Here is a 57,671-nt window from a genome sequence, read left to right on the forward strand (position 1 = left end):
TGAGTAGTTTAATAAGCTCTCCTTTATTTGGAATTATATTGTCATTAATTTCTTTTGAAATAGGACTATTTTTATATAGGAAAACTAAGTTTCCTCTCTTTAACCCTCTTTTAATAGCTATTATTATTGTTTTATCCTTTTTACTCTTGTTCAAAATTGATTATTCAAAATTTGAAGAAGGTGGGAAATTTATCAATATGTTTTTAGGTCCTGCTACTGTAGTTTTAGCTGTCCCTTTGTATAAGCAGATAACTTTATTGAAAAAGCATGCAATACCTATTACAGTTGGTATTTTAGTTGGAAGTTCTGTTGGAATAGCCAGCATAATAGTTTTATCCTACTACATAGGGCTAGATGGAACCTTAATAAAGTCCTTATTAGCTAAATCTGTTACAACTCCTATAGGAATGGAAATTTCTAAATCCCTAAATGGTATAGTTCCTGTAACAGTTATTGCAATTATAATATCTGGTATAGCTGGAGCAATTGTAGGACCTACCGTTTGTAAGATATTTAAAATCAAAAATGAATTAGCAGTTGGAATATCCTTAGGAACCGCTGCTCATGCCGTTGGAACGTCTAAAGCTTTAGAAATAGGCGAAACAGAAGGTGCAATGAGTTCTTTATCTATAGGGCTAGCTGGAATTATGACAGTATTTTTAGCTCCACTTATATATGATTTTGCATTATTTATTCATAATCTAATAAAATAGTACACTCAAAGAGGATTTTGAAACTTAAAATAGAATATATTAAAACAATGATATCTTTGATTTGGTGAAGAAAGGAGTAACTATGGAGTATTTTTTATTTGGTGCGTTAACTTTTATATTTATTTTGGGAATGATTAGCATTGGCCATATAAATGATGAGATAAAAAGAACAAACAAGCTGTTAGAAAAGATTGCGAATCATATTGGAGCTGTGGATACCCCTAAACCTCCTATAGATGATGAAAAGTTTAATCTTTATATTTCCAAACATGATAAGATTAGGGCTATTAAAAGATATAGGGAATTAACTGGTGAAGGCTTAAGAGAAGCTAAGGATTACGTTGATTCGCTTTTTAAATAAAATTAACTACATAATACTTTGTAAAACTTTATATGCAAAAAGAGCCATGCAACTTAATGCAATGGCTCTTTATTCGTATACAACCTTAACTTTCAGTAATTTCTTATTTATATTTGATAGGATTAAGTTACTATGGTGCATAACCTTATTTATATTTGTTTTAGTATAACTCTCCAACTTGTGCATAAATTCATCTGAAGATATCTCTTTACCGTATACCATACCTAATCCCTTTTCCCATGAGGCTGTTAAGATTGGATTAAGAAGTGATGGTATTGATTCTTTTATAACCTCGTAAATCATTTCTCCCTTTTTAGTTGGAGTTAAAATTTGTGTCTTGCTATTTGATTGAAGATATTCAATTCTTATAAGTTTTTTTATTATTTCTGCTCTTGTAGCTGAGGTTCCTATTCCACTACCTTTTATCTGTTCTCTTAATTCATCATCTTCAATAAGTTTACCTGCATTTTCCATAGCTATAATTATAGATCCCGTTGTATATCTTTTAGGTGGTGTGGTTTCCCCTTCTTTTATTGAAAGTTCTTTAAGAGGTAGCTTTTTACCCTTCTTTAATGAACTTATGTCTAGTTCCTTGTCATCAGCTTCTTCTTTACCTAAAACCTCTAAATACCCCTTCTCTACTAATATTTTTTTGGAGAAATAAAATCTTTCTTTTTCAATCTCAACGCTCATATTAGTTTTGCTGTATTTAGCTGGAGGATAAAAAATGCTTATAAATCTTCTTAATACAAGCTCATAAACTTCCATCTCAAGCTTTGTAAGTCCAGCTGAAGCATATTCCCCTGTAGGAATAATGGCATAATGGTCAGTAATCTTTGAGTCGTCTACATATTTACTTTTGGCTATTTTAGATGACCATTTATTTTCAGATATTTTAGTCAAAAGTTCCTTTACCCAAGGCTCTTTAACATTCTTATATATACTTGAAAGATTTTTCCCTATATCTTTTGCAACTGCGCTTGATAATACTCTTGCATCCGTTCTTGGATAGGTTAACATCTTTTTCTCGTATAATTTTTGAGCTATTCCTAAAGTTTCATCAGGACTAATTTTAAATCTTTTAGTACATTCATTTTGAAGTTCTGCTAAGTTAAATAATAATGGAGCATTTTTACTTTCTTTTGTTTTCTTTATTTCAACTATTTCACCTTCATTAAAAGTTTTAAGTTTATTTATTAAACCTTCCGCATCTTCTCTTTTCCTGAAGCCTCCTTCATTATAAAGCAGATGAGAATTATAATAATTTGATCCTTCATAACTTTTCCATTCCAAAATAAGATCTTCTTCCCCTAATAAAAAGTTACCGTTTATTTTGAAAAATGGTGTTTTCTTAAATTCTCTTATTTCTCTTTCTTTATCAACTACCATTGCAAGAACACAACTCATTACTCTTCCAACCGCTATAACAACCTTATCTTCCTTTAATACTGAGGAAAGATTCTTTGCGTATAAAAGGCTTAATACTCTTGAGAAGTTTATTCCTAAAAGATAATCTTCCTTTGCCCTTAAATAAGCTGAATCCCCTAATGAATCATAATAAGAAAGAGGTTTAGCTTCTTTAATACCTCTTTTTATTTCATCCTCTGTTTGTGAATCTATCCATACTCTAAATTTATCTTTTTTAGGTTCTCCAGACATTTTATCTACAAGTCTATAAATATACTCTCCTTCTCGCCCGGAGTCTGTACAAACATACACTTTATCTATATCTTCTCTATTTAGTAGACTATTAACTATGTTAAATTGTTTGCTTACGCTAGGAATAATTTCATATAAGTACTCCTTAGGTAAAAAGGGAAGATCTTTTAAATTCCAGAATTTATATTGTGGCGCATATTTTTCAGGATAACTCATGCTGACCATATGTCCTACACACCAAGTAAAAACAGCCTTATCTCCTTCTATGTATCCATCTTTTCTATTACCATTAATTTTAAGGATTTTAATAAAATCCATTGCTACAGAAGGTTTCTCCATAACAAAAAGAGCTTTAGCCATAAACATCTCCTCTTCCAAATTAATAAGGCTCCAAAACTTAGGAGCCTTATACATTATACCTTATTTTGTGAATTTTTTAAAGGTGAATATTTATCTGATGTCTAGCTACTTTAAGCTTCATTTAAAAACCATATAAAAAAATTAAGTACTCCAGCGTAAGTAGTCCATCCTAAATATGGCACTAATAAAAGTCCAGCCACTTTATCTTTCATAATAAAATGTATAAAAGTTATTATAATAAAAATAAGTAGTATAACTAATTCAATAAATGATATTCCATATAATCTAAAAGTAAAAAATATGAATGGCCATAAAAAGTTCAATAATAGCTGAATATAATAAGTAAATAAACCTGATGCAACATTTTTCCCTTCCTTTCCTAACATTCGTATTCTATAAGCAGCTATTCCCATTAATATGTATAGAATAGGCCATACTATAGGGAATACTATAGACGGTGGAGAAAAAAAGGGCTTTTCTAGGCTATTATATGTTCCCATGGATCCTTTATTTAAATATCCTACAAGTAAACCTCCACCCAAAGGAATTGCAACACTTACAAGTAATTCCATCAAATTAAATTTTCCATTTACTTTAAAAATATTTTTCATAACAACACCTCACTCCATAATTTACTATATGTGCATTTAATAATTACTATTCTAATTTTATAATATATAAACAGGCTTATTTTCTATATTGTAAAATTTGAAAACAGAACTTCTCGTTTATATGCTATAATTTACATAGAATGTTTTAAAAAGGTGGTTTTATAGATGAACATTTTGATTGCAGAAGATGATAATGATATAAGAGAGTTAATTAAACTACACCTATCTAAGGAAGACTATACTGTTTTTTTAGCTGAGGATGGGAAAAAGGCTATTGATATCTTCGATACTAATGATATAGACTTAGCAGTTTTAGATATTATGCTTCCCTTTGTAGATGGATTTAACATATTAAGACACATAAGAAATACTAGCGAAATTCCTGTTATTTTTCTTACAGCTAGAGGAAATGACGAGGATAAGATTTTAGGTCTTGGTCTTGGTGGGGACGATTATATGGTGAAACCCTTTAGCCCAATTGAACTTACAGCTAGAATACAAGCTCAACTTAGAAGATACTATAAATATGCAACTGGAAAACAAAATGACAGAGTTATCTTAGGATATTTAATTCTAGATAAAACTAGCTGTGAAGTTCTTAGAAATAATATTCCTCTAGAGCTTAATGCTAAGGAGTTCAAGATATTAGAACTTCTAATTGAAAACCCAGGTAAGGTTTATACTAAAAAACAGATTTACGAAACTATTTGGGAAGATACTTATTATGGTGATGATAATACTATAATGGTTCACATAAGTCATATAAGGGATAAAATTGAAGAAGACCCTAAAAAACCTCAATATCTAAAAACTATTCGAGGTATTGGTTATAAAATGGAGAAGATAAATAATGCGTAAGTATTTTAGACTTATTCGACTTAGAAAAAGAAAAACTCTAGCAAATTTTTTACTTAAAAATTATGTTATATCCTTTATACTTATGTTTTTTGTTTTGATTTTAACCTTATTATCTAGTGCGGTTGTTGCTCTATTTTATTTTAATGTTGATATATCTGATGCAACATCTCCTAAAAACTTCATAAAGGATAACTATAAGGATATAGATGCAAGTTATATAACTGAACTGGGCGGCTATATGGCAATAGTCGACAATAACAATAATATTATTTATACAACTGGAAATGTAAAACCTCCTTTTGATAAAAAGAAACTCACTATAGAAAATATTAATTCCATAACATCTTCTTATGAGGCTTATTCAGGACTTTTTCCTGAAAGCAAAGCAAAAAGACGTAATACTTTTTTCTATAGAACTTCTTATAGTCATAAAGGAAACTTTTTGATGGTTTTAGCCATTCCAGCTGAAAAATACACTGAAATTGAATTATCACCAAAGAGAATTACAGTTAAACAATTTATACTTATCTGTCTTGGAATATTCTTAGTAATATTTCTTGCAGTTTTTTATATTTATTCTAGAATAACCTCCTCCTATTTTTTAACACCTCTTAAGCTTTTAACTCATGGTGCTAACAAGCTAGCTTCAGGCAACTATACTACTAGGATAAATCTAAATAATAAAAATGAATTTAAAAATTTGAGTAATGCCTTTAACATTATGGCCTCTAAAATAGAGGAAGAGATAAGTCTTAAAGAAAAATCTGAAGAAGCTAGAAAAAGGCTTATTTTAGATATATCTCATGATTTAAAAACACCTTTAGCCTCCATACTTGGGTATTCTGATTATCTAATGGAAAACATACAACTCTCCCAAGAGGAACAAATAAAGTATCTTTCTGTAATAAAAAGAAACTCAGAAAGAGCTAATAACTTAATTTTGGATTTATTTGATTATTCAAAATTAGATTCTTGGGATTTTGAATTATCCATGAATGAAGGTGATATCTGCGAGTTTTTAAGAACTTTAATAGCTTCATATATTCCTTTAATGGAGGAAAATGGCTTTAATTATAATTTTCATATTCCAGATGAAGCAATATATCTTTCTTTTGATAATGAAAATCTAGATAGAGCTTTAAGTAATTTAATTATAAACAGCACTAAATATAATCCTGCTAACACAACTATTACCGTTAGCTGTTATAAAGACAATAGGTATATAAATATAATTGTTGAAGACGATGGTATAGGAATACCTAATGATAAGTCTGAGAGTATGTTTAATCCATTTACACGAGGAGATGAATCAAGAACTAGTAAAAACCCTGGAACAGGACTAGGGCTTGCTATAACCAAGGCTGTTATTCTTAAACATAAAGGTTCTATAAGATTAATAAGTGATATAAATAAAGGCTGTAAGTTTATAATTAAGCTTCCATTAAAACAATAGGAGTGAATTTCTTCACTCCTAACCCACAATGTCTAGATATCTGATAAATAAATATCTGAAAATTCTATATCAACTTTTTCTACTAAATCATTAATTTCAAAAGATTTATATATAGAATCTTTATTTTCTATATGTATTTCTTCATATGGGAATGTTATTAAAAATTCATTTCCATATTCTTCTTCTGATATAAGTACTAACTCTCCTTGTTGAAGTTCTATTAAACTTCTACACAAATATAATCCAAGGCCACTTCCCTCTTTATCTCTATTTAATGACTTATTTATTTTAGTAAATCTATCAAATAAATAAGGCTTAATGTCTGAAGATATTCCAGGCCCATTATTTTTTACACTTATACAAAGCTTATCTTTATTTATATATATATTTACATATATATCCCCATCTACTTTTCCAAACTTTACTGAGTTTGATAATAGGTTTAAAACAGCTCTTTGTACAAATTCCCAATCACATATAGTGTATATTTCTTCTTTTTCTGAATCAAATACCAACGACATTTTCATTTTTTCAATATACCTAACTGATGCTTGGGCTGCATTCTCTACTAATTCCACAATATTATAAATACCGTAGTTAGGTCTTAAATAATTCTCTGAAATCTTATTAGCATCTATAAAATTATTTATAGTTCTTATAAGTCTTAAACAATTTTGTTTTATAACTACTGTATTTTTTTCTATAGCCTCGTAATTATTATCTTGTATATATAACTCTTTAATCTGCAGAGAAGTATATATTAAATTTATTGGTGTTCTAAGTTCATGAGATATATTAGCATAAAATTCATTTTTAACATTTTCTTCTCCTAAATATTTTTGGAGTTCTATTTTAAGATTATAGTTAATGTTCTTTTCAGTGACATCCTTAATAAATAATATTTTAGTGTTTTCTTCTGATTCAAACATATAAATATCTAAATATTTTTCTTCTCCAGCTATTTCTATGTTTACGCTCTCCTCTAAAAACTTTTCATTAGAAAGTGAATACTTTAACCCTAATTTTTCTAATGTGTCTCCTAAAGTTATATTTTTTACCTTATCTAAAGATATGTCTATAAAATAAGTTGAGGCTTTATTGGCATACGAAATCTCATCAAAGTGAAATATTATTATTCCATCTGATATTGATTCTAATAATGAAACATATTTTTTTTCACTTTTAGATAGAATAATTTTAACTTCTTTTAGAATATTTAATCTATCATTTAATGTTTTATTTAACTGAATATGCCTATCCTCAACTTTAAGTAGATCATCATACATACTACTATAACTTTCAAATAAAATATACTCATTTAAAGCTCTATATAAAAAATAGTAAGCTAGATATTTAATTATGTATACAAATACTAAGGGTTGTATACTAAAAGTAAAATAAAGTTTTACTATGTATTCGTATATAAATACTAGAATTAAATATGTATACAAATACTTACTTTCACTTCTTCCTATGTAGTATTTATACTTATGTATTAAAAGTAAAGCAACAAAAAACAATATGGCGGTATATTTCCATATATTATATCCTACAATTAGATACTCTGATGCTGTTCCCTGAAAGTTAAAAGTGAAAAGTGCAAACAATCCTACCCCAAATATTACTAAACAGTAGGCAAAAATTAAGTCTGTAACTTTAGGTTTTATCTTAGTAAAAATTGTAGAAATAATTATAATCATATATTCTAAATAATTATTAGCTAACCATACAAAAATAGTACCTTTACTTTCAAAACGCCCAACTTCCATAGAGTTTATTAATACTATATGTACTGTGTTAATAAAACATAATAAAGTGAAACCATATCCTATATAATTAAAAATACTATTACTTTTATATTTTTTAGTAAAAGTTATAAAAACTATAGCCATTGTCAAGGATGCGCACAACATTTCTATTGCTATATAAAAAACGTTATAATCTTTAGTTATTAGATAGCTTAATATTGTGATTACGATAGAAACATAAAACATATTTATCTTTGTATTATTTTTCAAACGATCAACTATTTTTTCAAATATGTTCATTCTCCTTAAGCTCCTTGTTGAAACTCAAAAATATAGAGGTACCTTTTCCAACTTTAGATTTAATTTCTATACCCCCATTTTGTAGTTCCATTAAATTTTTCACTACAAAAAGACCTATACCTGTCCCCTTTTCTCTTACATATTCATTGTTTTTCCCTCGTGCATATCTAGTGAAAGCACTATTAACAAATTCCTCTTCCATTCCTACCCCATTATCTTCAACCTTTATTACTACTGATTCTTCTGAATCTTCAACTTCAACTAATATTTTCCCATTTCTAGGTGTATACTTAAGTGCATTAGATATAAGATTTAATATTATCCGCTCCATAAAATCCCTATCTAAGTATAAATAAACCTCTTCTTCATTAGTATCAAATATTAAATCAATTTTGCTTCCCTTTACATATTCAACTAATTTCATAATTGTATCTTCTATAATCTCAACCAAATTACAGTACTCCAAACTTGGTTTTAAAAAATCCGATGATAGTCTAGAGTGATCTATCAAATTATTAGTTAACCTAATGAGAGAAATACAATTATCTTTTGCAATTCTCTGATACTTCTTTACTTCATCTATATTACCATTTGATATAAGTAATTTCTCTAACTGAGCAGCTGAATAAATTACATTTATAGGAATTTTTAAATCATGACTAATATTTGATAAAAAATCACTTCTAAGTTTTTCTTCTATTTTTTTATGGTCTACTCTAGTTTTAATCTCATACATATTCATCTTTTCTGTTATATCAGTTATAAGTACAAGGCACTGTTCATCTTCTTTAGATATTTCTAGAAATTGAATTTCTAAACAAGTTTTTTCACCTCTATTTATTAACTCTGCTTCATAGATTTTCCCAAAATTAATTTTATATTTTTCTTCTTTAAATATCTTTTCATCATCAAATCTAACAAACTCTAATATTTTTTTATTAATTACCTTTTTTAATCCACTTATTTGCGTGATAGATAAAAATGCTGGATTTGAGAAAAGAATTCTTCCATTTGATAAGTTTAAAAGCAGCATGGGAATAGGTATATTTTTAAAGAGATTTTTGAACATATCTTCTCTTTTTGATAATATTTTTTGAGAAAATTCTAATTCCATACTTTTACCCATTATTTTACTGTTTAGCTCACTTAAACTATTATTTCTTGTATGCATGTCCTTGAATGTTGTATTATATGAGTTATTTAAAAGTTGCTGCAATATACATCCAAAAAAAATTGTAAATGCCATTAAATTTACATACTCATGTATTATATTAGTTGTTATATTTTTTAATACTATGATATTAATACTTCTAACCGTAATAGAAATCAATAAAAAATTAACATAAAAATACATATAATTTAATTTATTAGCCTTTAACAATCCAAATTTTCTATTTTTTATTGATGCGAATAATAAAAAGCTTATGGATATACCAATAATATATATGTTAAGAGTATAAAAATCGTTTATAAAACTATTTATTATAAAACACAACAAAAATACACATGCTATTGTAGTCCAATATTTTATTTTAGTATTTGTTTTTTTACCGTTATTAATAAAATACAGATTCATAAATAACATAATTGAAATTAACAATTTTGGGAAAATATATGAAAATCTTAACATCTTATCATCGTACACATTTATAGTTTCTTTAGATATGAAGTCAATAATATTAAATATAGACGCTATAAAAAATGTTGAAGTTAAAAAATAAAAACTTTGATTATTTGACTTATTATGTAACGTATTAGTAATCATCATAATTGAGATACTGATTATAATTGATAACACCTTTATTACACTTAAAGTAATTTTTATGGAAATAAAGTTCATCAAAAAAATCATTAATGATAATAATAATAAAATAACTATAATACTATAAATTTTATCTATTTCAATATAAATAACTTCTTTTAAATTTTTCCTTTTTAACAAAATTACCCCTCCTATATCTAATTTTAATAAATTTTAGTAAAAATGTGAATGATTTTAAAGAAATTTATTGTTTTTTTTCTATTTTTTATATTATTATAGTGTTAAAAAACGAAGGAGGTACTTTTATGTGGAAGGAATTTAAAGAATTTGCTGTAAAAGGTAATGTTATAGATCTTGCAGTAGGTGTTATTATAGGAGGAGCCTTTGGTAAAATAGTTACTTCATTAGTAACAGATATAATTACTCCTATAATTGGTTTAGTTACAAGTGGTGTAGATTTTAAAGATTTAGAATATGTACTAAGAGCAGCTTCCAGAGATAGTGATGCTGTAGCTATTAAATACGGACAGTTTATTCAAAATATATTAGACTTTTTAATTGTATCTTTTTCTATTTTTATTTTCATTAAGCTTTTAAATAAACTTAAGAAAAAAGAGGAAGAGAAAAAAGCTGCTGCTATTAAAGAAGAGATTGTTCTTCTTCAAGAAATACGTGATTTGCTTAAAAATAAAAATAGCTAGGACCCTTAGGGTTCTTAGCTATTTTTTATTAATCTTTTAAATCCTGACTGCTTTATAACCAAGGCTAATTCCTCATCTTCTAAAATATATTTAATAAAATCTGGATATAATTTCAAAGCTAATTCTAAGTCTTTAATAGAATTAGCAAAGTCATGTATAATAGCATAAAAGCAGGCTCTATTGTAATACAAGAAGTGACTGGAAGGATTAAAACTAATACCCTTAGTTAATACTTCTATTCCTTTTTCTAAATTTTCATGTTTATAAAGCACAGCTAAATTTAGAAAACTATAGGCATATCCTAAGTTTTTCTTTATTGATTTCTTATAATAATCTATAGCTTTTTCTCTCATTCCAAATTTAGCACTTATAACTCCCATATTAAATAAAGCTAAATAATGTTCCTTATCTATGTCTAAAGCCTTAGAAAACTTCTTGTATGCCAAATTATTTATATCTAACTCTTCATAAATAGAACCTAAATTTATGTTAGTCCAAAAATCCTCTTCATTAAGTTCTAGAAGCTTTTCATAATATTTTATTGCACTTTCTTTATCTCCTAAAATGTCATAAGCATTAGCTAAAAAGAAATATGCTTTATTATAATTTGGATTTATGTATATAGCTTTTTTGTACAAGTTTATTGCTTTTTCATATTCCGAATTTTCATCATAAATGACTGCTAATCCATAATAGGCTCTTTCTTCATCTTCGTTTATGGATATTGCTTCCTTATAATAAGCTTTTGCTTCTTTTAACTTTCCAAGGTTGTGATATATTAACGCTAGACTAATAAGCACTTCAATCTCTTCCCCATTAGATAATTCATTAGCTTTTAAATATAAGTTAAGAGCCTTTAGTTGTTTATTTTCTTTCTCAGCCTCTTCGGCTTTTTTAATATACTCTTCTATCAATAAGTTACTTTTCATAATTCCCTCTAACGATAAAAAAGAGGGTCTCCCCTCTTAAATGTTCACTGTTATACTTCCAAAATATCGCTACCCTAATTTTGACACCTATCTCTCGATAGGTGGGTGTCCTCACAGATACTTTTATGTCCTGGCCATCAGGTCTTATAGGTCAATTTAATATCTAAATCTTGAACTCCCATGGTTATAATGTAGGTTCAAAATAAGAGCTACACAAATACCCCAGAAGTAATACTTACATTTTAATTGTAATATTGAAACCAAAATACCGTTACTCTAATTTTGAGCCCTATCTCGCGATAGGTGGGTGTCCTCACAAATATCTTTATGTCCTTGCCATTTAGGTCTTATAAGTCAAATTAGATATTTAAATCTTGAACTCCCGAAATTTAAGTGTAGGTTCAAAATAAGAGCTTCACAAATATCTCAGAAACAGTATCAATTTATTAATACGATTATATAATAATGATATTTAAAATGCAACATGCATTATTTGGTGTAATTTTTAAAATACACTAACTACATCTCTCTAGTTAAATTTTAAGTTGAATACCTGAAGTTTTCAATTCACAATTAGTACATCCATTTTCTTTTACTTTAATCTTCTTAAAGTTATTAACTATATTAAAAATGCTTTTATCTATATCATATTCATGATTCATAATAAATATTTTTCCATCACTAAACTCAATTTTCACTGGAACAATATCTTTAATACTGTTATTAAATAAATTAGTTTTCTCTGATGGAGTATATTTTATAGATTCTCCTTGTTTACCTTTTATCTCTATGCAATCAGTTGAGGTAACTAGTGATCTTACACTTCCATCTTCATAAAAGCTTAAAGAATTATTTTCTCCATGAATACCCATAGAGCTAATATCATAAGCTAAAATTTTACCTATTAATGTTTCTATACTTATTGGCTTTTCAGGTTCACAAGATTTTATGCTACCATCTTCATACAATGAAATTCCTGTTCTTATAGAAATTAATCCAAAGTTAGTTTTAATCTCAACTTTTTCTCCTGGCCAAAAGCTTATACTTTTTACTTTTTGGTTTTTATAAAGTTGAATGCTCATAAATTTACTTTCAAAATTTCCAAATCCTAAATTAAATTTATACTTTTTAGCTAACTCATATTCATCTTCTTCTCCCCAATATCCACTAAGTTTTCCGTTTAAGTGAAATATTCTTTTTATTTCTCCAGTTTCATAAAAAGTTATCTTTTCTACTGAAAAAACATCTTCTAATATTTTTATATCCATCGCATTATTTAAGTTTATAACTTTAATAGACCCATTTTCATAAAAAGAAATTGAACTATTGTATTTTCTCCTTATCTCCCCTTGTTCATACTGAGGAATAAAGGTTCCATGTAAGGTTTTTATCTCATTTTTTTCATCTAATATACATTCTTTTAAACTTCCATCTTCATAAAATTCTGCCGAAGTTACACCACATAATAATCCATATTTAGTATTATATTCTTTCATAATTTTCCCCCTTATTCTAAAAATTATTCTTTAATTAAACTTATCTTTAACTGATTTGTACATTCATCTTCAATCTTCATACTAAACCCATAGCTTTTACTTTTGCTCTCTAACCAAGGTGGTATATGACTACAGCTTATGTCCAATTTTTCATAAATTTTATTTTCTAAAAATGGAATTATTATTTGCTTTGACGATAGTTTTTCATTTCTATTTTGAATATCATCTAAACTGATATAATAATGTCCCTCTCTTATTTTCTTTATGTGTTCTTCAATAATAACTTCTATACTCTTAGAAGTTTCTTTATCTTTTTTTAGTTTTTCTTCTTCATCTACAATATCATCTAAAAAATCTTCTGGCCTTCCTTCACATTCCCAAACAACTATTTTTGATGAACTTAGTATATTATAAGCTACTCCGCTTATTTTTTTTGCTACAACTACATTACAATCACTAATTTCAGATGAAATTGCCTTAAATTTATCACGTATCTCATGTATTTCGGTTGAAGCTATAGGCAATATAATCAAATCTCTTATCACTTGCCAGCTTCCTTGAATCTTAGAAAACACCCTCAAATGACCTTGCTTATCAAAAGTAGTTACTTCACCTAAATTATCTACAAACACTGCTATCTTGTACATTTTCTCCTCCCCCTTAAATAAAAAAGACGCAGTAATTACATACTGCGCCCTTGCAAAACATTTCTTTATTAATTTATATTATTCTATCATACTTTTCTATTGGTGTCATCATTAAATCTATTTTAAAACTTGCTCCCCCTTGCATATTATTGAACGCCATAATATTGCCACCATGTCTTTCTATAATACTTTTTGTTATCGCTAAGCCAAGTCCATAGTTTCCCCCTTCGCCTTTATAAAATCTTTCAAATATACTATTTATCTTCTCTTCTTTAAACCCTATTCCATCATCAGCTATAATAATTATTATATTTTCATTCTTTTTTTCTAATTTTATATCTATATATTTACTCGCATACCTTAATGAGTTTCCTAATACGTTAATTAAAGCTCTAGTTAGTTTTTCTTCATCTCCTGTTACTTCAACAACTTCTAGAATAGGATTGTATCTTATGATCCTGTTATTTCTCATCCCTATTCCATTAACTCTTTCAATAGAACCTTTTATTAACTCATCAACATTAATTCTTTCTACTTTCATCTCTTCCTTATTAGAATCTATCTTTGTTAAATATAATAAGTCCTCTACTAGATTAGCTAATCTTTTGCTTTCCTCTATTATAATATCTATGGCTTTTTCTTCATCCTCAACTACACCATATTTTATTCCCTCTGCATATCCTTGAACTGACATTAAGGGTGTTCTAAGTTCATGAGAAGCATTTTGCATAAAAGTTTTCATAGTTATATCATAATTCTCTAACTTATAAGCCATTTCATTCATTGTATTAGACAAATTATCTATCTCTATATCTTCATAATATATTTTTTTCTTAGTATAATCTCTTTCACCTATTTTTTTAGCATTTTGGCTAAGTTCATATATAGGTTTAGAGATTTTTTTAGAGACTTTATTTGATACTATTGCAGTTACAATTAGAGTAATTAAAATTACGGGAATCAATATAATATTGACCATTATATTTGCTTTTCTAACTTTATTTAAATCTGAGTAAATAAATAAATATTTATTATCTACATTATAAAAAACAGCACCATATTTCTTACGATCTGAGTTAAAATAGAAAACCTTATTTCTATTTATGCTATTTCTTATCCACCTGTTACTATTAATTGAAGGAAGTATTCTACTCTCCAATACATGAAGTTCTCTTGAATCTTCGCTTTTTGGGTATATAATAGATCTATCTTCATCAATTATCGCATATTTAATATTTAAGTATAATTCACCTTCCTCCAATACCCTATTACGCTCTAATGTCTCATTACTCTTAATAGACTCTTCAACTAAGCTACCTACTTTTATAAGTTGAGATTTTGTCTCTTTTTGTATATATATTCTTAAACATAGCTGAAACATTAAAGCTATTGCTAAAAGAGAAACAACTACTATTACTATCTGTGAAGTAAAAATTCTATTTTTAATACTTTTTCTTTTCATCTCATAAACCTCTTTACTTTTCATCATCAGATATCATAAACCCAAATCCCCATAAAGTTTCAATCCTCACCTTAGAATTAACTCCCATTAACTTTTTTCTTATTCTTTTTATCATATCATCAGTTGCTCTAGTATCTACCTCACTATCAAATCCCCATACCTTATTTAATAATTCCTCTCTACTTACACCTTTATTTTTATTTTCTATGAGATATAAGAATAAATTAAATTCCATAGGGGTAAGCTTTAAATCTATACCATTACAAAGAGCATATCTTCTGTCTGGATAAAATATCAAATCTAAAATATAAATCACATCTTGTTTTTCATTGTAATTCTTTTGAAATTCAATACGCTTAAATATACTTTTTACTCTTAGAACTAGCTCAACAGGGCTAAAAGGTTTCGTCATGTAATCATCACTTCCAAGCATTAAACCAGCTATTTTATCTCCTTCTGTATCCTTAGCAGATATTATTATTATAGGAACTTCACTATCTTTTCTTATTTCAGTACAAACCTCTAGCCCATCTAACTTAGGCATCATAATATCTAAAAGTATCATATCAGGAGATTTTCTTCTAAATGCTTCTAATAGTAACTTTCCATCACTAAATGTCTCTACTTCATAACCTTCTTTTTTCAAAAACATTTTTATTAAATCTTGAATCTTGACTTCATCATCGGCAATATATATTAACTTATCCTGCATTTTGCACCACCTCAGTACCACGTTAAATAAATTATACCATGTTAAATAATTGTTATTGCTATTCTATATATTATTGCCACAATTTTGCCGCAAATCCTCGGAGATTTATCCTAATTCATTAGATTAAACTATATATAAGATAAGTATCTTTGAAAGGAAGTGTTCTATGAAAAAAAATATTTGTTTATCACTTATATTTATAATAATCTTGTCAACTGTAGGTTGTGGTAGGATTAGTAGCTTAAAAAATAAAACATCCACCTCAAAAGAAATTAAAGAAGAAGCTAAAATCTCAACTAAAAATATAGATTCGACGTTAGAAAGTCTAGATAAAGTACTTGATTCACTAGAAATAGATAATTTTGATGAGTTAGATTCTATTATAAGCAATAATTGAAAGGGGTTTATATAAAATGAAAAATATAAAAGGTAGATTTTTATCAGCTCTATTAATAGCTTCATTATCTATACCTGGAATTTCTGCATATGCAAAAGATAGCAATTCTAAGTTAATTAATAACTTAAATAAAAAGCAAGAGTTATTAGTTAAAAAGCAAACTCTTCAAGCTGCAAGAGATTCTCTTAACAGTAATAAAGAAATAATTAAAAATAATCGTGAAACTAATAAAACTTTAAAAAATGAAATTAAAGTAAAAACCAGAACCATTCATGAAAAACTAAAAGGAGATTTGTCTTTTGACGATGAAACTTTAGAGAAAATTAAGACTGAACTTAAAAATACCCAAAATGAAATCACCAAGTTAGAGAACACTTTACAACCTATAAAAACGGCTACAGAAGCAACAAAAAGTAATATAAAAAATAAGAATTTTGATGCAGCAAACATAGAAATGGAAAAAATAATTACCCTCCAAAATACTAGAACTGAAAGTCTTAATAAGGTTGATTTGATGGTAGATAATTTGTTAAATTTAATTAATTCCCCTGGAAATTTATAACTATTTTAAAGATAGATTTTTAAATAAATCTATCTTTTTTCTTATATAATTTTTTACAATGAGTTTTATCCAATCTATTAATTATTTTTTATTTCATTATACATGCTTTTCATGACTTATTAACCAATTTGGAACACATATCATCTTTTAAAGGAATATATTGTAGTGTATTTTACATTTAATTAAATATGGAGGAAACCTATGATTACATCACCTTGGAGGAATCATTTCTTTGGAACTGATACTTACATGAAAACCACCCTTGGATATATTCCTCGCGTATATATGAATAACGCTGCAACTCCCCAAATATCGAAAGTGGTTGTAGAAAAAGTTGAATCACTTCTTCATCATTATTCTTATCACAATGAGCAAAATTATTTATCTGAACAAATTCAAACTGCTTACAATAATGTAAGAAATATTATTATTGATTATATTGGTGGAGACAGTAAACTTGATTCAGTTGTTTATACAGACACAACTACTTCTGCTTTAAATCTTTTAAGCCACATTGCCTTACAGGATGATCCAGATCAAGTTATAATTACTACTCGCATGGATCATATGGCTAATTATCTGCCATTTAGAATTCGCTTTAAAACTCTATTAGTTAGACTTACTACTGATGGCAACATAGATATGAACCATTACGAAGATCTTTTAATAAAATATCAAGGGAAAGTTAAACTTGTAGCTGCTATAGCAGCATCAAATATTACTGGAATAGTTACTCCTTACTACAAAATGGCATATTTAGCTCATAAATATGGTGCAAAAATTCTTTTAGATGCTGTACAACTTGTTCAACATAAGCCATTTTCAATGAAAGCCCATTCTGACCCAGAACATATAGATTTTATCTCTTTCGATGGTCATAAATGTTATACAGGTCAATCTGGAGGAGTTCTTATTGGTCCAAAAGAGTTTTTAGATAAATATCATCCAATGACTTATGGCGCTGGAGTAACTCATTTTGTAAATGACGAAAAATACATTTTAAAGGATTCTCCTTTATCTCATGAAGCTGGTTATCCTGATTTCATGGGAATAATTTCATTTGGTGAAGCTCTTAATTACTTAAAAAGTATTGGACTTAAAAATATTTCAGATTACGAAGATATGCTTTATGGCTATATGATAAAAGAACTTAAAGAAATTCCTGGTTTAACTATTTATGCTCCACAACAAAACACTTCAAACCTTCCATATGTTTCTTTTAATATGGATGGTATTTCTTATAAAAAGCTTGGAAGCATTTTAGGCTTTCAATTTGGACTTACTGTTACAGCTGGATTTTCAGGTGCTGATATTTATGTTCAAGATTTACTTGGACTCTCTAATGCTGAAGCTTATGAGCTATTTAAAAGTGGTGAAGGATATGGAGTTGTTCGTGCTTCCCTAGCAGCTTTTAACTCAATGGAAGACATAGATAGGCTTATAAGTGCTTTAAAAACAATATCTGTAACGATAAAAAAAGAGAGATAAAACCTCTCTTTTTTTATATGGTGCAGATGGCGGGACTTGAACCCGCACGAGAGTACACTCGCTACCCCCTCAAGATAGTGCGTCTGCCATTCCGCCACATCTGCTTATTTTTACTACATTTAATATCATAATGCCATATCACTGTTTTGTCAATGTTTTAGCATTTCTAAAGAATTTTCTAGTTATTTTTAGAACTATACCATCTATTAAAACCATATATTTGTTACTTGTATTCTTTTAATCATCTAGCCCATTTGAACTTAAAAAAATTAATGCGTTTAAATTATCATAAGAATATATATCCATGGTTTTTTCTTCACCAAAAGCTCCATATACTGGACTTGTATTATTTTTTATCTGAAATTCTACCATACGTTTTTTAACATTCTCAGCTTCGTTAAATCTTCCATCATTCTCAAATAATTCACCTATAAAAGCATATATAGACGTAGATTCTATATCACTTAATTTTTCTCCCTTAGGTGAATATTTTATGTATACTTTTTTATCTTTATTAAACTCGTTCCATAGCCAGTCAAGTTCTGGAGTTATATCAATATTTGCCGATTGTAAATACTTTAAAGCTATAAGTGAATATACCAATTCTGTTTCTGTCTCATTAGAATATTCTCGTGAATTAGGTCTATAGCTTTTTTTAAACAAAGGTAGTCCTTTAGTTATCTGAGCATTTTTTATAAGATCTAATGAATTAGCGTATATCTTATCCCACTTTTTATTGCTCTCTTTTAGATAATTCATGGTTGTTAAATCTAGATAACAAATAGTAACATCTTGTCCTATTGAACTCCCATCATTAAAATCAAATATGTATCCATTGTCTTCAACATTTTTTAATAGGTGCTGCGAAATACTTGCTGCTAGGTGTTTATATTTATTTTCCTGCCATCTGTCAGATCCATATATAAGTGCTTTTATTATTCTTAGGTCATCAATGGTTGAAGAACCTTTCGAAATCTCATTATCGTCATATCTCCAAGCCACCAAACCCTTAGAGGTTATTAATCTATCTTTAATAATTCCATAACTCTCATCAAAAGCATCTTTATCATTAGCACCTACGGCATATAACATCCATAATCCCTGAGACTCAGATAGTACACTATGACCTTTAGTTGTTTCTTTATCATTAGGTTTTTCTAAATAAGTAGTGTATATACCATAATCCTTTTTGCTTAGGTTATTGCTTATAAAATCATGTACAATTTTTTCTTCTTTCGCTTTTTCTTTTTCGCTCCAACTTATTCCTGTATTTATAGTAAAGGTATATGGCTTAATAAAAACAAACCATATACCAAATAATACAAGATTAAGTAATAACACCACTGCGATTGTTACTTTAACCTTCATTTTTTTTCCCTATGCCCCCATATAAAAATTTATAGATATTGTAATTTACTTTAACCTTCTTTATATATTTATCTGTTTCTCCAAAAGGGATATTGTGAAGATTAACCCCATCCTTTGAAACCTCTGAATTATCAAGCCACTTATTAACATTTCCCCGTCCAGCATTGTAGGCAGCAAGTACTAAATCAATATCATTAAATTCTGTTCTTAAGTTATCTAAATACCAGCAACCCATCTCTATATTAGTATCAGCATCAAATAAATCACTGTACTTAAAATCTGTTTTTTTCATCTCTCCTACAATCCATGTTGCCGTTGGCTCTGTCATCTGCATAAGTCCATATGCTTGTTTATGAGATACTACATCCTTCTGAAAGTTACTCTCTGTTTTTATTATAGCCATTACTAAATATGGATCTAGATTATATTCCTCAGAATACTCAACTATGGTTTCTTTATACTTTAAAGGATACACAATTTTAAGTATACATTCTCTAAAAAATACAAGAAATATAATTATACACAAAATTATTATTATTCTTTTTTTTGCTTTCATTCTTCACTCCTTAGAAATTATTTATAAAGGTTTAGTATCCCTATTAAATCTCTAACTTGAACTTCTGTACTTAAAATGTCTTTGGAATTATCAATTATTATATTTGCATATTCCTTCTTTTTTTCTAAACTAAGCTGGGCATTTATTCGTTGAAGAGCCTCTCCTGTTCCCAGTCTATCTCTATCTTTAATCCTTGAAAGCTGTGTATTGTGATCAGCCCAAACAACAACAACTAAATCCATAACTTCATGTAAATTATTTTCTATTAATGTTGGCGCATCTAATATCACAATCTTAGCCTTTTTATCTTCTAATTTTTTGAAAGCCTCATCTATTTCCTTAATTATATAAGGAATTATCATCTCTTCATATCTAGCTCTAAGTCTTGGAAATCTAAAAATATGGTTACCGAATTCTTTTCTTCTAAACTCACCTTTCCAGTCAAAAAAACCTTCTCCAAACTCTTTTCTAATTCTTTTTAATATATCTGGGTATTTATCTAATACCTCTCTAGATATTACATCTGCATCAATTATAGGAAATCCAGCATCTTTAAGAAATTTACTAACAGTGCTTTTTCCCGTTCCAATTCCACCTGTTAATCCGACCTTTAACATACTATTACCCCCTATTTTGCATCATACCAAGTGTCACCTATATTTACATCAACTTCAAGCGGAACATTTAATTCTAATACATGCTCCATTTCATTTTTAACTAGTTCCTTAACTTCTTCTATTTCATCTGGCTTAACATTTAATATAAGTTCATCATGAACCTGAAGTATAAGTTTACTCTTAAGTCCATTTTCTTTAAGTTTTTCATAAACCCTTATCATAGCTATTTTTATAATATCAGCAGCACTTCCTTGTATAGGAGCATTCATTGCCAATCTTTCCCCTAAGGCTTTTAATATTTTATTAGAAGATAGTATTTCTGGTATAAACCTTCTACGGTTTAAAATTGTTAATACATATCCAAACTCTTTAGCTTTTTCCGTTACCTCATGAAGAAATCCCTGTATCTTAGGATATCTATCAAAATATATCTGCATATACTCTGCAGCTTCTTTTTTAGTAATCCCTAAATCTTGAGCTAAAGAAAAGTCTGAAATCCCGTATACTATTCCAAAGTTAACAGCTTTAGCTCTTCCTCTCATAAGCTTAGTTACCTCATCTAATGGAACTTTAAAAACTTCTGAAGCAGTTTTAGTATGAATATCTATATTTTCTCTAAATGCATGAAGCATATTTTCATCTTCTGCCATGTGTGCTAAAACTCTTAACTCTATTTGAGAATAGTCAGCTGATATAAGAACATCTTCCTTCTCTTTAGGAATAAATACTTTTCTTATAGCTCTACCCATTTCATATTTAATAGGGATGTTTTGTAAATTAGGTTCTGTTGAACTTAATCTTCCTGTTGTTGTAACTGTCTGATTAAAGCTTGAATGTATTCCTCCATCTTCATCAATAACAGCTTTTAACCCTTCAATATAAGTTGAGTATATCTTTGTTATTTGTCTATAATAGGTTATTTCTTTTATAATTGGGTGTTTATCTACTAATTTTTCTAAAACCTCTGCATTAGTTGAATATCCAGTTTTTGTTTTCTTAACTGGAGGAAGGTCAAGTTTTTCAAACAGTATTTTGCCTAACTGCTTTGGCGAATTTATATTAAACTCCTCACCTGCTAGCTCATAGATTTTATTTCCTTTTTCATCTATTTCTTTTTTAAATGAAACTGACAATTCTTCTAGCATTGTTTTATTTATATTAAAACCTTCCGCTTCCATAGAAGATAGTACATTTGCAAGCGGTAACTCTACATTGTAGTACAGATCCTCCATTTCATCTTCTTTTAGCTTCTCTCTTAACATATCAACTAGATTTTTAAGATTATAAGCCTCAAAAACCTTCTCTTCTTCACCCTCTGCTTTAATTCCTTTATTTAAGTATTTTTCTAAAAGGATTTCTAATGGATATTTACCCTTTGATGAATCTATTATATAAGCTGCTAACTCAACATCAAATTCTATACCTTTAGGCTCAATATTAAATTTTCTTAAAACAGTTAAAGTATTTTTTATTCTATAGGAATATTTTTTTATTTGTTCATTTTCAAAAAGAAATTTAAGTGCTTTAATATATTCTTCTGAATTTTCATTCTCTATCTTTAAACATTCTATAATAAAAATTTCATTGTTAGAACTTAAGTAAAGCCTATTTATATTAATTTTTGAAAAAACATTCTCTTCTATAAGTTCAGATATTATATAAACATCTTTTGATATTTTATCCATTAAGTTTTTGAAATCTGATATTGTGGTTATAGTTTGAGAATTAATATCCTCTTTTTCTTCTAATATATTCTCTTCTTGAAATCTACCTAAAAGAGACTTCATTTCGAGCTTAATTAGTAATTCTCTAACTTTTCTCTTATCTATATTTTCATTATGAAGAGCTTCATCCCAAGAAAATTCTATAGGTACATCCCTCATAATAGTTGCAAGCTTTTTACTGAAAATTGCCTGTTCACTGTAAGTTTCTAAATTATCTTTTATTTTTTTACCTGAAATATCAGCTATGTTGTTTAATACACCCTCTACACTTCCATAGGTCTGAATTAATTTGTAAGCTGTTTTTTCCCCTATTCCAGGAACCCCTGGTATATTATCAGACTTATCGCCCATAAGTCCTTTTACATCTATAAATTCTAGAGGTGTAACTCCAAAATCCTCCTGCATTCTTTGTCTATTATAAACTTCCTTTTCAGATACACCTTTTTTAGTAATTATTATATTTGTGGTATCAGATGCTAATTGAAGCGCATCCTTGTCTCCAGTTAAGACATATACTTCTATATTATCTTCTTCTGCCTTTTTAGATAAGGTACCTAAAAGGTCATCTGCTTCAAACCCATCTAATTCAAATATAGGTATACCTAAATAGCTAAGTAGCTCCTTAGTTAAAGGAAACTGTTCTGCAAGCTCTGGCGGCATTTTTTTTCTGCCTGCCTTATACTCCGCATACTCATTATGCCTAAAAGTTGGTGCTTTTTTATCAAATGTTGCTATTATATAATCTGGGACTATTTCATCCTGTATTTTCAAAATCATATTAGTAAACCCATATATGGCATTAGTATGGATACCATCGCTATTAGTAAGTGGTGGCAACGCATAAAACGCTCTATTCATAAGTGAATTACTATCTATAAGTAAAATCTTCTTCATTTTTTCCTCCAAATAAATCATAATAAGCTAATTATACTATTTTTAGCTAAAAACTTCATCTATCAGTATTATTAATTTTAACATATAAAGGTTAAAATATGCTTACAGCTTGAAATATAAGGCAAGATTTGAGAAAATAAAACTGAAGGAGTGATAATAAATGGAAAAATTATTACAAAAATATGCTTCTCTCGCTGTAGGGACAGGAGTAAATATACAAAAAAATGATTACTTAGTTATAAACTCTCCAATAGAATGTGCTGACTTTGCTAGAAAGATGGCTGAAGAAGCTTACAAAAAAGGTGCTAAAGAAGTTACTATTCATTGGGCAGATGAAAAATTCACAAAAATAAATTTAACTTATGCTTCTCTAGAAACTTTAGGAGAGGTTCCTGATTGGAAAGTGCAATCAAAACTTTATTATGCAAAAAAAGGAGCTGCCTTCATTAGCATCTCTGCATCCGACCCTGAAAACCTTAAGGGTGTTGATACAGAAAAAATATCAACAGCTCAAAAAGCTATGCAATTAGCTAACAAGGATTTTTCTGAACTTTTAATGTCAAATAAATGTCCTTGGTGTGTCGTTTCAGTTCCAACTGAAGGCTGGGCTAAAAAAGTCTTTAATGATTTATCTACTGAAGATGCAGTTGCAAAACTTTGGGAAAATATATTTAATATAGTTAGAATTGATACAGAAAATCCAAATGAGGCTTGGAAAGCTCATATAGATAACTTGCAAGAGAAAAGTAAATTCTTAAATGACAATAATTTTAAAGAGTTACATTACACTAATTCCAAAGGAACAGACCTTAGAGTACAATTACCTGAAAGACATATTTGGGTTGGAGGTGGAGAAACCTGTGCTGATGGCAGATATTTTGTAGCAAATATGCCAACTGAAGAAGTATTCACTCTACCTTTAAAAACTGGGGTCAATGGAACTGTATTTTCTTCAAAACCACTTAATTATGGTGGTAATTTAATTGATAACTTCTCATTAACATTTAAAGATGGAAAAGTTGTTGATTTTTCAGCTGAGGAAGGTTACGATACTTTAAAACATTTAATAGAAACAGATGAAGGATCTCACTACTTAGGGGAGGTTGCATTAGTTCCTCACGATTCACCTATATCTAATTCAAACATAATATTCTTTAATACATTATATGATGAAAATGCTTCCTGTCATTTTGCTATTGGTAAGGCATATCCTTGCTTTGATGATGGCGATAAAATTACAAATGAAGAAGCTGTTAAAAGAGGGGCAAATGACTCTTTAACTCACGTTGATTTTATGATAGGGACAGATGATTTAAATATAGTTGGTTATACTTATAATAACGAAAAAATCCAAGTATTTAAGTATGGAAATTGGGCTTTTTAATTAGAAAATTTTCTGGAAACTCTTTTTTATAGGGGTTTCCTTTTTTCATTTTGTATCACATTATGGATTTTTTGAGTAAACTAATAGTGTATTAATTTACTGGAGATAATAATGTGGGAAGAACTTACAAAGGAATTAGATAAATTATCCCCAAAGGAAATGTCTGCTCAATATCATTTTTTAGGGGAAGGTATCGCAAGAAGAGTTTATGCTCTTGATGACGAATATGTAATTAAAATTTCCAAGGGTATAGATGGTTTTTATCAAAATTCTGTAGAAAATTATGTTTTTCAAAATGCTTCAAGTAATCTGAAAACTATATTATGCCCAATAGAATACTTTACTCCAAAACATATAGTTATGAGGAGAGCTACACCTATGTCTTTTTTTACTAAAACAAAATATATAAACATTAGTAATTTTACAGGATACTCACATATTAAAAATTATCTTGATACTTTAACAGATAAATTCTATCTTTTAGAGGAAGATTTATATTCCCCTACCTCATGGGGATTCCTTGATAATAGCTTACGTTTAATTGATTATGGTTGTACTAGTAATTATGGTGATTATTATTATGATTTTGTCTTTACCTTAGATAAGCTTGATAACTTTTGGTAAAAGGAGGATCTAAAACATCCTCTTATATTCCCAAAGGTATTTTTCCTGATAAAAGAGGTTCACCACTTCTTTGTACATCTGGAAAATTATTTATATATTTTAATCCAAGTTCATATCCACGTCCCCAATATTCATCTGATATATCTAATTTTTTCCTTTCGATAATTTCCATATCCTCAGATAAAAAATCCGCTATATTAGGTGTAAATCCTACCCATAATCCTTTTGGATTCTCACCTGGCATAATATCGTTGTCATATTCATTTCCATTTTTATAAGTATTTAATGAAAGTAGTTTTGATCCAATAGTAAGTTTGTATTCATTAATTAAATCTTTTGGAAAAGCTAAAATAGCTACACAATCTAAGTCATCTGAGTAAGCTGCTACTAAAAATGGATTTAATGAAACAACTATGGCTGGCTGGGGAAATCCGCTTTTTATAATTTTTTTAAGCGTTTTTATTCTATACTTATTATATATTCCTTTATAAAAAGGTTTGTCTTTAAACAAATCTTCTCTTAATATTTGTAGTTTTCTCATGGATAAATTTATATCCATATTTATATCTCCATAATAATAATTCTTGTAACTCATCCATCTTCCTCCTACACATATAGGTTCTTTTAAATATATATTATCATACTTTACATATTTTGGAAATAAATTGTAATTTTAATCTACTATTTCCTTAGAATAATTTCAATTTGTTTTTCTTATAATAAATTTAATGTCTTTGATGAGGTGAATGTTATGAATAATAAAGTGTATGCTAAAGATATACATATTTCTAAATCAATTATTAAATCAACTTTTATGATAATTAGAAAACTATATAAGGATGGTAAAAAGGATATTATTATTTTAGGAGATAGTTCTGGAGATTTTAAAGCATCTATAGTTGCAAATACAAGTTTAGAATTAGGAATGGTTTTGAAAGTTAAAGGAAAATATACTTCTATTTTCGAAGTTTCAGAATATGAAATTGAAAAAAATCCAGATTTAGATATATTTTTGCCTAAATATAATGGTGATATATCTAATCTTTTAGCTGAGATTGAGAAAATTTCTTTAGAAGAATTTAAAAGCAAAGATGTTTTAACTTTAAATGAATTTTTCTTTAAGGATCAGGAATTTTTAGATATGTTTAAATCAGGCATTGGTGGAGTCTCTCAACATCATAACTATCGTGGTGGCCTTGCAGAACATACTTTAGGGGTTATGAAACTAACTAAACATCTTGCATATAGCTACGGAATAAGGCGTAAAGAAATTGCTATATTGGGGGCTAAGCTTCACGATATTGGTAAAATATGTGAATTTTATCATGATTCTCCCTTTAGATATAGTCTAAGAGGAGAAATGGAAGGTCATATAGTTATAGGTACTCAAATGGTTGAAAAGGCTTTTAATGAACAACCTACTCTTTATACTGAGGAATTTAAATCAAGAATAAAAGCTTGCATAGTCCAACATCATGGAAAATTAGAGTATGGTTCGCCTAGGGAACCTAAAACAGAAGAAGCTTTGATTTTAAGTATTGCTGATAACATAGATGCTACCATGAATAAGGTTCAGCAGATTAGAGATATTACTCCCGAAGGTAGTTGGTCAGAGTATGATAAAAGAATTAACAGCAAATTGTTTTTATAGAAATAAGGTATTCCTCACAAGTTTAGGAATACCTTTTAAAAAGTTTCACAGTTTTTTAAAGAATTTTATTACTGCTGTCATGAAAAGTCCAGCCACTAAAAATAATTGTAAAAACTTTTTAACCTCTAAATTGGTGGTAAAAATAGAACCAGCTAAAATTCCTATAAAAAGAATAATCATTAGAATAAATCTAAGAGTTTTAATGATTATCACCTACCTAAAAGAAATACTATAGTAAATCTTTAATATTTTATTCCTTATTACAATATATTCAATTACTACTAAATTCTCCTCTTAATTCAAAAGAGATTTAATCAATCTATAGTCTTAACCAACTAAAAAATGAACTTCTTAATGAATTTTTCATTTTAACTATGGATTTTTTTGAATTTATATCATATACTAATTATGGATAGTGGAGTGTTTCATTTATCTACATAAATATAGTATATATATTTAATTTTATATATACAGCTTTAAATGGAAAATTTTAATATTTTCCTATATTATTCGATACTATTCATTTCATTTCGGCACAAAATGAAATATTAGTATATAGATTTACCCTTCATCATTTAGAAAGGCTTGTTTACCCCAAGCCTTTCTTATATTTTGCCCAAAATTTCTTTTTTAGGTTATAACTCCTTATGATATTTTCTTAATATTTATTAATACTAATAAAGAATGAAATAAGGAGGTGTAGTTATGAAAAATGATAATAAAAGAACTTTTACTAAGGAAAATGCTTTAAGAAATGGAACTAAAACGCAAGATCAATGGTCTAAAAATCAAATTTCTCTGACTATAGAGGAGCCTGGCAAAAATGACAGTTATGTTGAAGCTAAAAAAAGAGGTTTTTAATTCCTTAACTTACCAGAATATAAAAGCCAATTTGGGTTAATATAATATCAAGGAACAAATAGTGATTAAGCCAATACTTAAATAATTCTTTTAGATTTATTTAAGCTTGCTAGAATTAAGTATAAATTTATACTTAATTCTAGTGAATTCTATATGGTTATGAAAAGTGTTTTTGTAGTCGGAAACCAAAATTTCTTATTATACTAATATTCCAACTTATCATATAGGGTTTAGCTAACATCATATAAGGTGTTGTAATGATATTATATAGCCGTAAGGTTCTATAAGGTCGTGTAGATATTTTATATGGTGGAACGACTCATTGTTATAGGTAGTGATTTATTTGTATTTAGTCGAAAGATTATCTATGTATAATAAATTATTTATAATGGTGTTAGTTTAATCCTATTTGTTCTTTTTCTATTAAATCAAAAGAAGGTGTAAGCATTGAGAAAATCAAATAAAGTTAAAGACAGTGATAGTTTTAAGACTGTATATAAAGAAAAAATTCATGATGAAAAAGGCACCTACATAAGTGAAGTTCAAGAATTCAATAAACCTGAAGATTATGATAAAGCATTTAAACAATATTATCCTAATGATAAAGAAGTTTAAAAAATAAAGTTGTTGCAAATCATTTAAAAACTGAAATTTGCAACAACTTTTTTCTACTAACCTTGTAATATAAATTCTGTAAATTTTTTATTAAACTCCTCTAATTCATCATAAAAGATACCATGTCCACTATTTTCAAAAGTATATAAAACTGAATTATTTATACCTTTTTTCATTTCTAACGCAAGTTCGTAAGGGCAAACCGTATCTTTTTTTCCATGAAAAATTCCAGTTGGAACATCTATATTTTTTAAATCATTCCTTAAATCCTCATCTCTTAAAGATACAGCTGTTTTTATTGTTGAATAACTCTCCCCCTCTAGTGCAAGACTATTAAACCAGGTTCTAAAATTAGGAGTAACTTCCGTATTAAAAAAGATTTTTCCAAACTTACTTACCATTTCCGGTCTATTTTCATAAGTATCTAAAATTAACTTATTTACTTCCTCTATACTTTTCCCATAGGGATAATCTTCTCTTTTCGTAAACACAGGAGCTGCTGCTGATAATAAAGCCAGTTTTTTCACTCTGCTTTTTTTATATCTAGATAGATATCTTATTGCTATAGCCCCTCCCATTGAAAATCCTACTAATGTTATATTTCTAAGGTTCAGTTCTTCTATAACAAATCTAATATCATCAGCTAATCTATTATAACAATAGCCATGCCAAGGTTTATCAGAGTTTCCGAAACCTCTTAAGTCTATAGCAACACATCTAAAATTATAATTAGGTAGAAAATTTAATTGATACTCAAACATCTTATGATTTACTGGCCATCCATGAATAAAAACTATAGCATCTTCATACCCTGGATTCAAGTCTTTGACATATAATTTCACTCTATCTTCAACTTCCACAAAATGCATTGTTATAGCTCTCCTAAGTATTTATATTCATATATACTTTATGTAATAAATAGATAAATTAGACCAATTTATCTATTTAATCCTATACCAATATTTATATATTTCTTTAAAACCAACTTTCTTATATAGATTGATTGCGGAGATATTGTTATCTACTACCTGCAAATAAGCCTTTTCTCCTCCATTATCTTTAGCTTTTCTAAGAGTAGCTTTTATTAATTTTTCTCCTAATCCTTTATTTCTATGATTTTCATCAACAATTACATCAAAAATACCTACGTGATTTCTTTCTAAAACACCTAATGTGCATCCAACAATTTTATCTTCATCCAATATTGAAACAAAAAATTTCTCAGAAATTATATTGTTAAACATTTTTTCTATAGTATTTTTATTTTCTTCACTTAACTTATTTAACTTACAGAATGCCTCTAACCATCCCCCATTAAAATCATTTTCTATTTTTATGTTATGAGAAACTTCAAAGTCACTCTCTTCTATATCAAGAGTCTGAAATCTAGTAATATCTTTTACTAAATAACCCTTTGATTCTAGTATTTTATCTAGGTTATTAGGAAAAATCTTGGGTGTTATCTTAAAAACAATAGGTATATTTTTCTCCTTAAAGATTTTTTCACATTCTTCTATTTTATCGTGTATATTTTCATTAGAAAAATATACAGGATTTATGGAATTAGCCCTTTTTGTGTATCCATTGGCAAATCTTAAAATCCAACCATCATATAAAATGGTTTGTATCGCTGGCCAAGCATTCATTGATAACTCTTCTAAATATAACATTTTACACCTCTACTCTTCCTTCTCTACTGCCATTGTCCATCTATCTATATTTTCAAATCCTAATTTGTGATAAATATTACCTGCTTTAGGGTTATCATAAAATAAACATAAGCTTTTTCCCTCTTTTAATAAATCGTCACATAAACTAGATAAACATTTTGTAACATGTCCTTTTTTTCTATCCTCTTTTTTACATGCTACTCCAACTATCATAGCTGCTTTAGTACATTCAGCTGTACTTTGAGTAACCGCACATATTTCATCTTTTTCATTTTTTGAATAATATATTCTTGAAGTTTTACTCTTTATATTTTCTGAAATTCGCTCTGGAGAATTTGTACTTATCGTATCAAACTCATCAATTGATAGTAATAAATCATAAACTTCCTTGGCATCTTTTTCTGTTGCTATAAAAATATTATTTTTATCGGCACTTAATTTTTCATTATTCCTTAACTCACAAAAGTTCATATATTTTACTTTAGGATCTTTTAAAATATCTATAAACTTAACTACTATAGACTCTTTTCCTGAGATAATTTTACAACCATTAAAAGAATTTATTATTCTTTTAAATTCCTCAACATTGAAGTTTTTATCCTTAAAATAAGGAATAAAGCTTTCATGATATCTTAAAAGAATACCTACTAAATCATGATTTTCATTAAAAGAACCCCATAATTCTTGAAAATCTTCATCAAACCCATTATTCTCTATATCTCCGATTATAAATAAATTTATAGCAGGTTCATCGCTTAGAAAGTTTAATGAAATCAGTCTATCTGATTCCTTTAGTTTTCTTATCATCCCATCTCCTCCAATGTTACAAATTTTTTCCTATTAGTATAGCTTAAGTTATTTTAATATAATTTTCAATATTAATTATCTATTTGTGTTATATATTTTTAAACTTTGATAAAATATAATTATAATACAAGTCAAATATAATATGGAGGAATCATTATGTATAAAAATGTAAAAGTAAAATTAAAAAAAGATGTAACAAGCACTGACTTTTGGAGAGCTACTTATCATAGCGATTCTAATCTTGGTATAAGACTTGTTCATAATTTTGATACCATGAAAAAAAACTATATGAAAGGCAAATTATATAAATATGGTTCTTTAGAGGTTGAAATACCTATGTCCTATTATAATAAACAAAATGAAACTATAGATTTTGATACTATAGAATATGGCTATATTAAAGATGGAAAAAATATATGGGATATTGATGAATTAAGTTAAATCCTAGAAATCTAAAAAGGAACAAATAGTCTTAAGTTCTATTTGTTCCTTTTTATGATTTTCACTTAGAATCTCGTTCTTTAGGTAATCTAATAAATAGATTTTTAAGATAATATTCTCTACTATTACCTTCTAAAATTTCCTCTTCAGGACTACTTCTTATTGCCTCAAAAGCCATTCTAAAATCTAACATTCCATATCCCCAATTAGGGTTTGGATAAATATCACCTGGTCTTTTATTAGTTCCTCTTATTAAATAGGTTTTAACCTTTGAAGCATACATATTGGGATCATTATTATTTACTATTCCCCACTGAAGTACCAATGCACTACATCCTGCCGTTATTGCTCCAGCTACACTCGATCCAGATACAACTTGAGTTCCTCCACCAACAGAAGTAACTATTTGATTCACTCCCCCTGCTGCTATATCAGGTTTCACAATATTATTTCTTGTATACCCTTTACCCGAGGTTGGCACAATACTATTATTGTTTTGATTATAATAACCTACACTTATAGCTCTTTCCGATGTTGATGGTATTGTTAATGTAGTGTTGCTTGTTGGGTTAAGAAAAGCTGTTCCTGGTGCTATTAACTCTCGTTGTAATAACCAAGAGTCGTATCTACCTACTGTAATTAATTCACCTATTAAAATAAATTGCCATATACCTTCTTTAATGTTTTCTGCAAAAATAACTATTTTCTGATCTCCAGTAATTTCTTCTGGTATTAAAAAGGATATATACATCCTAGTTTTTTCGTATACAAAGTTTATATCAGCATCTTCCTTAAATTTAGGGACTATCTTTTTTATAATCTCTCCTGTAGGTGATATTATTGAAAGCGAAACCTTATCAGGTTTTGTCACCCATATCTCAAATCTAATATCTTTTTGCCTTGGTCCTATTTTTAGCTCTATTGTTTTTGAATCTCCAACAAACTCTATCATTCCTGATGTATGGGTGTCTGTATTTCCTTGATTTCCTGTTGGTACTACAACTACTATCCCCTTACGATTTGATATTTCATCTATATATCTTTCTAAAAAAGTAGTTCCATTATGAGCTCCCGTATTTGTTCCTAAAGGAACGTATATAACCATCGGTCTATTTAATTTCAAAGCTAACTCATACAAATATCTGACTGCAAAAAATACTCCAGTTCCTCTATAACTAGGAACATCTCCATATATGCCAATAAACTCCCTTCCCTTTTTACTACTCATTCTTGGCTTTACAACTGCTATATTACTTCCTGGTGACACTCCTTGAAGTTCTGGAATTGTACCTCTTCCTATAAGTATACTTGACATATGTGTGCCATGACCAATTTCATCTTTAGACGGAACTATTGAGTATGGATCTCCTCCACTTGCTTTCAATTGTATTGCCCTATCTATTTCTTCTTTACTATATTCTACACCACCTACAAGTTCTGGATTTATTATAGCTGGAACTATTGTTTGATCCCATATAGTCAAAATTTTAGAGGTTCCATCCTCATTAATAAACTGTTCATTTAAATAATCAATCCCTGTATCTACAAGTCCTATAACTACCCCTGTACCATCTAATGCAAAATTCGAGCTATTTATAAATGATGGAGCTTGAGAAGCTTCTACTGGTGATATATCACTTAAGGTATATGCTTCTACTGGATCATTATATATTATTTGTGGTATTGATTTTATAAAAGCATCTGAGTTTTCTATTGGAATTGCTATAGCTGCTCTTCTATTATCTAATATATACAACCCCGTATTAGGGTATTTTGCCATAGCACTTCTAATATCCCCTTGATACTCAATTAATACACCTCTATGAGTATCTTGGTTAAAATAATTTATGTTTTGAATGTTTACTAGCTCTCTATTTTCGTAAACTAGCCCTCTTATATTATCAAAAACACCCTTCATATTTAACATCCCATAACCCCATTCAGGGTTTGGATATATATCTCCAGGTCTTTTACTAGTTCCCCTTATTAAATAGGTTTTAACTTTGGTTGCATACAAGGTTATATCATTTTGATCTACAATACCCCACTCCATTATTAAGGCACAGCATCCAGCTAAAACAGCTCCTGCCACACTAGAACCGGATACTAGCTTAGTTCCTTCATTAACATCTGTAGTTATCTGATTAATCCCTCCAGCTGCTATATCTGGTTTTATTAAATTCTTTCGTGTATATCCTCTACCAGATTCAGGTACTATAGAGTTATTATTTTGATTATAAAAAGCTACGCTTATAGCTCCAGATGATGTTGATGGGGCAGTTAGAGTGATCTGTGGATCTGGATTAAGAAATCTAGTATCTTCAGCTAGTAATTCTTTTTGTAGTATCCACGAATCATATCTTCCAACTACAATTAATTCCCCTATTAATTGAAACTTCCATATACCGGGTTTCATTTTTCTACATACAATAGTTATTCTTTGATCTCCTGTGATTTCCTCTGGTATTGAATATTCAACTATCATATTAGTTTCTTCATAAACAAAGTTAACTTCTGTAAAACCTTTAAGTTTTGGTGGAACTCTTTGTATAACTTCTCCTGATGGTGAAGTTATTGATATGGACACCTTATCTGGCTTTGATATCCATATTTCAAAACGTATATTTGACTGATTCCTGCCAACTCTTAGTTCTATAATACCAATATCTCCAACCCCTTTTATAAGTCCAGATGTATGAGTGTTAGTATTTCCTTGATTTCCACTTGGTACTACTACTGTTATCCCATTATATGAAGATATCTCATCTATATATCTATCTGTAAATCCATCACCATTATGAGGCCCATTATTAGTACCAAGTGGAAGAAATATTACCATTGGTCTATTTAGTGATAGGGAAAGCTCATATAAGTGTCTTATTGCCATAAAGAGTGTAGTACTTCTAAACACTGGCGCATTACCATAGATTCCATAATAATCTTTAACTATATTTGATGCTTCCTTAAGTTTAACTATTGCTAAATCACATTTAGGTGCTACTCCTCTAAATACAGGCGTTGTTCCTTTTGCAGCTATTATTCCAGCCATATTTGTTCCATGACCTAGTTCATCTTTAGATGGAACTATTGCATAAGGATCTCTTCCATTAGCACTTTCATTTATTGCTCTATTTATTTGTTCTTGACTATATATAGTACCTTGAATTAGTCCTGTTTCTTTTGGATTGCTTTCTATTGTTTGATCCCAAATTGACAATATTCTACTAGTTCCATCATCATTCATAAATTCCTTATTTAAATAATCAATTCCAGTATCTATTATACCAACTATTACCCCTCTTCCATCTAAAGGTAGATATGTGTTATTATAAAACAAGTTTGCCCCTGAGGCTTCTATAGGAGAAATATCACTGAGTGTAAATACTGCTCCTGGATCTATAACAATTACTTCTGGAATAGATGAAATTATATCTATAGCTTTAACAAAAGACTCTTCTATAGCTATTATAGCTCTAGTATCATCTATTACATAAGCATAGGTATTGGGAAATCTTTTTACAGCCTCAACTATATCTCCATTGTATTCAACCAAATAATTCCTTCCTTTTTCCTCTAGAAATTTATTTTCTGATGGGTTTGGAGGAATTTCTCTATAACTTTTATTCTCTAGACTTCTTATATTGTCAAAAACTTTTTTCATATTAATAGTTCCATATCCCCACTCTGGATTAGGATATACGTCTCCAGGTCTCTTATCTGTTCCTCTAACTAAATAAGTTTTCATCTTAGTTGCATACATTCCTGTATCATTACCTTTTACTATACCCCACTCCATTATAAGTGCTGCACAACCAGCAATAATTGCAGCTGCTACACTGGACCCACTTACAAGAACAGTTGTACCTTCAAGTCCAGTAGTTAATGCATTTATTCCTCCAGCTGCAAGATCTGGTTTTATTCTTCCATCACTACTAAATCCACGGCCTGAACTTTCTACTATGGTGTCATAATTCTGATCATAAAAACTTACGGAAATAGCTTCTAAAGATGTTGAAGGTAGTGTTAGTGTTGTATAATGATTAGGTTTAATAAACATAGTCCTAGGTGCTAATAACTCTTTTTGTAATAGCCACGCATTATATTGCCCAGTTGACACAAAGTCTCCAATAAGTCTAAAAATCCAAATACCTTCCCTTATATTACGTGCAAGCACAACTATCTTTTCATCACCAGTTTTCTCCTCTGGAATGAAGTAAGTTATTGACATCTGAGTCTTTTCATATATAAAGTTAATCTGAGTTGCTTCATTAAGTTTAGGCGGTACCCTTTCTACGATTTCTCCTGAAGGTGAAACTACAGATAACGCAAATTTATCTGGCTTAGATACCCATATTTCTAATCTTATATCTTTTTGATTTTTATCAACCTGTAACTCAATATTATCTATTCCACCTTGATTTCGTATTACTCCAGATGTATGTGTAAAAGCTTCCCCTTCATTACCTGTCGGAACTACAAATGTTATTTCTCTACTTTTAGAAATTCTATCTATATACCTCTCAGTGGATGAAAATCCATTATGAGCCCCCATAGTCGAGCCTAACGGCAGTAATATTATCATAGGTTTTGCTATATTTAAGCTTAATTCATATAAATAATTAATGGCTAAAATAATATCAATACTATAGAATACAGGTCTATTCCCGTATACTCCATAATAATCTCTGATACCTTGGCTTCCTTCCTTTAATTTAACAATTGCAAACTCACATTTTGGAGCTACGCCTATAATATCAGGATTAACCCCTCTTGCACCTATTATTCCAGCCATATTTGTACCATGACCTATTGTATCCCTTGACGGAACAATTGCATATGGGTCTCTATCTTGCTTCATTTCCTCTATTGCTTTATTTATATCTGCTCTTATAAATTCACTTCCTATTGGATGCCCTGCTATTTTTCTTCCACTTTCTTCAGTTTGGTCAAAAATAGAAATAATTCTTGTATTCCCCGCCTCATTAATAAACTCTTCATTTAAATAATCTATTCCTGTATCAATTATACCAACTACGACTTGTGATCCACTTAAAGATAAAAAATTGTTTTGTGCATTTGTATCTTGGAACATAATTGCCCCTGAAGCTTGAAGTGGAGAAATATCACACAATGTATATATTGCGCCTGGTGATACATAGGTTATCCTATTTCTTAAGGAAGCTATAGCATCATCAATTGACATTACCGTTGTTTGTATTAGTGCTCTCTCGTTATCTATAATTTGAACATTTACACCATTAAGTTTGTTAGCCTCTCCAACTATATCTCCCTGATATTCAACTAAAGCATATTCTATATTTTGTCTAGACATTTCATTTAAATTTTCTCTTCCCCTTGATGCACCTAAAAGTCTTAATGAATCATAAGCACATATAGTACCATATCCCCAACTAGGATCTGGATAAACTATTTCTTTTCTTTCTCTTTTTGATCCTTTGGATAAGTAATATTTAAGCCTATCTCCAAATAAAAACGGATCATTTCCCCTTACTATTCCCCACTCTAACAGAAGCGCACATATTCCCGCTACATGTGGTGCTGCCATTGAGGTTCCAGACTTAGTTTCAAAGCTACCTCCTGAAACTGTTGATAATATCTCATCACCTGGTGCAACAAGGTCAGGTTTATTAAAAGATCCTACTTCAATTTTTCCTCTTCCTGAAAATGGTGAAATCGAATTGGTTAAGTAATTATAACTACCAACCGATATAACACTTTGTACCGTTGCAGGTATGCCTAACGTGTTATATACACTTGGATTTAGAAATTTCGTTTTTGTATTTAAAGCTTCTGATATAGGAAGCCATATGTTGTAAACCCCTCTATACTCATTTAATAACTGTAAGTTTATACTCCACTGACCACTTGGAACATAGTCTGCTGAAGGGACTATGCTTACAATTATTTCTCCATTTATGTCAAAAGGTTTAGGCCCAGTATTATAAATAATACACCTATCCTTACCTATACTCATTTCTTTATATCCTTCATTTAAGACTATATTTCCTGTTCTTTCTCCTAGTGGATTTGTTATTTGTATAGACAATTCGCTTAAAAGAGGCTTGTATAACTGTAAAGATACTGATGTTTCTGCTTCCGAAATACTTAATATAATATTATTAGTATTCTCTAATAATCCTTGAGTATGATGTGCAGCATCACCTTCATTTCCAGCAGCTACAACTATCGCTACTCTTTCAAGCTTGCATATAGTCTCTATATACTGCTCCAATAAACTAGTTCCATTATGCGCCCCATCATTAGTGCTTAGACTTATATTTATGACACTTGGTCTATTTAATTCTTTTGCCCTATCTACAATAAACTTTATTCCTCTCATTATCTGTGTGCTTAAGGCATAGTTTAAAAGCCCCCCTCTTGCTGTTTTAACCATTATTATTGAACTTTTATAAGCTACACCATAGTTTACCCTGGGAACTCTTCCACCTGCACAAGCTATTCCAGCAACATGTGTTCCATGATTTAAAGGATCCCTTACATTTACTACTGAATATGGGTTTTGTGCTCTTATAGCTTCATTTATTTGTGTACTATTATATACTCTTCTATCTTCCCCTAAATCATAAATATAATCTATTCTAGTATTGCCATTTTCATCTCTAAATGCAGGATGAGTGTAATCTATACCCGTATCTATAAATCCAACTATAACGCCTTCACCTGAAAGTCCATAACTTTCCCATGCACTTAAAACACAGCAAGCCCTATTACTATAATAGTCAGATGTAAATAACACCTTAGGAAGCTCAACATATTGAACACCTTCAAGTTCTGATAATCTTCTAATATCTGCTGCCTTAACAGTTACTATTCCAAAACCAAAACCTAAATTTTCAAACACTCCACCTATTTTGGCAGTAGAACTTACAATTTGATCTAAATTATCTCCAAATAATACTATAACTTCAACATTACCTTGGTTTATTTTTTCATTTTCTGATAAAGCAACCACTTTATATATTAGCTGTCCCGGGACATTGTTTAACAAATTTAATCCACTATCAAACTTATTTGTTTCTATAATAAACACCTCTAAATTATTGCTATTTGCCTTATAGAAATTCACTATGGAAGTCTTATAAATAAACTTCCTACATAATATCCATCTCTATTTTTGCTTTTTATTCTTTTTCTATTTTCAGAATCTAAAAATCTAATATTATCGAATACTCCCTTTAAATTGAGCATCCCATACCCCCATTCCCTATTGGGATATGTATCACCTAATCTTTTTTCTGTTCCTCTTATTAAATAAGTCTTAAGTTTTGGTGAATATAAAGATGGGTCATTCCCCTCAACTATGCCCCACTGATATATTAAGCTACAGCATCCGGCTGTAACTGCTGCTGCTACACTTGTACCGGTAATGGTTTGAGTTCCACCCCCTACAGATGCAACTAATGCATTTACCCCTCCTGCTGCTATATCAGGTTTAATCTTTCCGTCTCTTGTATAACCTCTTCCAGATAACCCAACTACAGAATTATTACTTTGATTATAAGCTGCCACGGTTATAGCTTGAGTGGCTGTTGATGGTGTTGATAATGTTATATATGGATCTGGTCTTAAAAATTTAGTTTCTGGCGCTAATAATTGCCTCGAAACTAAATAAGCATCATATCTTCCAGTTACAACTAATTCCCCTAAAAGTCTAAACTTCCATATACCCTCTTTAATATTTGTAGCTTTTATAATTATTCTCTCATCTCCTGTTTGCCTTTCAGGTAAAAGGTATTCAATAATCATCCTAGTTCCTTCATATAGAAAACTTACTTCTGTTTGCCTATTAGGAATAGGTGGAACTCTTTGTACTATTTCACCTGTTGGAGATACTATTGATAATGTAAATTTATCTGGATTTTTGACCCAAATCTCCATCCATATATTTCTTTGATTACTATCTACCTTTAACTCTATTTCTGATACATCACCTACATTCGTTAATTCTCCAGAAGCATGATTTTCTCCATCACCTTGATTTCCTGTAGGTGTCACAAATGTTATTCCTCTAGTAGCAGAAATTTCATCCATAAACCTTTCAGTTGTACTTAATCCATCCTTAGGTCCAGTATTAGATCCCAATGGTATTAAAATCACCATTGGCATATTATATCTAACTGCCACTTCGTATAAATATCTCATTCCAAGTATCAACGCCACTGTAGTGTATACCGGGCTGTCTCCAACAACCGCATATTCACTTTTCGTACGCTCATCAGCAATAGCTAACTTAATTATTGCAAAATGACATTTAGGTGCAACACCTATAATCTCTGGATTAACTCCTCTAGCGCCTGCAATACTTGCCATATAAGTACCATGTCCCTGGTCATCTCTAATTGGTACTATTGAATATGGATCTAACCCTTGATTTTTTGCCTTTATTGCATTATTAATATCCTCACTTGAATAGTCTCTTCTGCCACCTTGATCTAACATTGCTAATATCCTTGTAGTTCCATCTTCATTTATAAATTCTTCATTTAAATAGTCTATTCCAGAATCTAAAATTCCTATAATAGTCCCCTTTCCATCTAATTGAAGATATGGACTTGTATGAAACAAGTCAGCTCCAGCAGCATTTCCAGGTGATGTCTCACAAGGAGAATATAATGCATTAAGCTCTACATTAGAAACATATACTCCAAGTCCTTTTATGACATCTGAAAGATTTCCTAAAACCACCAATACAGCACGACTTCTATCCACAATTATTAATCTCGCATTTGGAAACTTACTCATCTGACTTTCTATATTACCTTGGTACTCAATCAAAATATAATTAGCATCATTCCAATTAAAATTTGGATCTATAGTCTCTATATTAGGCAGCATTATCCATCACCTCTAAAACTTAGTAATACTATAAAATATTCATTTTTTTTGATTATTACTACAATAATAATTAAATTTATATTTTTATATTATTTAGAATAAATTTCAGAATTAATATTTTAGGTTATTAATTTTAGCTTTACTCTTAAAATTTATAATGTTATAATCTCAGTAATTATAGTAAATCAAGGAGGATTTATAGGATAAGATGTCAAGCATTATAACTTTAGATTTTTATAAAGAAAAACACCTTCCAGAACTACTAAGGTTCTGCCTTCCCCCAGAACAAGAAGTTTTTACCGCGCTTCCTAAAGATGTGCTTCATCTTTGCTTATCAGATAGACACAGGTTTCCTATTGTTGTATTACTCGATGATGTGGTTGTTGGTTTTTTTATTCTTCATTACGGTAGAGATATAATGGAATTTATACATAATCCCAATGCAATTTTATTACGTTCTTTTTCAATTAATTATAGGTTTCAAAAAAATGGATATGCAAAACAAACTTTAAAGCTTGTTCTTGAATTTATAAAAAATAACTTTTCAGGCATAAACCAACTAATCTTGGCTGTAAATGAAAAAAATACGCCTGCTCAAAACCTATATTTACGTTGCGGATACACTGATACTTCAATAAAAAAAATAGGACCTAAAGGTCCTCAACTTATATTTCAACATACTATTTAAAATAAGATGCTGAGAACTTACTCGGCATATTATTTTTCTTAATTTAATTAAATGTTTAAATCTTCAGTTCCAAAAGAATTAAACTTATGACATATGTAATTAATGAAAGAACAACTGCTAAAATTAATATAGAAGTCATTAAAATGTTATATTTTATAATAATTACTTCAGATATTAAGTTTGAAAATCCTATTGCATTAAGTATAAGTAATAAGAGAAATATAACACCTAATCCCTTTGAAGCTCCTTTTACATCTGCCTTACTTAAGGATATATGAGAAGCTATGCAAATTGATAGAAATAAAAATAAATAGAAATAGGGATTTTTAAAGTTTTCTATAAGAAAAATGTTTTTTAAAAAACTTCTATATAAAAGAATTATATTATAAAAAACTTCTTTATTTAATACTTCGAACTTTAATCCTTTTTCAATAATTTCAATTAAATTAAAATAGGATCTAGCAATAGTAAATCTCATTAAAGCTATAATTGATATAGTTCCTCCAAACATAGGTGCAATTCCTATAAAAAAGTTACCTATCTCATGATATAAATTATTTTTTCTATAACTATGTTTTACATATCCCATAGTTCCATTTGCATCTGGTTTTTGAAAAAGTTTTACTTCAGTTATTTTATGACCAAAAAGTAAGGCTATTAATCCATGACTTAATTCATGTATAGGTACTCCTATAAAACCTGTAATCATAAGTGACTTACTTCCAAATCTTCTTTGAAAATTTTTAAGTGAATTATTTCTTAATGCTCCTAAAATAAAGCCTATTACAATTATAACTGCTGTCAAATATAATGTTTCTACTATTGTTTTTGTTATTACATCTATAATAATATTACTCATCAAATCACCTTTTAATTTAAGCTTTATCCTATTTATAAATTAAGCCACTCTATTGCTTTTTTAATATAAGTATCCCAAAAATCCCATTCATGTCCTCCTGGTCCTTCTTCGTAAGTGGATGAAATTCCTTTTTCTTCTAGATACTTTTTAAATCTAACATTGGATTCATATAAAAAGTCCTCTGTTCCTATAGCTTGATATATTCCTGGAAGTTTAAAACCGTTTTTAGTCAGATTTTCTATAAGCGAATATATTTTATATGGATTAACCTTTTCAGGATTCTCTCCAAACATTGCCTTTAACTTAATAAAAGGAGGTTCCTTTGAAAAATCAACGCTTTCCAAAGCATCAACAGCTCCTGATAAACAAACAGCTGACGCAAACTTATCTGGATTTCTTAGTGCTATCATAAGCGCACCATATCCCCCCATTGATAAGCCACCAATAAAATTATCTTCCTTTTTATCTGACAAAGGGAATGTCATTCTAACAAATCTAGGAAGCTCTTCTGTAATAAATGTGTAGTAGTTATGCCCGTATTCTGTATCTACATAAAAGCTATTTTGAACTGAGGTCATTACTAATGCTAGATCTTTCTCTTCAGCATATCTTTCTACATTAGAATGTCTAGTCCAGCAACTATAATCATCAAACATTCCGTGTAACAGATATAAAGTTTTAAACTTTTTGATAGGATAAATTTCATCTAAAGTTTTTTCATATTTATTCATATCAAATAATGTTGGAATTACTACTCTTACATTTACTTTTGTATTTAGTACATATGAGTGAAAATTGCAATCTATCAATGCCATATTTAGTACTTCCTTTCATATCATAAAATTAATTTATACCTATTATTATATAGTAGCTGAATCTAAAACCCAAATTTTTCTTTAAACTTTCTATTAATAATCATTTTGCTACTCGTAATGAATATAGTATAAAATTATAAGATAAACACCACCTTGATTAATTTCAAGGTGGTGTTCATTAGTTTAATAAATCAGCATTTTCAACATTTCTTATAGATAGATATGAAGCTATTATTCCGATAACCCCCATAGCAGTTGTAATTATTATTGATTCTTGAACCCCATTGCCTAGTATGCTAAGTACTATAACTGATGTTACTATAGTAGCTACTGTACTCTTCTTCTTCATACCTACGAACATTGGGATTAAACTTATAAATGAAAAAATTAAAGAAAAAATAAAATTATTAACTAACCCTTTTGAAACAATCTCTAATGTCAATCTTTCATCAAAAATATAAATAAATTTATTTATAATATATATACATATATTTACGAATATACTAGATAAAAACATACTTAAAAAGGAAAAACTTAATATTAGAAACACCTTAGATACCATTATTTTCATCCTTTTTATTGGGTACATAAACATAATATTTATAGTCTTATTCGTATATTCGCTAATCATAACCCTAGATATTATTACAGCAGTAAAAACTAAAAATACTGATCTTACCATTACACCACCAAACTCAAACATAGTACCATAGTCATATATAGGTAAATCCCCTTCAGCTTTAGCTAGATAAACAGTAATCATTAATAATGGAACCAATATTATATTGGTTATAGCCACTGATTTAACACTTATTTTTGCCTTTTTATATTCAAGCTTCATTAAATTAAGCACTTCTTTCACCATCCTTCAATAATTTTAAGAAATGATCTTCTAAAGAATTATTTTTTTTGTTTATTGCTTCTATATTAACATCATTTAGAATTAAAGCCTTTGATATCTCATTTTGGCTTAATCTTAAATCATATATCCTTATTAGTGTATTTTCTTCAACTCTTATATTGGTTATATTTAAGTTGTTTTCTAAAACATAAGCAGCTTTAGAACAATCCTTAGTTACAATTTCTATATACTCACTCTTTTCCCCTCTAATCTCGTCCATAGAAACTTCTTCAACCAATCTGCCATTATTTATTACTGCAATAGTGTCTGCTATTTGTTCGATTTCACTTAAGATATGGCTTGAAATTAAAATAGTCATTCCATACTCCTTATTTAACATTCTAAGCAGATTTCTCATATCCTTTATGCCAATAGGGTCAAGTCCATTAATAGGTTCATCTAATATTAATAACTCTGGTTTAGTTAATATAGCTCTCGCTATTCCTAATCTCTGTTTCATTCCTAAAGAATAATCTTTAACAGCTTTATTTTCAATGTCTTTTAAATCTACTAAATCTAATGCTTTATCAATAGCTTCTTTATTATGGTATCCCATGTACTCACAATGAAGTTCAAGATTATCTCTTCCAGTTACTTTGTCATAAAATACCGGGTACTCAATTATAGTTCCCATTCTTTTTAACACTTCATATGATGTGTTTGTGAGCTTTTCTCCAAATATTTCTATTTCTCCCTCAGTTGGTTTAACTAAGTTAGTAATAAGTTTCATTATTGTAGTTTTTCCTGCTCCATTTGGCCCTAGAAATCCATATATCTCACCTTTTTTAATGTTCATATTAACATTTGAAACAACATTTTTATCCTTAAATGTTTTTGTTAAGTTTGTAGTTTTTAATATATATTTCAATGCTCTCACTCCTTTTATTACCTTATCTCTAAGTTTATTCTAAATCTTCAACTTCTCTTTTTTATTAATCAAATCTTACAAAATACTTAAGTTTAAAAACCAAGATGCTATAATTTCATACATCTTGGTTTCATTTAATAGTCTATTCTTTTTAACTTTACTGTAAATGTGGTTGTTTTATTAGGTGTACTTTTTAAAAATATTTCACCATTCATTTTTTCAACTAGTCTCTTGGTTATTGTAAGACCTAGGCCACTGCCTTGAAAAACCCTATTTCTCGAATCCTCAAGTGTATACATTCTTTCAAAAACTCTATCTACTTTATCTTCTTCTATTCCTCTTCCTTTATCTATTACATGTATATAAATAGATTTCTCATTTTCTTCTATACTTAATCCTATAAAATTGCCATCTGTTCCATATTTAACAGCATTCGAAAGTAAATTATTTAAGATTCTATCAAGTGCTTCTTCATTTCCAAACACATATAAATCTTTTTCTGGAATATTAATATCTACCTCAAATCCTTTAGAATTTAATATATCATAAAAATTCAGTATATTTCTTCTGCATACCTCATTTATATTTATCCTAGTCAGAGAAATATCCTTATCCCCTGATTCTAATTTAGCTAAATCAAAAAACTTATTTATTAAATCAATTACCTCAATAGTTTTGTCATGCACTTTCTCTAAAAGTACTTCTTTCTCATCATTGTGCATATCTTTATCTAAATTTATAGTCTCTATATAACCTAAAACTACAGTAAGAGGGGTTTTTAAATCATGAGAAATATTTGAAAGCATTTTTCTCATAGAATCTTCTTTTTTTCTATATTCAGCTAAAATCTTTTGATTGTTTTCTAAAAGATTATTGATTTCTAATAATAGATCTTTTAAAACCTTATCATCAGTTACAACCAGTACCTTCTCTTCGTTATTATCATTTAATATTTGTTTTAATTTTCCCTTTATATATACTAAGTTTTCATTTCTAGCTTTTTGCGAAAAATACTGATACAAGATAATACATATTAATATAGCTATTACAATCCATAAAATAATAAGCAAATTAGTTTACCTCCAACTTATACCCAATTCCCCACAAGGTTTTTATATATTCAGGCTTTGAAGGATCATCTTCAATCTTCTCTCTAAGTCTTCTCATATGTACATTTATAACATTTTCATCTCCATAATATTCTTCTTTCCATGCAAAACTGTAAATTTGAGCTTTTGTGAAAACTCTATTAGGATTCTTTACAAATAACTTTAATATATCAAATTCTTTTGATGTAAGTTGAATATTTTGCCCCTTTTTATTAACCAAAAAGCTATCTAAATCTATAGTTATATCTTTGATTTTTATTATATTATCTTCTTTGTTAGTGGAATATTTAGTAGCTCTTCTAATGGCAGCCTTTATTCTTGCTGATATTTCTATCATTGAAAAAGGTTTAGCTATATAATCATCTGCTCCAAGCTCTAGTCCTACAGCCTTCTCCACATCACTACCTTTAGCTGACATTATTAATATAGGAACTGAACTTTTATTCCTTATTATTTTCATAGTATCAAGTCCATCTAGTTTAGGTAGCATTAGGTCTAATATTATTAAATCAAAATCATCATTAAGAAATTTTACAACTCCTTCTTCTCCATCAAAAGCAGTTGTAACACTAAAACCATCTTTTATTAGATAATTTTTTACCATATCACTTATAGCTACATCATCTTCAATTATTAAAATATTATTATTCATCCTTATCATCTTCCTTAATTTTAGTTATAAAAGGTAAGTCAAAAAGAGAAATTCCTAATGAAAATATAATTGACACCGGTATGCTTGTACTTAATCTTAAACCCTCGGCTTTAGTAAAATAATATAGGATAAAATCCAAAATAACTATTAGGATAAAAAATACTATAAACTTAAATCCCCTATCTTTTATATTTTTGGAATCTAACTTTATTAATTTTAATATGGAGTCTACTAATAGATACAAATATACAATCACTAATAGAAAAATGTTTCCTACTACTAACCCTATAGTAAAATCTCCAACTATATTTTTAAAAACGATAACTAATGAAGCTATTGTCCAAATAAATAATACTGTTATCATTGCTAGTTTAATATGTATAGATTTTATTTTTTTCATTTTGACTTCCTCACTTGCTTTTTATGTAAATTATACCACCTGACCCTTCTGATTCCAATAAATAAATAGGGAGTTTTAAACATTTATTAGTATACACTCTATTTTGTTAGATGATTCTAATGAAGCTAGTAAAAAAATAGATTCTACAGTGGTATAGGTGTTACTTTTCTTTTATCATAGGTAGCTATATAGTTAAAATTTATTTCCTTAAGAAACTCATATACGTACTCTATCCCTTCCCCTACTCTATCAGCGCTATGTGCATCTGATCCAACAGTTATTATTTCTCCACCTAATTCTTTATATCTTTTAACTATATCTAGTTTAGGCATGAAATCATTGCGTGTTTTTAGTATAGATGTGTTAATTTCAATACCTTTTCCTTTTTCTATAACTTTTTTTAATAAATTATCTATTAGATCTAAATAATCTAAATAATTATATTTCGAATATTTATTCCAAGCATATCGTTGAACTAAGTCCATATGTCCCAACACATCATATTCGCTTGTATCTGCAAGTTCATACATTTCTAAAAAGTAGTTTTTGTATACTTCATCAATATCTTTTTCTTCTATATGGCTAATTACACCTATATTATCTATTCTATGAAGGGAACCTATTATAAAATCTATAGGTTTTCCTTTTAAATAATCATCTATCTCTTTAATTCTTAAATGTCCTTCTCCTATTTCTAAGCCAAGTTTAATATTTATATCATTATTTATTGAATTATACCTTGAAATCTCTTGCTCATATCCCTCAAAGTCTAGGAATCCATAACTAACATTGCCTTCTATCATACTGAAATGTTCTGTTAGACATATTTCTTTAATATGTTTCTCTTTTGCTTTTAAAATTATATTTTTAATATCCTCTTTAGAGTCAAAAGAAAATTTTGAGTGTAGATGGTAATCATTATACTTATACATATATTGCTCCCCTTATTATTAAAGTATTTAGTAAGTTATTACTTTTTTATTATAAGCTTAATTATATTTCTGTTAAAGTGATAGTTTTGAATATTTGTTAAATTTGTTTCAATTTTATTAACATTCTTATTGACAAAAAAATAACGACACTGTAATATATAAATGAAAACGTAATACCAATTTAGAGGGGGACAAACTACTATGAAAAAATTTTTAGGAATCGTATTATCATTAGGTCTTGTTTTAGGACTAGCTGGATGCGGAAGCAAAACAGAACCTGCATCAACTTCTCCAGTTGATACAAGCAACATAAAAATGGGTAAAGTTGAATATGCTGCTCACGGAACTAAATGTTTCACAATTGCAGTAGCTACAGTATCTGGTGATACAATCGTTGGAGCTTATTTAGATGATTATCAATTCATGAGCACAGATGTAGCAACAGGCGTACCTAACTCAGATAAAGATTTTGCTAAAGGTTATGCTGATCCAAAAAATGTTTTAGCATCAAAGAAAGCTAATGCTAAATATTACAGTGAACATATGAAAGAAGCAGCTAAATCTACAACTCCAGTTGATGAATCCTTAGCAGCTATAGAAAAGTATGTAACTGGTAAAACTGTTGCTGATTTAGAAAAAGTATTAAAAGATACTAGCACTGAAAAGATGGTTGATACAGTAAGTGGTGCTACATTAGTTGATACTAAAGGTTATGTTTCAGCTCTTGTTGAAGCTGCAAAAGCCGCAAAATAATTAATTTAATTAATAGGGGTATTAATTAGAAATACAAATCCAAATTAAGAAACACTCTGATTTTATATCAGAGTGTTTTATATTTTGTTGTGATCTTTATTAATTATTTCACAATTTCTTTCTAGTATTTTCCTCCCTCTCCAGCCAAAGGCTTTATGTTTATATCTTCTTGTAAACTCTTTGTTAGAAATTTTGCTTATTTCTTCACAATCTATCTTATATTTTAAATCCATCCTAAACTCTTCTAATATAGTTTCCTCAATTCCTTTATTATGAGGGCATACATTTTGACATACGTCACATCCCCATATCAATGGTGTTTCTTTTATAATTTCTTCTTCTTCTTTAGTGATCTCTTCTTTTTTTTGAGTTAAATATGACTTGCATTTGAGTGGGTTTATTGTGAAATCTCCCTGAATACATTGTCCAGGGCAAGCCTTCATACATCTTAAGCATTGAACACAAGTTTTTTCTATAGGTTTATCAGCTTCGAAAGGATAATTATTTAATATGTAACCAATAAATACATAACTTCCATACTTATCTGTTATTATATGATTGTTTATTCCCCAAAACCCCAAGCCTGCCTTATGAGCTAAATATCTATCGCTTAAAGGCCCAATATCCGCAAACTCTTTATAATGAAAACCCTCTATATTTTCACTTAAAAATTCTCCTATTTTTTTAAGCTTATCTTTAGCTACTATGTGATAATCTAACCCATAAGAATATTTAGAAATATTACCTTCCGCACTTTCCCCACTATAATATGGAAATAGACATACTATAACAGATTTTACTGTTTCTAAGGTTAGTCTTGGATCTACCCTTTTTTCTATATCCATTTCTTCAAAGCCAGTTAAATACCCTCTTTCTATCTGTTTTTCCCATCTTTCTTTAAAGTCATAATATGGTCCTGGTGGAGCTATTCCAACACATTCTATATCTATCGATTTGCAAAAATCTATTAAAGCTTTCTTCATTATAATTAAGCTCCTTTATAATAATTTATCTAAAATAATCTTTTTACCTATTCTATCATGAATTAAATAAAAATATCCCTTAGCTTTTAATTATACTTTAAACTAAGGGATATTTGTTAAAATGCTTCAAATAATGACTGTGATTCTCTAGACGTAGTATCAACAATTTTATAGAAAAATTCCTTTTGGGTTAAGGATTTTCTTTCAATCTCTTCATCAATCTTTCCATCTCTTAAGAAAACTAATTTTTTAGAGTAACTTGCTATCATAGAATCGTGGGTAACCATAAGAATTGCAATTCCATCTTTTTCATTTCTTTCTTGCAAAATTTTAAGTAATTCATGAGAGCTTTTGGTATCCAAGCTTCCTGTAGGTTCATCTGCAACTATCATTTTAGGATTTGTAACTAACGCCCTGCAAATAGCAGCTCTTTGTTTTTGTCCACCAGAGCACTCTGATGGAAACTTCTCTAAAAGGTTATGTATATTAAGATCTTTAGAAATAGCTTCAACTTTTTTATTTATATATTCCTTATCTTTATTAGCTAGCACCAAGGGAACCCCTATATTCTCTCTTATTGTAAGTGAATCTATTAGATTAAATTCTTGAAACACAAACCCTATATTTTCATATCTTAACCTGCTTATTTCTTTTTCTGACATAATAGTAACATTTTTATCATTTATTTTTACCTCTCCACCATTAGGTCTGTCAATAGTAGCTAATATGTTTAGAAATGTAGATTTACCTGTTCCAGAGGGTCCCATAATGCATACAAAATCACTTTCATTGACAGTTAAACTAACTCCATTTAATGCTTTAACTTTTGCTTTGTCCCCGTATACTTTTATAATATTTTTAGCCTCTATTATTTTTTTCATTATAACTGCCTCCTATAAATAACTTGTTATTAACCTTCTATACACAAAATACGATATTATTCCTATAATTAAAAAGGTTACTAGATAAACTCCCAAAAATGCTAAAGATAAAGTCGTAGATATGATTCCTATATTCCTAAATAATATTAAGTAAATAACTATATGAAATAATGGAATACCTATTACCATGTAATAAAATATTTTTACTTCATGAAATATAACTTTTTTTATTTGACTTATAGTATATCCTATCAATCTTAATTGCTTAAATGCATATCTTCTATTACTTACTTCAATCATCAGCTTGTACAAAATAGTTATTGCCATTAAAATAATAATAGTAATATAGGAGCATATACTTACTATTTTAATACTAGACGAATGACTATATAATCCAGATAAAGCTATAAGAGTAATTGTAGAAACAGAAAGTATCACAACTAAAAAATCTAATTTTCTCAAAGAATAATGTAGATTACTAAAGGATATTAACTTTACTTTATCATTTATGTATTTATTCTTTTTAAGCTTTAATATTGTATCTGGCAAAAAATATCTAATTACTCCCTGAGTTCCATATATTGAAAGTACTATATTTATAAAAATTAAAGCAGATGGATCTAACTTTTTAGGATTTATAACTATTGTTACTATAGGTATTAAGTAGATAATTAAGTATACAATTTTAGGGGTTTTTACTATCCTATCGTCAGGCTTATATACTTGTCTATTTTCCTTCATTAATTCAGTAATTTCTTTACTTGAAACATACATAAAGTCTCCATAACTTACACAAAAAAATTGTACCATTATAACTGCAAATGTTCCCCAGATACCTTCAGTAGATAAATCTAAAATACTTCCGCTTATGCCAAGCCCTCTAAACATAATGTATAAAAATAAAGGACTAATAATTATTCCTAAAATATAACCTAATATACTTCCAAGTCCTATAATAATAAAGTTTTGGAAAAACAGTAATGCTGATATTTTATAATAATTAGCTCCACTTAAAATAGATGTGGCAATTTCTTTACTTTTACTCATAATAAAATAAGAATTTGCGAAAAAAGTAAATAAAATTACTATTGATATTATTGAAAATATTATGGTGGATGATACTTCTGCTTCGTTTTTTCCTAATGCAACAAAACTTTCATTTGTCACTATATTAAATGCATTAAAAATAATTCCAACAGAAAAAGCTATAGATAAACAATAGAAAATACATTGCTTTAAATCTGATTTCAATAAATTTATGGTTAATTTATAAACTCCCATTATTCCTACCTCTAAATTCAATTTATTATTACATGGTTTATAGTTTAATTGATTTTAGATGTGAATTGTTAACCTTTTCAAAATAAGAAAATACTTATTTTTTATTGACAAATTTCTTCCTATATGTCCATTAATTAAATTCGTAAAAGAATTTTGTAACTACTATAAATATTATTTTTCACTCTACCTTTTGTAAACGCCTGTGAGAAAAAGTCCATCTACTTATATTAAGTTAATTTAATTCTCACAAGCGCTGAATTGTTCTTCTTATTTTTTATGAATAGTTAAGCTATTTACGTGTTCCAAAAGAATTTCAATAGAACTTACTCTACACCCTTAAGTGAGCTTACCATATCGATATCTTTTATTTTTCTTGAAAACATTAGATTTACAATTATTGAAAGCCCTAAGGCTATAATAATACTATAAATAATACTTGATGGATTTATAACTACCATCATATCAAAATCATCTCCTAAAAAAGAACACATATATTCAATAAGCGCCTTTCCTATAGGTGCTCCTATTATCATACCTAAAATAGTTAAAATTAGAGTTTGAGTCAATAGTAATTTGGCTATTTTTATTCTTTTAAAACCTATAACCTTAAGAGTTGCAAGTTCCCTTTCCCTCTCTACAAAAGATATAACCCCCAAATTATATAAAACAACTATTGCTAGAAGGGCCGCTGCAAAAATGCATATATAAACTAATGTGTTCATTGCTTCGCTTAAAGTATCATAACTTTCTATAAGCTGCTCTCTTGTCCACTTCGAATTTACTCCTTTTAAGTCCTCACTAACTTTTTCTGAAGTTATAACTGAGGTTGCCTTATAATCATATCCAAGTTTATCGTAATCATCCTTAGATATTACTACCCCTTGTGATATAGGAACTCTATAAATTTCACTTACTTTGGAATATACCCACTTATCTTCTCCATAAATATGCCACTCAACTTTATCTCCAATTTTTATGCCAAGTAAGTTTGCAAGTTTATAACTTATTGATATCCCATTTTTAGGTAAATCTATAAACCTTCTACTTTTATCCGTATATTTTATAAGAGTTGTATCATCAGTTACAAGCATGGTTCCACTCTTTTTCGCTCCATTTACTTTAACCTCAATAGCTCCCTCCATTAAGACTTCTCCATTTGTATTATCAATTATATTTTTTAGTTCTTGTTCGTTTATATTTTCTTCAAGCTCCAATTTACTATCAAATCTATATATATCCCTATACTGCCAATTACTCATATCGTCTAAGCTGTTTTGTAGCCCAAATGCACAAACTAATAACGCCATACATCCCATTACTCCAACTATACCCATTATAGACCTTATTTTACTTCTAGATATATCTCTAAAGTTCCACTGGGCATTAAAACCGAGTTTATTCCATATTTTAGTCTTGCTTATAATATTTTGCTTCATAATTTTAGGTGACTTAGGTCTTAAAGTTTCTGAAGGAGTATCCTTTAATACATTCATACAGGTTAAATAAGTTGCTATAACACATAAAATCACTGTAATCAAAGCTACCACTCCAAAACTCAAGGATATTCCTGGCTTCCATTCTGGAAGTGTATAAGTGGTTTTTAGAGATTTATAAAAAAGAAACGGTAAGCTTATTGGCCCTAATATTGCTCCTAAGGCTGCACCTAAAAGAGGTACCCAAAATCCATAAGAAATATAATGAAAAAGGATCTGTCTTCTTTTAAAACCCAGAGCTTTTAGAGTTCCTATTTGTGTTCTCTGAGAATTCACCAATCTTGACATTGTGGTCACAATAGTTAAAACTGCTATTCCTAAAAAAACTATTGGGAATACCTGTCCCATGGCTTTGTGTTGTTGAATCTCCTCATCAAACATAGTAAAACTCGGAAAATCCTCTCTTGATATAATAACACTATATTTCCCATTTAATGTTTTATCTATCTCATCCTCAAGTACGGAATAATTCTTATTCTCACTAGTAACCAATAAATCTGTATATACAATATTAAATCCAGCTGGTAGTGATTTATATGATAGATATGCAAAACCATAGTTATTATGATTTGGTATCATGTCATTAGCTTTTGTAAAATAAACATACTCTGGATTATATATAGTACCCTTAATCTTTTCAGTTATGGAGGCTCCATAATAACTAACCTTTATTTCATCTCCAATCTTTAATTTTTTTTCCTTAGCAAAACTATAATCTAACCAAATACCATTTTTATCTACTGAGAATTCTTCACCTTCAACAAGAAAACTTTTAGATATTTTATCTTCATCTAAAAAATTAAGTTTTAAACTTGGATTATTATCAAAATCTCCTATCCCTTCAATGCTCATCCTACCTTGAGCCTCTTTAACATCTACTAGTTTTTCAATTTTCTCTATATCTTCTTTAGAAAATCCTTTGCTGTAAATCCAAATATCAGATAAATTAGTATCTGTGTAATATTTATCTGCTATCTTTTTTAATCCATGCCAATCCCCACCTACACCACTATAGATATAAACGCCTAAGAAAGCCATTAGAAAAATAGAAATAAACTGTGTTTTATGCTGCTTCATATCCCTAAGCATTTTACGAAATAACATTACCAATTCACCTCACTTATTTTTTTAGGTGAGGTGTTAATAATAATTTCTTGTATTTTCCCATTTTTAACCCTTATGACTTTATCCGCAGCCTCAGCAAGAATTCCATTGTGAGTTACTATTATAACCGTCTTTTTATTTTCTCTACACATTTTTTGAAGTAAAGATAAAATCATAACTCCCGTCTCAGAATCTAATGCACCTGTTGGCTCATCACATAATAACATTGTTGGATTCTTACATAAGGCTCTAGCTATTGATACTCTTTGCTGCTCCCCTCCTGATAATTGAGATGGAAATTTATTCACGTGATCTATAAGTCCTATTGACTCCAATATTTCTTTTCCATCTAAAGGGTTCTTTACAACTTCTTTTATAAGTGACACATTTTCTAATGTAGTTAATGTTGGTATTAGATTATAAAACTGAAATACAAATCCAACATTTTCACCTCTAAACTCTGTTAGTTCATTATCAGAATAACCTTCTATATTTTCACCATTTACTATAATTTCTCCACTAGTTACGTAATCCATTCCTCCAAGTAAATTTAGTATAGTTGATTTACCTGCTCCACTTGGTCCAAGTATTACAACAAATTCCCCCTCATCAATAGTAAAATTAACGTTGTCAGCCGCCATTAATTTTTTATTACCAACCTCATAAATCTTGGATACATTTTTAAATTCAACAATTGGTTTCATATAATCCTCCTTTCTTATTATGTTTTATTTTCTAAGCATATTATTTGGGGTACCTTGCTATCTTTTTATCATATTCTCGCATGCACCTTTTACTAAAATCCAAATAACTTCATCAAAATCATCCCCTATTTCTTTTCTCTTAGAAGCTGTTAATATTAGGGCCCTTACTACAGCAGAAGCCACTTCATAAGAAACAGAAAAGTTAAAATTAGTAAGCTCCATAAGTTCTTTTATATGAAAATCATCACTATGGTAGTGTTTTTCTTTAACTTCTTTAGGGATTTTTCTAAGTAAAAACTCTATTTCATTTTCTAAGAAATACATAAGATTATTTTCAGCCATACTTTTAAGAGCTGTCATAAAAGCCTTTGCCAATCTATCACTTTCTGCTTCTCCCTCACTCTCAATAAGAGCTCTTGCAGCATTTGTATAAATTTCTTCATGCAAATCCTCCATCATTTCAAAAAACAATAGTTCTTTACTGTCATAAAAAATATAAAATGCACCTTTAGATATTCCCACCTCTTTTGCTAATTCATCTACAGTAGTTTTTTTCATTCCATATTTTGAAGCACATTCCCGTGCAGCTAACTTAAGTTTATTTTTTATTATATCTTTTTCCTCATCTGTAAAAGCCTTCGCCATACAACCACCACCCTATGACCAATTTATTCTTCACGGTCACATGATATCATTAATATCCTTTTCCTGTCAATAAAAAATTTCTACACAACAAAAAACAGGTAGATAATCACCACCTGCAAATAATGTACGTATACACGTTAATACTTCTTATAAATTTCTTTTACACTCACTTTAGAATCTATATAAAGCCTTAGACGGCGGTACACCTATATTATGTAGAAGCTTTTCTTTTCAAAAGCTTCATAAAATTCCTTTTTTATTATACTAAAAGGATTGGATTGAAGATTAGGAGCACTTCTACTGAATAGAGGTTAGAAGGATTAGACTGGCGCTGAAAACACGCCTATCGAATAGAGGTGCCCCTTTGCCCTGTAGGAGATTCCGCAGGAATTCTCCATTAGATTCCTTTTCATTCAACATAGTAGGATTAGACTGGTGCTGAAAGACGCGCCTACCGAATAAAGGTGGTGCTAGTATAGTTTTATGGACACATTTTAATAATTATTTATAATTAAAGTTAAGAGAGGTGTGTCCAAGTGAGAAGAAAGACTTATACAGAAGATTTTAAGAAAATGGTAGTGGAAGTTTATAATACTGGAAAACCAATTAAAGATATATGTGAAGAATATGGCGTATCAAAAGCTACTCTAAATAACTGGACTAATAGTGCTCAAGTTAAGCAGAAAATATCCCAAAAGCCTGTTATAGCTAAAAAGAGTAAAGCCACTGAAGAGAAGAACAAAGAAAACTCTAAAGAGGTCGCAAAATTAAAGAAAGAAAATGAACGAATTAAAATGGAACTTGAAATATTACACCAAAGGCGGGCTTTAGCCAAAAAAGCTATCGCCATATTCTCAAAGGATCAAGAGCTGTAATTAAATTTATTGATGATAATCATGGAATTTATCCAGTAAGGCTTATGTGTAAATTGCTGAATATGCCTAAGAGTACTTACTACCAATCTTATCACCATACTCCGTCCCAGAGGGAATCGGAAAACAGAGTATTGAAAGAAAAAATACTTAAAATTTATAACGAAAATAAATGTAGATATGGTGCTCCTAAAATACAAAAGTCTCTTGAACAATCTGGTTCTTATATAAGTATTAAGCGAGTTCAAAGATTAATGAAAGAGTTAAATATTCGTTCTATAGTAGTTAAAAAATTTAGACCAGTAAAGTCTAGTAAGAAAGTGTTAGAACGGGTAAATTTACTAAAACAGGACTTTAAAACTACTAAACTAAATGAGAAATGGGTAGGGGATATAACTTACATTCATACATTAAAGGACGGATGGTGCTACTTAGCTTCTATTATGGACTTGTATACGAGAAAGATAGTTGGCTACTCATTTTCAAAGACTATGGATTCTTCTGTAGTAATAGCTGCTTTAGATAATGCATATAAAATCCAAAAGCCAACTGAATCGCTTATTTTTCACTCTGATCTTGGAGTTCAATACACAAGTACAGAGTTTATTAATAGACTAAAAAAATATAGAATGAAAGCCTCAAATAGTAGAAAAGCATGTCCTTATGATAATGCCTGCATAGAGTCTTTTCATTCCATTTTAAAGAAAGAACAAGTTAACAATGTTCAATATTATGATTATGAAAGTGCAAAATTAGATTTATTTATTTTTATTGAATCCTGGTATAACCGTAAAAGAATTCATGGTTCTATCGGTTATATCACTCCGCAAATGAAAGAAGATCTTTTTAGGATGATAATTTAAGAATTAAAATGTGTCCAAAATATTGACCTAGGTCCAAACATTCAGACATTCAGACATTCAGACATTCAGACATTCAGACATTCAGACATTCAGACATTCAGACATTCAGACATTCAGACATTCAGACATTCAGACATTCAGACATTCAGACATTCAGACATTCAGACATTCAATAGGTAGTCTACTTTTTCTGCTTGTTCGTTATTCATCTTTTTATAAAAAATATTGTTAAATTTAAAATGGATTAGACTGGCGCTGAAAGGCACGCCTACAGAGCAGAAGTGCAGACATTCAATAGGTAGTCTACTTTTTTTGCCTGTTCATTATTCATCTTTTTATAAAAAATATTGTTAAATTTTTAAAAGGATTAGATTGAAGCTGAGGAACGCTTCTACCTATTAGAGGCGCAATCCTCTTTAAACTCCTTTTATTAAGATAATTTAAACAATGTTAACCCTACAGCAAGAAATGAAAGTCTTCACTCTGTGGCTGAAGCAATTTCTGCTGTATTAGCTGATTATGCAGAAGGATATTTAACGATTACGCACTTATAAGTATAA

General features: G+C 29.0%; 50 protein-coding genes, 1 tRNA gene, 2 other RNA genes and 1 pseudogene (2 of these 54 running past the window's edge). 18 read left to right on the forward strand and 36 right to left on the reverse strand.

The annotated features are described in order from the left end of the window. Nucleotides 1-7: the 3' end of a CidA/LrgA family protein gene (locus P8F83_RS08140; protein WP_021801653.1), read on the forward strand. The gene continues 362 nt to the left of window position 1, outside the view; the window shows 7 of its 369 coding nt (coding positions 363-369); the start codon falls outside the window, past its left edge; its stop codon occupies nt 5-7. Further along, nucleotides 1-713, forward strand: the 3' portion of a protein-coding gene (locus P8F83_RS08145; RefSeq protein WP_326514202.1) for an LrgB family protein. The gene continues 1 nt to the left of window position 1, outside the view; 713 of the gene's 714 nt are visible here — the last part of the coding sequence; the start codon is cut by the window's left edge — 2 of its three bases fall inside, at nt 1-2; the stop codon is at nt 711-713. Before P8F83_RS08140 ends, P8F83_RS08145 begins: the two co-directional genes overlap by 8 nt. A gap of 82 nt (nt 714-795) precedes the next feature. Then, the gene (locus P8F83_RS08150) at nt 796-1,074 is read left to right on the forward strand and encodes a ribosomal protein L7/L12 (RefSeq protein WP_326514203.1); all 279 of its coding nucleotides are present in this window, start codon (nt 796-798) and stop codon (nt 1,072-1,074) included. Nucleotides 1,075-1,143: 69 nt separating this feature from the next. Here the strand turns inward: P8F83_RS08150 and P8F83_RS08155 are convergent, their stop codons facing one another. Both P8F83_RS08155 and P8F83_RS08160 read right to left on the reverse strand, forming a co-directional pair. Continuing rightward, entirely contained in the window at nt 1,144-3,093 is a 1,950-nt protein-coding gene (locus tag P8F83_RS08155; RefSeq protein WP_326514204.1) for a DNA topoisomerase, read from the reverse strand. A 110-nt stretch (nt 3,094-3,203) separates the two neighbouring features. Continuing rightward, nucleotides 3,204-3,704 carry a TspO/MBR family protein gene (locus P8F83_RS08160; RefSeq protein WP_326514205.1) on the reverse strand — a complete coding sequence of 167 codons (501 nt, stop codon included), beginning with the start codon at nt 3,702-3,704 and terminating at the stop codon, nt 3,204-3,206. 165 nt (nt 3,705-3,869) lie between these two features. Here P8F83_RS08160 and P8F83_RS08165 point away from each other — a divergent pair, with 165 nt between their 5' ends. After that, complete coding sequence (locus P8F83_RS08165) at nt 3,870-4,562, forward strand: response regulator transcription factor (protein ID WP_315112398.1); 693 nt, start codon at nt 3,870-3,872, stop codon at nt 4,560-4,562. Then, nucleotides 4,555-6,015, forward strand: coding sequence for a HAMP domain-containing sensor histidine kinase (locus tag P8F83_RS08170; protein ID WP_326514206.1), 1,461 nt, complete (start codon nt 4,555-4,557; stop codon nt 6,013-6,015). The genes P8F83_RS08165 and P8F83_RS08170 overlap by 8 nt, the downstream gene beginning before the upstream one ends. Before the next feature lie 32 nt (nt 6,016-6,047). On the opposite strand, the gene P8F83_RS08175 is transcribed toward P8F83_RS08170, so the two are convergent. Next, the gene (locus P8F83_RS08175) at nt 6,048-8,063 is read right to left on the reverse strand and encodes a sensor histidine kinase (protein WP_326514207.1); all 2,016 of its coding nucleotides are present in this window, start codon (nt 8,061-8,063) and stop codon (nt 6,048-6,050) included. After that, on the reverse strand, nt 8,050-10,005 hold the full coding sequence (locus tag P8F83_RS08180; protein ID WP_326514208.1) for a PAS domain-containing sensor histidine kinase: 1,956 nt from the start codon (nt 10,003-10,005) through the stop codon (nt 8,050-8,052). The genes P8F83_RS08175 and P8F83_RS08180 overlap by 14 nt, the downstream gene beginning before the upstream one ends. Before the next feature lie 125 nt (nt 10,006-10,130). On the opposite strand from P8F83_RS08180, the gene mscL reads away from it, so the two are divergent. After that, a complete protein-coding gene (gene mscL, locus P8F83_RS08185) occupies nt 10,131-10,526 on the forward strand; it encodes a large-conductance mechanosensitive channel protein MscL (protein WP_326514209.1) in 396 nt (131 codons plus the stop codon). 14 nt (nt 10,527-10,540) lie between these two features. Here the strand turns inward: mscL and P8F83_RS08190 are convergent, their stop codons facing one another. The 7 genes from P8F83_RS08190 to P8F83_RS08220 all read right to left on the reverse strand — a co-directional run bounded on the left by P8F83_RS08190 (nt 10,541) and on the right by P8F83_RS08220 (nt 15,772). Then, on the reverse strand, nt 10,541-11,455 hold the full coding sequence (locus P8F83_RS08190; RefSeq protein ID WP_326514210.1) for a tetratricopeptide repeat protein: 915 nt from the start codon (nt 11,453-11,455) through the stop codon (nt 10,541-10,543). 51 nt (nt 11,456-11,506) lie between these two features. Further along, a non-coding RNA gene (gene ssrS / locus P8F83_RS08195) (6S RNA) lies at nt 11,507-11,687 on the reverse strand. A gap of 21 nt (nt 11,688-11,708) precedes the next feature. Continuing rightward, nucleotides 11,709-11,891, reverse strand: a non-coding RNA gene (gene ssrS / locus P8F83_RS08200) — 6S RNA. Between the two features lie 97 nt (nt 11,892-11,988). After that, complete coding sequence (locus P8F83_RS08205; RefSeq protein ID WP_326514211.1) at nt 11,989-12,951, reverse strand: hypothetical protein; 963 nt, start codon at nt 12,949-12,951, stop codon at nt 11,989-11,991. A gap of 23 nt (nt 12,952-12,974) precedes the next feature. Then, nucleotides 12,975-13,598 (reverse strand): Fe-only nitrogenase accessory AnfO family protein, encoded by a 624-nt coding sequence (locus tag P8F83_RS08210; RefSeq protein ID WP_238906190.1) that lies wholly within the window; start codon nt 13,596-13,598, stop codon nt 12,975-12,977. 73 nt (nt 13,599-13,671) lie between these two features. Beyond that, nucleotides 13,672-15,060, reverse strand: a complete 1,389-nt coding sequence (locus P8F83_RS08215; RefSeq protein WP_326514212.1) for a sensor histidine kinase — start codon at nt 15,058-15,060, stop codon at nt 13,672-13,674. 13 nt (nt 15,061-15,073) lie between these two features. Next, nucleotides 15,074-15,772: a response regulator transcription factor gene (locus P8F83_RS08220; RefSeq protein ID WP_315112419.1), complete on the reverse strand. Its 699-nt coding sequence runs from the start codon at nt 15,770-15,772 to the stop codon at nt 15,074-15,076. Between the two features lie 166 nt (nt 15,773-15,938). Between P8F83_RS08220 and P8F83_RS08225 the strand changes: the two genes are divergently transcribed. The 3 genes from P8F83_RS08225 (at nt 15,939) to P8F83_RS08235 (ending at nt 18,219) form a co-directional block, all read left to right on the forward strand. Next, nucleotides 15,939-16,169: a hypothetical protein gene (locus P8F83_RS08225; RefSeq protein WP_315112422.1), complete on the forward strand. Its 231-nt coding sequence runs from the start codon at nt 15,939-15,941 to the stop codon at nt 16,167-16,169. Between the two features lie 16 nt (nt 16,170-16,185). After that, nucleotides 16,186-16,731, forward strand: coding sequence for a hypothetical protein (locus P8F83_RS08230; RefSeq protein WP_326514213.1), 546 nt, complete (start codon nt 16,186-16,188; stop codon nt 16,729-16,731). Between the two features lie 201 nt (nt 16,732-16,932). Continuing rightward, on the forward strand, nt 16,933-18,219 hold the full coding sequence (locus P8F83_RS08235) for an aminotransferase class V-fold PLP-dependent enzyme (protein WP_326514214.1): 1,287 nt from the start codon (nt 16,933-16,935) through the stop codon (nt 18,217-18,219). Nucleotides 18,220-18,237: 18 nt separating this feature from the next. On the opposite strand, the gene P8F83_RS08240 is transcribed toward P8F83_RS08235, so the two are convergent. From P8F83_RS08240 to polA, 5 genes are all read right to left on the reverse strand, one after another. Then, a tRNA-Leu gene (locus P8F83_RS08240) sits at nt 18,238-18,323 on the reverse strand. A 133-nt stretch (nt 18,324-18,456) separates the two neighbouring features. Further along, on the reverse strand, nt 18,457-19,587 hold the full coding sequence (locus P8F83_RS08245; RefSeq protein ID WP_326514215.1) for a glycosyl hydrolase family 8: 1,131 nt from the start codon (nt 19,585-19,587) through the stop codon (nt 18,457-18,459). Continuing rightward, nucleotides 19,577-20,143, reverse strand: coding sequence for a lytic transglycosylase domain-containing protein (locus tag P8F83_RS08250; RefSeq protein WP_238906204.1), 567 nt, complete (start codon nt 20,141-20,143; stop codon nt 19,577-19,579). Before P8F83_RS08250 ends, P8F83_RS08245 begins: the two co-directional genes overlap by 11 nt. 17 nt (nt 20,144-20,160) lie before the next feature. After that, the gene (coaE, locus tag P8F83_RS08255; RefSeq protein WP_326514216.1) at nt 20,161-20,760 is read right to left on the reverse strand and encodes a dephospho-CoA kinase; all 600 of its coding nucleotides are present in this window, start codon (nt 20,758-20,760) and stop codon (nt 20,161-20,163) included. 11 nt (nt 20,761-20,771) lie between these two features. Then, a complete protein-coding gene (gene polA / locus P8F83_RS08260; protein ID WP_326514217.1) occupies nt 20,772-23,378 on the reverse strand; it encodes a DNA polymerase I in 2,607 nt (868 codons plus the stop codon). 160 nt (nt 23,379-23,538) lie between these two features. Here polA and P8F83_RS08265 point away from each other — a divergent pair, with 160 nt between their 5' ends. Then, complete coding sequence (locus P8F83_RS08265; RefSeq protein WP_326514218.1) at nt 23,539-24,762, forward strand: aminopeptidase; 1,224 nt, start codon at nt 23,539-23,541, stop codon at nt 24,760-24,762. A 111-nt stretch (nt 24,763-24,873) separates the two neighbouring features. Beyond that, nucleotides 24,874-25,386: a hypothetical protein gene (locus P8F83_RS08270; protein ID WP_326514219.1), complete on the forward strand. Its 513-nt coding sequence runs from the start codon at nt 24,874-24,876 to the stop codon at nt 25,384-25,386. A gap of 22 nt (nt 25,387-25,408) precedes the next feature. Here the strand turns inward: P8F83_RS08270 and P8F83_RS08275 are convergent, their stop codons facing one another. Further along, on the reverse strand, nt 25,409-25,981 hold the full coding sequence (locus P8F83_RS08275; protein WP_326514220.1) for a hypothetical protein: 573 nt from the start codon (nt 25,979-25,981) through the stop codon (nt 25,409-25,411). A 156-nt stretch (nt 25,982-26,137) separates the two neighbouring features. Here P8F83_RS08275 and P8F83_RS08280 point away from each other — a divergent pair, with 156 nt between their 5' ends. The 3 genes from P8F83_RS08280 to P8F83_RS08290 all read left to right on the forward strand — a co-directional run bounded on the left by P8F83_RS08280 (nt 26,138) and on the right by P8F83_RS08290 (nt 28,513). Further along, nucleotides 26,138-27,037: an HD domain-containing protein gene (locus P8F83_RS08280; protein ID WP_326514221.1), complete on the forward strand. Its 900-nt coding sequence runs from the start codon at nt 26,138-26,140 to the stop codon at nt 27,035-27,037. A gap of 705 nt (nt 27,038-27,742) precedes the next feature. Beyond that, the gene (locus P8F83_RS08285) at nt 27,743-27,898 is read left to right on the forward strand and encodes a hypothetical protein (protein WP_326514222.1); all 156 of its coding nucleotides are present in this window, start codon (nt 27,743-27,745) and stop codon (nt 27,896-27,898) included. A 447-nt stretch (nt 27,899-28,345) separates the two neighbouring features. After that, nucleotides 28,346-28,513 (forward strand): hypothetical protein, encoded by a 168-nt coding sequence (locus P8F83_RS08290; protein WP_326514223.1) that lies wholly within the window; start codon nt 28,346-28,348, stop codon nt 28,511-28,513. 56 nt (nt 28,514-28,569) lie between these two features. Here the strand turns inward: P8F83_RS08290 and P8F83_RS08295 are convergent, their stop codons facing one another. The 3 genes from P8F83_RS08295 to P8F83_RS08305 form a co-directional block, all read right to left on the reverse strand. Further along, nucleotides 28,570-29,382 carry an alpha/beta fold hydrolase gene (locus tag P8F83_RS08295; protein WP_326514224.1) on the reverse strand — a complete coding sequence of 271 codons (813 nt, stop codon included), beginning with the start codon at nt 29,380-29,382 and terminating at the stop codon, nt 28,570-28,572. Between the two features lie 72 nt (nt 29,383-29,454). After that, a complete protein-coding gene (locus tag P8F83_RS08300) occupies nt 29,455-30,183 on the reverse strand; it encodes a GNAT family N-acetyltransferase (RefSeq protein WP_326514225.1) in 729 nt (242 codons plus the stop codon). A 9-nt stretch (nt 30,184-30,192) separates the two neighbouring features. Continuing rightward, the gene (locus P8F83_RS08305; RefSeq protein WP_326514226.1) at nt 30,193-30,990 is read right to left on the reverse strand and encodes a GNAT family N-acetyltransferase; all 798 of its coding nucleotides are present in this window, start codon (nt 30,988-30,990) and stop codon (nt 30,193-30,195) included. Between the two features lie 156 nt (nt 30,991-31,146). Here P8F83_RS08305 and P8F83_RS08310 point away from each other — a divergent pair, with 156 nt between their 5' ends. Beyond that, nucleotides 31,147-31,431: a hypothetical protein gene (locus tag P8F83_RS08310; RefSeq protein ID WP_021801621.1), complete on the forward strand. Its 285-nt coding sequence runs from the start codon at nt 31,147-31,149 to the stop codon at nt 31,429-31,431. Between the two features lie 61 nt (nt 31,432-31,492). Here the strand turns inward: P8F83_RS08310 and P8F83_RS08315 are convergent, their stop codons facing one another. Both P8F83_RS08315 and P8F83_RS08320 read right to left on the reverse strand, forming a co-directional pair. Then, a complete protein-coding gene (locus P8F83_RS08315) occupies nt 31,493-38,539 on the reverse strand; it encodes a S8 family peptidase (RefSeq protein ID WP_326514227.1) in 7,047 nt (2,348 codons plus the stop codon). After that, a complete protein-coding gene (locus P8F83_RS08320) occupies nt 38,539-40,308 on the reverse strand; it encodes a S8 family peptidase (protein ID WP_326514228.1) in 1,770 nt (589 codons plus the stop codon). Before P8F83_RS08320 ends, P8F83_RS08315 begins: the two co-directional genes overlap by 1 nt. A gap of 208 nt (nt 40,309-40,516) precedes the next feature. Between P8F83_RS08320 and P8F83_RS08325 the strand changes: the two genes are divergently transcribed. Next, entirely contained in the window at nt 40,517-40,996 is a 480-nt protein-coding gene (locus P8F83_RS08325) for a GNAT family N-acetyltransferase (RefSeq protein ID WP_073022039.1), read from the forward strand. A gap of 55 nt (nt 40,997-41,051) precedes the next feature. Here P8F83_RS08325 and P8F83_RS08330 read toward each other — a convergent pair whose 3' ends face one another. The 8 genes from P8F83_RS08330 to P8F83_RS08365 form a co-directional block, all read right to left on the reverse strand. Continuing rightward, a complete protein-coding gene (locus P8F83_RS08330; RefSeq protein ID WP_326514229.1) occupies nt 41,052-41,855 on the reverse strand; it encodes a hypothetical protein in 804 nt (267 codons plus the stop codon). A gap of 32 nt (nt 41,856-41,887) precedes the next feature. Next, entirely contained in the window at nt 41,888-42,670 is a 783-nt protein-coding gene (locus tag P8F83_RS08335) for an alpha/beta hydrolase (protein WP_326514230.1), read from the reverse strand. A gap of 178 nt (nt 42,671-42,848) precedes the next feature. Next, a complete protein-coding gene (locus P8F83_RS08340) occupies nt 42,849-43,511 on the reverse strand; it encodes an ABC transporter permease (RefSeq protein WP_326514231.1) in 663 nt (220 codons plus the stop codon). Nucleotides 43,512-43,515: 4 nt separating this feature from the next. Continuing rightward, entirely contained in the window at nt 43,516-44,439 is a 924-nt protein-coding gene (locus P8F83_RS08345; RefSeq protein ID WP_326514232.1) for an ABC transporter ATP-binding protein, read from the reverse strand. A gap of 134 nt (nt 44,440-44,573) precedes the next feature. After that, a complete protein-coding gene (locus P8F83_RS08350; RefSeq protein ID WP_326514233.1) occupies nt 44,574-45,509 on the reverse strand; it encodes a sensor histidine kinase in 936 nt (311 codons plus the stop codon). Nucleotide 45,510: 1 nt separating this feature from the next. Further along, nucleotides 45,511-46,200, reverse strand: coding sequence for a response regulator transcription factor (locus tag P8F83_RS08355; protein ID WP_326514234.1), 690 nt, complete (start codon nt 46,198-46,200; stop codon nt 45,511-45,513). Further along, nucleotides 46,193-46,600 carry a hypothetical protein gene (locus P8F83_RS08360; protein ID WP_326514235.1) on the reverse strand — a complete coding sequence of 136 codons (408 nt, stop codon included), beginning with the start codon at nt 46,598-46,600 and terminating at the stop codon, nt 46,193-46,195. Before P8F83_RS08360 ends, P8F83_RS08355 begins: the two co-directional genes overlap by 8 nt. Before the next feature lie 143 nt (nt 46,601-46,743). Further along, nucleotides 46,744-47,532: a histidinol-phosphatase HisJ family protein gene (locus P8F83_RS08365; RefSeq protein ID WP_326514236.1), complete on the reverse strand. Its 789-nt coding sequence runs from the start codon at nt 47,530-47,532 to the stop codon at nt 46,744-46,746. A 201-nt stretch (nt 47,533-47,733) separates the two neighbouring features. On the opposite strand from P8F83_RS08365, the gene P8F83_RS08370 reads away from it, so the two are divergent. Beyond that, the gene (locus tag P8F83_RS08370; protein WP_315112517.1) at nt 47,734-48,285 is read left to right on the forward strand and encodes a hypothetical protein; all 552 of its coding nucleotides are present in this window, start codon (nt 47,734-47,736) and stop codon (nt 48,283-48,285) included. A gap of 77 nt (nt 48,286-48,362) precedes the next feature. Here the strand turns inward: P8F83_RS08370 and queG are convergent, their stop codons facing one another. From queG to P8F83_RS08400, 6 genes are all read right to left on the reverse strand, one after another. Continuing rightward, complete coding sequence (gene queG, locus P8F83_RS08375) at nt 48,363-49,268, reverse strand: tRNA epoxyqueuosine(34) reductase QueG (RefSeq protein WP_326514237.1); 906 nt, start codon at nt 49,266-49,268, stop codon at nt 48,363-48,365. A 116-nt stretch (nt 49,269-49,384) separates the two neighbouring features. Continuing rightward, on the reverse strand, nt 49,385-50,149 hold the full coding sequence (locus tag P8F83_RS08380) for an ABC transporter ATP-binding protein (RefSeq protein WP_326514238.1): 765 nt from the start codon (nt 50,147-50,149) through the stop codon (nt 49,385-49,387). Between the two features lie 12 nt (nt 50,150-50,161). After that, nucleotides 50,162-51,430 carry an FtsX-like permease family protein gene (locus tag P8F83_RS08385; protein ID WP_326514239.1) on the reverse strand — a complete coding sequence of 423 codons (1,269 nt, stop codon included), beginning with the start codon at nt 51,428-51,430 and terminating at the stop codon, nt 50,162-50,164. 323 nt (nt 51,431-51,753) lie between these two features. Beyond that, nucleotides 51,754-54,027, reverse strand: a complete 2,274-nt coding sequence (locus P8F83_RS08390) for an ABC transporter permease (RefSeq protein ID WP_326514240.1) — start codon at nt 54,025-54,027, stop codon at nt 51,754-51,756. Beyond that, nucleotides 54,027-54,731 (reverse strand): ABC transporter ATP-binding protein, encoded by a 705-nt coding sequence (locus P8F83_RS08395; protein ID WP_326514241.1) that lies wholly within the window; start codon nt 54,729-54,731, stop codon nt 54,027-54,029. Before P8F83_RS08395 ends, P8F83_RS08390 begins: the two co-directional genes overlap by 1 nt. A gap of 57 nt (nt 54,732-54,788) precedes the next feature. Then, on the reverse strand, nt 54,789-55,376 hold the full coding sequence (locus P8F83_RS08400) for a TetR/AcrR family transcriptional regulator (protein ID WP_326514242.1): 588 nt from the start codon (nt 55,374-55,376) through the stop codon (nt 54,789-54,791). A 536-nt stretch (nt 55,377-55,912) separates the two neighbouring features. Here P8F83_RS08400 and P8F83_RS08405 point away from each other — a divergent pair. Further along, nucleotides 55,913-57,111: pseudogene (locus P8F83_RS08405) on the forward strand (IS3 family transposase). The last annotated feature ends 560 nt before the right edge of the window (nt 57,112-57,671 follow it).

It is taken from the genome of Clostridium intestinale (genome assembly GCF_035905475.1).
Lineage (GTDB): Bacteria > Bacillota > Clostridia > Clostridiales > Clostridiaceae > Clostridium_T > Clostridium_T intestinale.

Bases quoted from the DNA above. Each gene is read 5' to 3' on its own strand.
- P8F83_RS08150 (WP_326514203.1), top strand. From the start codon at position 796: ATGGAGTATTTTTTATTTGGTGCGTTAACTTTTATATTTATTTTGGGA.
- P8F83_RS08155 (WP_326514204.1), bottom strand. From the start codon at position 3,093: ATGGCTAAAGCTCTTTTTGTTATGGAGAAACCTTCTGTAGCAATGGAT.
- P8F83_RS08160 (WP_326514205.1), bottom strand. From the start codon at position 3,704: ATGAAAAATATTTTTAAAGTAAATGGAAAATTTAATTTGATGGAATTA.
- P8F83_RS08165 (WP_315112398.1), top strand. From the start codon at position 3,870: ATGAACATTTTGATTGCAGAAGATGATAATGATATAAGAGAGTTAATT.
- P8F83_RS08170 (WP_326514206.1), top strand. From the start codon at position 4,555: ATGCGTAAGTATTTTAGACTTATTCGACTTAGAAAAAGAAAAACTCTA.
- P8F83_RS08175 (WP_326514207.1), bottom strand. From the start codon at position 8,063: ATGAACATATTTGAAAAAATAGTTGATCGTTTGAAAAATAATACAAAG.
- mscL (WP_326514209.1), top strand. From the start codon at position 10,131: ATGTGGAAGGAATTTAAAGAATTTGCTGTAAAAGGTAATGTTATAGAT.
- P8F83_RS08190 (WP_326514210.1), bottom strand. From the start codon at position 11,455: ATGAAAAGTAACTTATTGATAGAAGAGTATATTAAAAAAGCCGAAGAG.
- P8F83_RS08205 (WP_326514211.1), bottom strand. From the start codon at position 12,951: ATGAAAGAATATAATACTAAATATGGATTATTATGTGGTGTAACTTCG.
- P8F83_RS08210 (WP_238906190.1), bottom strand. From the start codon at position 13,598: ATGTACAAGATAGCAGTGTTTGTAGATAATTTAGGTGAAGTAACTACT.
- P8F83_RS08215 (WP_326514212.1), bottom strand. From the start codon at position 15,060: ATGAAAAGAAAAAGTATTAAAAATAGAATTTTTACTTCACAGATAGTA.
- P8F83_RS08220 (WP_315112419.1), bottom strand. From the start codon at position 15,772: ATGCAGGATAAGTTAATATATATTGCCGATGATGAAGTCAAGATTCAA.
- P8F83_RS08225 (WP_315112422.1), top strand. From the start codon at position 15,939: ATGAAAAAAAATATTTGTTTATCACTTATATTTATAATAATCTTGTCA.
- P8F83_RS08230 (WP_326514213.1), top strand. From the start codon at position 16,186: ATGAAAAATATAAAAGGTAGATTTTTATCAGCTCTATTAATAGCTTCA.
- P8F83_RS08235 (WP_326514214.1), top strand. From the start codon at position 16,933: ATGATTACATCACCTTGGAGGAATCATTTCTTTGGAACTGATACTTAC.
- P8F83_RS08245 (WP_326514215.1), bottom strand. From the start codon at position 19,587: ATGAAGGTTAAAGTAACAATCGCAGTGGTGTTATTACTTAATCTTGTA.
- P8F83_RS08250 (WP_238906204.1), bottom strand. From the start codon at position 20,143: ATGAAAGCAAAAAAAAGAATAATAATAATTTTGTGTATAATTATATTT.
- coaE (WP_326514216.1), bottom strand. From the start codon at position 20,760: ATGTTAAAGGTCGGATTAACAGGTGGAATTGGAACGGGAAAAAGCACT.
- polA (WP_326514217.1), bottom strand. From the start codon at position 23,378: ATGAAGAAGATTTTACTTATAGATAGTAATTCACTTATGAATAGAGCG.
- P8F83_RS08265 (WP_326514218.1), top strand. From the start codon at position 23,539: ATGGAAAAATTATTACAAAAATATGCTTCTCTCGCTGTAGGGACAGGA.
- P8F83_RS08270 (WP_326514219.1), top strand. From the start codon at position 24,874: ATGTGGGAAGAACTTACAAAGGAATTAGATAAATTATCCCCAAAGGAA.
- P8F83_RS08275 (WP_326514220.1), bottom strand. From the start codon at position 25,981: ATGAGTTACAAGAATTATTATTATGGAGATATAAATATGGATATAAAT.
- P8F83_RS08280 (WP_326514221.1), top strand. From the start codon at position 26,138: ATGAATAATAAAGTGTATGCTAAAGATATACATATTTCTAAATCAATT.
- P8F83_RS08285 (WP_326514222.1), top strand. From the start codon at position 27,743: ATGAAAAATGATAATAAAAGAACTTTTACTAAGGAAAATGCTTTAAGA.
- P8F83_RS08295 (WP_326514224.1), bottom strand. From the start codon at position 29,382: ATGCATTTTGTGGAAGTTGAAGATAGAGTGAAATTATATGTCAAAGAC.
- P8F83_RS08300 (WP_326514225.1), bottom strand. From the start codon at position 30,183: ATGTTATATTTAGAAGAGTTATCAATGAATGCTTGGCCAGCGATACAA.
- P8F83_RS08305 (WP_326514226.1), bottom strand. From the start codon at position 30,990: ATGATAAGAAAACTAAAGGAATCAGATAGACTGATTTCATTAAACTTT.
- P8F83_RS08310 (WP_021801621.1), top strand. From the start codon at position 31,147: ATGTATAAAAATGTAAAAGTAAAATTAAAAAAAGATGTAACAAGCACT.
- P8F83_RS08320 (WP_326514228.1), bottom strand. From the start codon at position 40,308: ATGCTGCCTAATATAGAGACTATAGATCCAAATTTTAATTGGAATGAT.
- P8F83_RS08325 (WP_073022039.1), top strand. From the start codon at position 40,517: ATGTCAAGCATTATAACTTTAGATTTTTATAAAGAAAAACACCTTCCA.
- P8F83_RS08330 (WP_326514229.1), bottom strand. From the start codon at position 41,855: ATGAGTAATATTATTATAGATGTAATAACAAAAACAATAGTAGAAACA.
- P8F83_RS08335 (WP_326514230.1), bottom strand. From the start codon at position 42,670: ATGGCATTGATAGATTGCAATTTTCACTCATATGTACTAAATACAAAA.
- P8F83_RS08340 (WP_326514231.1), bottom strand. From the start codon at position 43,511: ATGAAGCTTGAATATAAAAAGGCAAAAATAAGTGTTAAATCAGTGGCT.
- P8F83_RS08355 (WP_326514234.1), bottom strand. From the start codon at position 46,200: ATGAATAATAATATTTTAATAATTGAAGATGATGTAGCTATAAGTGAT.
- P8F83_RS08360 (WP_326514235.1), bottom strand. From the start codon at position 46,600: ATGAAAAAAATAAAATCTATACATATTAAACTAGCAATGATAACAGTA.
- P8F83_RS08365 (WP_326514236.1), bottom strand. From the start codon at position 47,532: ATGTATAAGTATAATGATTACCATCTACACTCAAAATTTTCTTTTGAC.
- P8F83_RS08370 (WP_315112517.1), top strand. From the start codon at position 47,734: ATGAAAAAATTTTTAGGAATCGTATTATCATTAGGTCTTGTTTTAGGA.
- queG (WP_326514237.1), bottom strand. From the start codon at position 49,268: ATGAAGAAAGCTTTAATAGATTTTTGCAAATCGATAGATATAGAATGT.
- P8F83_RS08380 (WP_326514238.1), bottom strand. From the start codon at position 50,149: ATGAAAAAAATAATAGAGGCTAAAAATATTATAAAAGTATACGGGGAC.
- P8F83_RS08385 (WP_326514239.1), bottom strand. From the start codon at position 51,430: ATGGGAGTTTATAAATTAACCATAAATTTATTGAAATCAGATTTAAAG.
- P8F83_RS08390 (WP_326514240.1), bottom strand. From the start codon at position 54,027: ATGTTATTTCGTAAAATGCTTAGGGATATGAAGCAGCATAAAACACAG.
- P8F83_RS08395 (WP_326514241.1), bottom strand. From the start codon at position 54,731: ATGAAACCAATTGTTGAATTTAAAAATGTATCCAAGATTTATGAGGTT.
- P8F83_RS08400 (WP_326514242.1), bottom strand. From the start codon at position 55,376: ATGGCGAAGGCTTTTACAGATGAGGAAAAAGATATAATAAAAAATAAA.